Annotated in this window: 53 protein-coding genes and 3 tRNA genes (2 of these 56 cut by a window edge); 20 read left to right on the top strand and 36 right to left on the bottom strand. The window is 42.6% G+C overall.

The window, feature by feature from the left end; all coding sequences use genetic code 11:
* Nucleotides 1-459 carry the 5' portion of a DegV family protein gene (locus B9N78_RS16300; RefSeq protein WP_085104252.1) on the bottom strand. Its footprint begins 1,344 nt before the window's first position, so the window shows 459 of its 1,803 coding nt (coding positions 1-459); its start codon is at nt 457-459; its stop codon lies beyond the left edge, outside the window.
* A 242-nt stretch (nt 460-701) separates the two neighbouring features.
* On the opposite strand from B9N78_RS16300, the gene B9N78_RS16305 reads away from it, so the two are divergent.
* Both B9N78_RS16305 and B9N78_RS16310 read left to right on the top strand, forming a co-directional pair.
* On the top strand, nt 702-1,850 hold the full coding sequence (locus tag B9N78_RS16305) for an efflux RND transporter periplasmic adaptor subunit (protein ID WP_085104254.1): 1,149 nt from the start codon (nt 702-704) through the stop codon (nt 1,848-1,850).
* Nucleotides 1,851-1,852: 2 nt separating this feature from the next.
* Entirely contained in the window at nt 1,853-4,939 is a 3,087-nt protein-coding gene (locus B9N78_RS16310; RefSeq protein WP_085104256.1) for an efflux RND transporter permease subunit, read from the top strand.
* Nucleotides 4,940-5,011: 72 nt separating this feature from the next.
* Here the strand turns inward: B9N78_RS16310 and B9N78_RS16315 are convergent, their stop codons facing one another.
* The 4 genes from B9N78_RS16315 to B9N78_RS16330 form a co-directional block, all read right to left on the bottom strand.
* Nucleotides 5,012-7,990 carry a PEP/pyruvate-binding domain-containing protein gene (locus B9N78_RS16315; RefSeq protein WP_085104400.1) on the bottom strand — a complete coding sequence of 993 codons (2,979 nt, stop codon included), beginning with the start codon at nt 7,988-7,990 and terminating at the stop codon, nt 5,012-5,014.
* 102 nt (nt 7,991-8,092) lie between these two features.
* A complete protein-coding gene (gene gdhA, locus B9N78_RS16320) occupies nt 8,093-9,439 on the bottom strand; it encodes an NADP-specific glutamate dehydrogenase (RefSeq protein ID WP_085104258.1) in 1,347 nt (448 codons plus the stop codon).
* A 214-nt stretch (nt 9,440-9,653) separates the two neighbouring features.
* Nucleotides 9,654-10,271, bottom strand: a complete 618-nt coding sequence (locus tag B9N78_RS16325) for a type I restriction enzyme HsdR N-terminal domain-containing protein (protein ID WP_085104260.1) — start codon at nt 10,269-10,271, stop codon at nt 9,654-9,656.
* Between the two features lie 107 nt (nt 10,272-10,378).
* Nucleotides 10,379-11,857: an MFS transporter gene (locus B9N78_RS16330; protein WP_085104262.1), complete on the bottom strand. Its 1,479-nt coding sequence runs from the start codon at nt 11,855-11,857 to the stop codon at nt 10,379-10,381.
* Nucleotides 11,858-12,292: 435 nt separating this feature from the next.
* On the opposite strand from B9N78_RS16330, the gene B9N78_RS16335 reads away from it, so the two are divergent.
* Both B9N78_RS16335 and feoB read left to right on the top strand, forming a co-directional pair.
* Nucleotides 12,293-12,529, top strand: coding sequence for a FeoA family protein (locus B9N78_RS16335; RefSeq protein ID WP_085104264.1), 237 nt, complete (start codon nt 12,293-12,295; stop codon nt 12,527-12,529).
* A gap of 1 nt (nt 12,530) precedes the next feature.
* Nucleotides 12,531-14,651: a ferrous iron transport protein B gene (gene feoB / locus B9N78_RS16340; RefSeq protein ID WP_085104266.1), complete on the top strand. Its 2,121-nt coding sequence runs from the start codon at nt 12,531-12,533 to the stop codon at nt 14,649-14,651.
* 160 nt (nt 14,652-14,811) lie between these two features.
* On the opposite strand, the gene B9N78_RS16345 is transcribed toward feoB, so the two are convergent.
* From B9N78_RS16345 to B9N78_RS16410, 14 genes are all read right to left on the bottom strand, one after another.
* Nucleotides 14,812-16,236, bottom strand: a complete 1,425-nt coding sequence (locus B9N78_RS16345) for an NADH-quinone oxidoreductase subunit N (protein ID WP_245805579.1) — start codon at nt 16,234-16,236, stop codon at nt 14,812-14,814.
* A gap of 18 nt (nt 16,237-16,254) precedes the next feature.
* Entirely contained in the window at nt 16,255-17,790 is a 1,536-nt protein-coding gene (locus tag B9N78_RS16350; RefSeq protein ID WP_085104268.1) for a complex I subunit 4 family protein, read from the bottom strand.
* 15 nt (nt 17,791-17,805) lie between these two features.
* Nucleotides 17,806-19,578: a Na(+)/H(+) antiporter subunit D gene (locus B9N78_RS16355; RefSeq protein ID WP_085104270.1), complete on the bottom strand. Its 1,773-nt coding sequence runs from the start codon at nt 19,576-19,578 to the stop codon at nt 17,806-17,808.
* Entirely contained in the window at nt 19,568-19,828 is a 261-nt protein-coding gene (locus B9N78_RS16360) for a hypothetical protein (protein WP_085104272.1), read from the bottom strand. The genes B9N78_RS16355 and B9N78_RS16360 overlap by 11 nt, the downstream gene beginning before the upstream one ends.
* A 12-nt stretch (nt 19,829-19,840) precedes the next feature.
* On the bottom strand, nt 19,841-21,334 hold the full coding sequence (locus B9N78_RS16365) for a monovalent cation/H+ antiporter subunit D family protein (RefSeq protein WP_085104274.1): 1,494 nt from the start codon (nt 21,332-21,334) through the stop codon (nt 19,841-19,843).
* A 4-nt stretch (nt 21,335-21,338) separates the two neighbouring features.
* Nucleotides 21,339-21,647: an NADH-quinone oxidoreductase subunit NuoK gene (nuoK, locus tag B9N78_RS16370; protein WP_085104276.1), complete on the bottom strand. Its 309-nt coding sequence runs from the start codon at nt 21,645-21,647 to the stop codon at nt 21,339-21,341.
* Entirely contained in the window at nt 21,644-22,159 is a 516-nt protein-coding gene (locus B9N78_RS16375) for an NADH-quinone oxidoreductase subunit J family protein (protein ID WP_170921457.1), read from the bottom strand. The genes nuoK and B9N78_RS16375 overlap by 4 nt, the downstream gene beginning before the upstream one ends.
* Nucleotides 22,160-22,161: 2 nt before the next feature.
* Complete coding sequence (locus B9N78_RS16380; protein ID WP_085104278.1) at nt 22,162-22,731, bottom strand: 4Fe-4S binding protein; 570 nt, start codon at nt 22,729-22,731, stop codon at nt 22,162-22,164.
* Between the two features lie 16 nt (nt 22,732-22,747).
* A complete protein-coding gene (nuoH, locus tag B9N78_RS16385) occupies nt 22,748-23,719 on the bottom strand; it encodes an NADH-quinone oxidoreductase subunit NuoH (RefSeq protein ID WP_085104279.1) in 972 nt (323 codons plus the stop codon).
* Nucleotides 23,720-23,736: 17 nt separating this feature from the next.
* Complete coding sequence (locus B9N78_RS16390) at nt 23,737-24,888, bottom strand: NADH-quinone oxidoreductase subunit D (RefSeq protein WP_085104281.1); 1,152 nt, start codon at nt 24,886-24,888, stop codon at nt 23,737-23,739.
* Between the two features lie 11 nt (nt 24,889-24,899).
* A complete protein-coding gene (locus B9N78_RS16395) occupies nt 24,900-25,430 on the bottom strand; it encodes an NADH-quinone oxidoreductase subunit C (RefSeq protein WP_085104283.1) in 531 nt (176 codons plus the stop codon).
* The gene (locus B9N78_RS16400; RefSeq protein WP_085104285.1) at nt 25,430-25,966 is read right to left on the bottom strand and encodes an NADH-quinone oxidoreductase subunit B; all 537 of its coding nucleotides are present in this window, start codon (nt 25,964-25,966) and stop codon (nt 25,430-25,432) included. Before B9N78_RS16400 ends, B9N78_RS16395 begins: the two co-directional genes overlap by 1 nt.
* A complete protein-coding gene (locus tag B9N78_RS16405; protein WP_085104287.1) occupies nt 25,945-26,322 on the bottom strand; it encodes an NADH-quinone oxidoreductase subunit A in 378 nt (125 codons plus the stop codon). The genes B9N78_RS16400 and B9N78_RS16405 overlap by 22 nt, the downstream gene beginning before the upstream one ends.
* A 571-nt stretch (nt 26,323-26,893) precedes the next feature.
* Nucleotides 26,894-28,228, bottom strand: a complete 1,335-nt coding sequence (locus B9N78_RS16410) for a diguanylate cyclase domain-containing protein (RefSeq protein WP_085104289.1) — start codon at nt 28,226-28,228, stop codon at nt 26,894-26,896.
* 149 nt (nt 28,229-28,377) lie between these two features.
* On the opposite strand from B9N78_RS16410, the gene B9N78_RS16415 reads away from it, so the two are divergent.
* Nucleotides 28,378-29,325: a UDP-glucuronic acid decarboxylase family protein gene (locus B9N78_RS16415; RefSeq protein WP_085104291.1), complete on the top strand. Its 948-nt coding sequence runs from the start codon at nt 28,378-28,380 to the stop codon at nt 29,323-29,325.
* A gap of 58 nt (nt 29,326-29,383) precedes the next feature.
* Here the strand turns inward: B9N78_RS16415 and moaC are convergent, their stop codons facing one another.
* Genes moaC through B9N78_RS16435 form a run of 4 tightly spaced genes read right to left on the bottom strand, consistent with a single transcriptional unit; the run spans nt 29,384 to nt 32,556 of the window.
* A complete protein-coding gene (moaC, locus tag B9N78_RS16420) occupies nt 29,384-29,860 on the bottom strand; it encodes a cyclic pyranopterin monophosphate synthase MoaC (protein WP_085104293.1) in 477 nt (158 codons plus the stop codon).
* A 3-nt stretch (nt 29,861-29,863) separates the two neighbouring features.
* Nucleotides 29,864-30,973: a molecular chaperone DnaJ gene (gene dnaJ / locus B9N78_RS16425; RefSeq protein ID WP_085104295.1), complete on the bottom strand. Its 1,110-nt coding sequence runs from the start codon at nt 30,971-30,973 to the stop codon at nt 29,864-29,866.
* A gap of 2 nt (nt 30,974-30,975) precedes the next feature.
* Nucleotides 30,976-31,197 (bottom strand): DNA-directed RNA polymerase subunit omega, encoded by a 222-nt coding sequence (rpoZ, locus tag B9N78_RS16430; RefSeq protein ID WP_085104297.1) that lies wholly within the window; start codon nt 31,195-31,197, stop codon nt 30,976-30,978.
* 48 nt (nt 31,198-31,245) lie between these two features.
* A complete protein-coding gene (locus B9N78_RS16435) occupies nt 31,246-32,556 on the bottom strand; it encodes a DUF4340 domain-containing protein (protein ID WP_085104299.1) in 1,311 nt (436 codons plus the stop codon).
* A gap of 215 nt (nt 32,557-32,771) precedes the next feature.
* On the opposite strand from B9N78_RS16435, the gene B9N78_RS16440 reads away from it, so the two are divergent.
* From B9N78_RS16440 to B9N78_RS16500, 13 genes are all read left to right on the top strand, one after another.
* Nucleotides 32,772-33,521 carry a tRNA lysidine(34) synthetase gene (locus B9N78_RS16440; protein WP_085104301.1) on the top strand — a complete coding sequence of 250 codons (750 nt, stop codon included), beginning with the start codon at nt 32,772-32,774 and terminating at the stop codon, nt 33,519-33,521.
* 74 nt (nt 33,522-33,595) lie between these two features.
* Nucleotides 33,596-34,501, top strand: a complete 906-nt coding sequence (locus B9N78_RS16445; RefSeq protein WP_085104303.1) for a M23 family metallopeptidase — start codon at nt 33,596-33,598, stop codon at nt 34,499-34,501.
* Between the two features lie 186 nt (nt 34,502-34,687).
* Nucleotides 34,688-35,491 (top strand): flagellar biosynthetic protein FliR, encoded by an 804-nt coding sequence (gene fliR, locus B9N78_RS16450; RefSeq protein WP_085104305.1) that lies wholly within the window; start codon nt 34,688-34,690, stop codon nt 35,489-35,491.
* A 6-nt stretch (nt 35,492-35,497) separates the two neighbouring features.
* Nucleotides 35,498-36,559 (top strand): flagellar biosynthesis protein FlhB, encoded by a 1,062-nt coding sequence (flhB, locus tag B9N78_RS16455; protein WP_085104307.1) that lies wholly within the window; start codon nt 35,498-35,500, stop codon nt 36,557-36,559.
* Nucleotides 36,560-36,626: 67 nt separating this feature from the next.
* Nucleotides 36,627-38,726 carry a flagellar biosynthesis protein FlhA gene (flhA, locus tag B9N78_RS16460; protein ID WP_085104309.1) on the top strand — a complete coding sequence of 700 codons (2,100 nt, stop codon included), beginning with the start codon at nt 36,627-36,629 and terminating at the stop codon, nt 38,724-38,726.
* A gap of 13 nt (nt 38,727-38,739) precedes the next feature.
* Nucleotides 38,740-39,828 carry a flagellar biosynthesis protein FlhF gene (locus B9N78_RS16465; RefSeq protein ID WP_085104311.1) on the top strand — a complete coding sequence of 363 codons (1,089 nt, stop codon included), beginning with the start codon at nt 38,740-38,742 and terminating at the stop codon, nt 39,826-39,828.
* Nucleotides 39,829-39,939: 111 nt separating this feature from the next.
* Entirely contained in the window at nt 39,940-40,767 is an 828-nt protein-coding gene (locus tag B9N78_RS16470; RefSeq protein ID WP_085104313.1) for a MinD/ParA family protein, read from the top strand.
* A complete protein-coding gene (locus B9N78_RS16475) occupies nt 40,709-41,500 on the top strand; it encodes a FliA/WhiG family RNA polymerase sigma factor (protein ID WP_085104315.1) in 792 nt (263 codons plus the stop codon). The genes B9N78_RS16470 and B9N78_RS16475 overlap by 59 nt, the downstream gene beginning before the upstream one ends.
* A gap of 10 nt (nt 41,501-41,510) precedes the next feature.
* Complete coding sequence (locus B9N78_RS16480; protein ID WP_085104317.1) at nt 41,511-41,900, top strand: chemotaxis response regulator CheY; 390 nt, start codon at nt 41,511-41,513, stop codon at nt 41,898-41,900.
* A gap of 105 nt (nt 41,901-42,005) precedes the next feature.
* Nucleotides 42,006-42,698: a flagellar basal body-associated FliL family protein gene (locus B9N78_RS16485; protein ID WP_085104319.1), complete on the top strand. Its 693-nt coding sequence runs from the start codon at nt 42,006-42,008 to the stop codon at nt 42,696-42,698.
* A gap of 4 nt (nt 42,699-42,702) precedes the next feature.
* Nucleotides 42,703-43,029 (top strand): hypothetical protein, encoded by a 327-nt coding sequence (locus B9N78_RS16490; RefSeq protein WP_085104321.1) that lies wholly within the window; start codon nt 42,703-42,705, stop codon nt 43,027-43,029.
* Between the two features lie 45 nt (nt 43,030-43,074).
* The gene (locus tag B9N78_RS16495; protein ID WP_085104323.1) at nt 43,075-43,485 is read left to right on the top strand and encodes a hypothetical protein; all 411 of its coding nucleotides are present in this window, start codon (nt 43,075-43,077) and stop codon (nt 43,483-43,485) included.
* Between the two features lie 8 nt (nt 43,486-43,493).
* Entirely contained in the window at nt 43,494-44,333 is an 840-nt protein-coding gene (locus B9N78_RS16500) for a hypothetical protein (protein WP_085104325.1), read from the top strand.
* Nucleotides 44,334-44,340: 7 nt separating this feature from the next.
* On the opposite strand, the gene B9N78_RS16505 is transcribed toward B9N78_RS16500, so the two are convergent.
* The 12 genes from B9N78_RS16505 to B9N78_RS16565 form a co-directional block, all read right to left on the bottom strand.
* Complete coding sequence (locus tag B9N78_RS16505) at nt 44,341-46,479, bottom strand: methyl-accepting chemotaxis protein (RefSeq protein WP_085104327.1); 2,139 nt, start codon at nt 46,477-46,479, stop codon at nt 44,341-44,343.
* 208 nt (nt 46,480-46,687) lie between these two features.
* Complete coding sequence (gene lpxC, locus B9N78_RS16510) at nt 46,688-47,614, bottom strand: UDP-3-O-acyl-N-acetylglucosamine deacetylase (RefSeq protein ID WP_085104329.1); 927 nt, start codon at nt 47,612-47,614, stop codon at nt 46,688-46,690.
* Between the two features lie 173 nt (nt 47,615-47,787).
* Nucleotides 47,788-48,651 carry a peptide chain release factor N(5)-glutamine methyltransferase gene (prmC, locus tag B9N78_RS16515; RefSeq protein WP_085104331.1) on the bottom strand — a complete coding sequence of 288 codons (864 nt, stop codon included), beginning with the start codon at nt 48,649-48,651 and terminating at the stop codon, nt 47,788-47,790.
* A gap of 130 nt (nt 48,652-48,781) precedes the next feature.
* Nucleotides 48,782-49,852, bottom strand: coding sequence for a peptide chain release factor 1 (prfA, locus tag B9N78_RS16520; protein ID WP_085104333.1), 1,071 nt, complete (start codon nt 49,850-49,852; stop codon nt 48,782-48,784).
* Nucleotides 49,852-50,772 carry a DUF1385 domain-containing protein gene (locus B9N78_RS16525; RefSeq protein ID WP_085104407.1) on the bottom strand — a complete coding sequence of 307 codons (921 nt, stop codon included), beginning with the start codon at nt 50,770-50,772 and terminating at the stop codon, nt 49,852-49,854. Before B9N78_RS16525 ends, prfA begins: the two co-directional genes overlap by 1 nt.
* Nucleotides 50,773-51,043: 271 nt before the next feature.
* Nucleotides 51,044-51,274: a 50S ribosomal protein L31 gene (gene rpmE, locus B9N78_RS16530; protein ID WP_085104335.1), complete on the bottom strand. Its 231-nt coding sequence runs from the start codon at nt 51,272-51,274 to the stop codon at nt 51,044-51,046.
* Between the two features lie 178 nt (nt 51,275-51,452).
* A complete protein-coding gene (locus tag B9N78_RS16535; protein ID WP_085104337.1) occupies nt 51,453-51,770 on the bottom strand; it encodes a TusE/DsrC/DsvC family sulfur relay protein in 318 nt (105 codons plus the stop codon).
* 207 nt (nt 51,771-51,977) lie between these two features.
* Nucleotides 51,978-53,708 carry a YcaO-like family protein gene (locus tag B9N78_RS16540; protein ID WP_085104339.1) on the bottom strand — a complete coding sequence of 577 codons (1,731 nt, stop codon included), beginning with the start codon at nt 53,706-53,708 and terminating at the stop codon, nt 51,978-51,980.
* On the bottom strand, nt 53,701-54,429 hold the full coding sequence (locus B9N78_RS16545; protein ID WP_085104341.1) for a class I SAM-dependent methyltransferase: 729 nt from the start codon (nt 54,427-54,429) through the stop codon (nt 53,701-53,703). Before B9N78_RS16545 ends, B9N78_RS16540 begins: the two co-directional genes overlap by 8 nt.
* Nucleotides 54,430-54,656: 227 nt before the next feature.
* A tRNA-Gly gene (locus B9N78_RS16555) sits at nt 54,657-54,731 on the bottom strand.
* 4 nt (nt 54,732-54,735) lie between these two features.
* Nucleotides 54,736-54,810 (bottom strand) — tRNA-Cys (locus tag B9N78_RS16560).
* A 14-nt stretch (nt 54,811-54,824) separates the two neighbouring features.
* Nucleotides 54,825-54,899, bottom strand: a tRNA-Gly gene (locus B9N78_RS16565).
* A 351-nt stretch (nt 54,900-55,250) separates the two neighbouring features.
* On the opposite strand from B9N78_RS16565, the gene dksA reads away from it, so the two are divergent.
* Nucleotides 55,251-55,613 carry an RNA polymerase-binding protein DksA gene (gene dksA / locus B9N78_RS16570; protein ID WP_085104345.1) on the top strand — a complete coding sequence of 121 codons (363 nt, stop codon included), beginning with the start codon at nt 55,251-55,253 and terminating at the stop codon, nt 55,611-55,613.
* Between the two features lie 18 nt (nt 55,614-55,631).
* A complete protein-coding gene (locus B9N78_RS16575) occupies nt 55,632-57,146 on the top strand; it encodes an NFACT RNA binding domain-containing protein (RefSeq protein WP_085104347.1) in 1,515 nt (504 codons plus the stop codon).
* A 29-nt stretch (nt 57,147-57,175) separates the two neighbouring features.
* Here B9N78_RS16575 and B9N78_RS16580 read toward each other — a convergent pair whose 3' ends face one another.
* On the bottom strand, nt 57,176-57,671 hold the 3' end of the coding sequence (locus B9N78_RS16580; protein WP_085104349.1) for a VgrG-related protein. The gene runs 512 nt beyond the window's last position; the window shows 496 of its 1,008 coding nt (coding positions 513-1,008); the start codon falls outside the window, past its right edge — the gene reads right to left on this strand; it ends in the stop codon at nt 57,176-57,178.

The raw sequence follows: 57,671 nt of genomic DNA on the forward strand, positions 1-57,671 counted from the left end.
TCTGGAACTCAAATGTGCGGCCCAGTCTTTAATAACACTTATTATTGTACCGTCTTTAGGATCGGAAATAGCTTCACACGAACGGCGGGCGGCAAGCGATGCAACTCTGGCAAAATCCGAAGGTGAAAGTCTTCTCATATCCTTTACACCTTCAGCAAAACCACACAAAAACTGCGCTAAAATTGCTCCGGAATTACCCTTTGCTCCATTTAACGCAGACTCAGCAATCAAAGCACTCATCTTTTCAAGCGATTTTTCCAGCGAATCTCCTGAAGATTTAACTATGCTACGCATGGTTCCGGCCATATTCGCACCGGTATCACCATCAGGGACAGGAAAAACATTGATCGCATCAAGATGCGGTGAATTCGCAATGAGGCGGCTTGCAGCGGCAACAACACCTCTACGAAAACGTACACCGTCAACATACTGAATTTTTGATATTCTTTCTAATTGCATAATATATCTTGTAGTTATTTTATTAGTATTATTTCAAAAAACAGCTTCATACACCACTATGAATAAAGTTACGGCTACTATTTGCATGTAAAATTACTTCTGATCAAGTTATTTTACAAATAAATTCACAAGCGTCTTTAAAATCAATTTTTAGAGACCGATTCGTAAAAATAGTCTTTTAAATTTTAATTATTTGAGTTAAATTAATTTAGAAATATACCCAGCGCAAGGAGCATATCCCTATGGCTTTAATCCATTTATCAAAATCGCTAAAAAGATTCTGTCATATCATTCACATAGCTCTGATACTTACCACAATGATCGCAATACAAGGGTGCGGAGACAAAGAACCTCCGAGAAAGATTCCCCCTGCTCCGGTAACAATCGCTAAATCTGTAAAAAAAATAACTCCTTACTATATAACTGCAATCGGCACGGTTAAGGCTATCAACGCCATTACCATTCGGGCAAAGGTTACCGGATATTTAAGCAAGGTGGCGATTGCTAATGGTGAGTATGTTACAGAAGGCCAGCAATTATTCACAATGGACCCTTCTTCATTTGAAGCAAGTATACGCCAGTATAAAGCAGAGTTAGCTTCAGACACTACAAAATATGAAAAAGCGGAAAAGGACTACAATCGCTACCGTGACCTTGTAAGACGACAAGTTGTAAGTGCTGAACAGTTTGAACAAAAACGGCTTGAAATGAAAACGGCAAGCGACTCAATCTCCGTAACAAAATCCAAACTTGCAAATGCTCAAAATGATTTACAATATTGTTTTATAAAATCACCGATTGACGGACTGGCAGGTTACCTGAACATTACAGCTGGCAACCTGATTGAAGAGAATAAAGATAAACTTGTAACCATTAACCAGATTTCGCCGATAGCCGTTGATTTCTATCTTCCGCAAAAATATTTAGCTGACGTTCAAAAATATGCAGCTAACAGCACACTCACAGTACTGGCTATCAATGAAGGAATTATTACTCCTGACAACGGCACGTTAACATTTATTGATAATAACGTTGACACCAATACCGGAACAGTCTGGATGCAAGCGACTTTCCCGAACGCAGCCCATTCGCTCTGGCCAGGTAACTACGTTGATATAATGCTGAAGCTGTTTGAAGAAGATGTAGTCCAAATCCCTATGCAGGCAACATGCGACAGCCCTAACGGTAAATTTGTCTGGGTAATGAATCAAAACAAAACGGTTGATATGCAACCTATCCAAGTTGACCGCAGATCCGGTAAAATAGATATTGTGACCTCAGGCCTTAACGGCGGTGAAACAATTATCACCGACGGCCAGCTTAGACTCTTCCCCGGAGCCGTTATTAAAGTAAAAGGCAGCAAGACAAATTCTACCGGAGCCGGTGAATAGTCATGAATGTAACAGAACTGTTTATTAAACGCCCGGTTATGACCGCCCTTGTGGTCATTGCCATGGTTTTTTTTGGAATTGTCGGGTATTTTAAATTACCTGTAAGTTATCTTCCTGCGGTTGAATTTCCTACGCTTCAAGTCACGGCAACACTTCCCGGGGCAAGCCCTTCAACAATGGCTTCATCCGTAGCGACTCCGCTTGAAAAGCAGTTTACATCAATGCCCGGCCTCCGAAGTATGAGTTCTGTCAACTCACTCGGAAAAACCCTTATTACTCTACAGTTTGATTTAGACAGGGATATTGACGGCGGAGCATCAGACACTCAGGCCGCAATATCACGCGCCAGCGGAGACCTTCCGTCCGACCTGCCGCAGCAGCCTTATTATGAAAAAGTAAATCCCGCCGACGATCCGATTCTCTACATGGCTCTATGGTCAGACTCTATGCCGCTTTATAAAGTAAATGAATATGTTACAACCTTCCTGACCGACAGTATATCGATGGTCAACGGAGTATCTAAAGTTGTCATTTACGGTGAAGCGAAACTTGCTGTAAGGGTTAGAATTGACCCTGAAAAACTTGCGGCCCGCGGCATTAATATGGACACAGTCCGTCAAGCTGTTGCCGAGCAGAACGTAAAAGAGCCTGTAGGAACACTAGACAATAAACTCCAGTCCGTAACAGTTGAAGCAACAGGACAGTTAAAAACTGCCGAAGAATTTTTACCGATGATTTTTGAATCAAAGGACGGCAGAACAGTACGTCTTTCAGATGTAGGGACGGTAGTAAACTCTATTAAAAGTGACAAATCCGGATCATGGGTTAACGGTAAGCGGGCAATTATTATTGCTATTCAAAAACAGCCCGGATCAAATACGATTCAGGTCTGCCAGACTATTTTGGGTATGCTTCCTACAATTCGCCAGCAGATTCCAGCCGGAATCGATATGACAGTTTTATATGACCGCTCTATCCCTATTAAAGATGCGGTTGATGATGTTCAGGTTACACTCCTGCTGGCTGTTTTCTTTGTTATCTGCGTTATTTTCTTCTTCCTCAGAAACATATCCGCAACACTGATTGCGGCGGTTGCTGTTCCTGTATCTATTATTTTTACCTTCGCAATTATGTATGTGCTGGGGTATTCGCTGGATACGCTGTCGCTGCTCGCGCTAACGCTCTCGGTCGGATTTGTTGTGGATGATGCGGTGGTCATGATCGAAAACGTCGTCCGCCATTTGGAAATGGGCAAAAAGCCGTACTACGCAGCTCTTGAAGGAGCCAAGCAGATAACCTTCACCATCGTTTCGATGACCTTGTCATTATCGGTTGTTTTTATTCCGCTGATGTATATGTCCGGGATTATCGGCCGAATTCTGCATGAATTTGCCATGACCATTACCGTTGCCATCCTTGCCTCCGGTGTTGTTTCACTGACTTTAACGCCTATGCTGGCAAGCAGGCTTCTTAAACCGGGAAGTAAGCTTTCTGAATCTGACAAGTTCAATGATTTTTTACTGAGCAATTATGAGCGGTCTCTCCATTTTGTAATGCGCCATCGCCGTATGACTATGGTCTTCGCTGGGATCATTCTACTGGCAACTATTCACTTTTTTATGGCCATTCCAAAAGGTTTTCTCCCTACAGACGATATGAGTTACTGTCAGGGATTTGCGCAAAGTAAACAGGGCATTTCATATAATTCCATGAAGGAACATATTTTAGCCCTTGAGCCGATACTTGAAGCTGATGAAAACATTAAACATGTCATCGTCGTTGCAGGGGTTCCGGTCCTTAATCAGGGATACATTTTCCCGATGCTTGTTGAACCGAATGAACGTAAAATGACAGCGGACGAAGTTGCGCGTTCTTTAATGCAAAAGCTCAACCAAGATCCGGGAATCATGGTCTGGATTCAGAATCCTCCAATGATCAGACTTACGGCTAAAACTACAAAAAATTTATACCAGTATACTATTCAGGCCCCGGATCAGGTTGAACTATTCGAAATAGCACCTAAATTTGAAATGGCTCTGCATAAAATTCCATTCCTGACCGGACTCAACTCAGACCTTCTGGATAACAACCCAGAACTATGGGTGAAAATAGACAGAGATAAAGCCTCGTACTACGGAGTTACTGCTCACGACATCGAAAACACCCTTAATTCAGCGTATTCAGAGCGGAAAGTCTCCACAATTTACGGAGACACAGACCAGTACTGGGTTATTCTGGAAGTTCTACCATACAATAAAAAAGATCCTAGAGACCTCAAAAAATTATATATTGCCAACAAAGACGGACAACTGGTTCGGCTTGATAACATTGCCACTTTTGATGAAAAACCTGGACCGATGCAGGTTAACCATACCGGTATGCTGCCATCTGTAACCTATTCATTTAATATTGCTCCCGGATTTTCGTTAAGTGATGCAACTACGGCAATCAACGAACTTGCACTTGAGACTTTGCCTGACACGGTAGTTTCAAACTTTGAAGGAACAGCTGATGAATTCCAGAAATCAATGAGTAGCGTATTCTTCCTGTTGATCATTGCGATATTCATCATCTTCATAATCCTCGGTATTCTGTATGAAAGCTGGATACACCCGATCACGATTATCTCAGGTCTTCCTTCAGCCGCCATCGGTGGACTTTTAACACTGACTTTATTCGGCAAAGACCTCGACCTTTTCGGAATCGTCGGTATCATCATGCTGATCGGTATTGTTAAGAAAAACGCTATTATGGTTGTCGACTTTGCACTTGAAGCGGAAGAAACGGATAAACTCAGCCCTCAAGACGCCGCAATTAAAGGTTCACTGGAAAGGTTCAGACCGATCATGATGACAACAGTTGCGGCAATCGCAGGTGCCATGCCTATTGCTCTCGGGCTTGGCGCAGGTGCGCAGGCCAGACAGCCTATGGGGCTTGCAATCGTCGGCGGACTGATACTTTCACAAATTGTTACGTTATACCTGACTCCGGTCGTTTATACTTATATGGATACTCTCCAGAAGTGGCTGTATGAACGCGGCAGAGCTAAGCGTGATCTTTTAGGAATTCCGCATAAACATGATGATTAAATAAAACATAAAAAAGCGGTGGCAGTTATTAACTGCCACCGCTTTCCAACTAATTTCATTCATCTATTAATATCACTCATTAATCAAACAGTAATCGCAACTCCCGTTTGCCGGAAGGATGACCCCTTGTGAATTTCTGCCGTCCACTTTAAGAAGTATCGGCGCAGGAACTCTAAAGTGGCTGACAAACTCTCCTTCTTCAACGATTGGTTGTTTTGCAAACCACTCCCAGTCCATGAAATTATCTTCCTTATCCGAAACCATTAGATAATTAATTCCAAGTGTTGTTATATTATGGAAAAAATGAGATCCCTGCGAAGGTTCCACCTTGAGCGTTTCCGTAGACGTTTCGATGATTGCAGAAACACCTGAAATATCAGGCCACTCAACGGGAATACCGAGCCAGTGATCAGCGGAGCCCCATCTTCCCGGTCCGGAAAGGATATATCTACGGTTCTGCCCCACAAGTTTTCCATTCATCTTAGAAATTTCAATCGCAATTTCGCGAGTTTTCGCAACATCAAATGTATCTGGACGAACTATCAGTATATCTTCAATATCATTTTTTTCAGCATTTCCCAAAGCGTGACTTGAAATACATACTGCGTTTTTCAAATCTTCATCTGTGATATAAACCTGATTTAAATCCGCTCTGGCACTCATAGGTCTTAATTGAAGAAGATTGAATTCCGGTTTGCGCCCGTCGTCATACATATTAATACAGAATTCCACTTCAACCGGACCGCCCATACCTTTTTCAGCAATAAGAAGTACATCTTTCAAAACAGATGCAAGAGGTATTGATTTATGCTTTAAAACAGGCGCAAATAAAATAACTTTCGGCCCCGGAACGGCTGCGGTATCCCTTATTCTGCCCTCTTCGGGTAGATAGGTTGAAGCAAGCATCTGAACAGGTGCAATATCTTCAAAATCAGCAATATTTAATCTTTCTAAATTTGCATCGTCATGAATATTGAGATCTTCTCCCCTATTCATTTTGAGCCCGTAAAAACGAGTCTGAGCATTTTTAAGAGAAGCGGCAAGTGTCGGACATTGCGGAAGTATTTTAGGATATCTCGGTGAGAATCTTATGCACTGCTCACCGTCGACAACAGACTTGCCAATCCCCATGGCGATAGTTGCAACACCGTCTTCAGGCTTCATTTTTCCAAATGGATAATAATTGTAGGATTGCCCCACTCCGGAAATAGCAGGGAAAAAATAATCGCCGTATTGCTGACCTGCAACGTGCTGAATAATTACTGCCATTTTTTCTTCATCGGTGCGCTGATTAACCCGCAGCGAAAATGACTTGGGAGCCTTATAATAGGTTGAAGCCCATACGAGCTTAATAGCTTCGACCAGTTGTGCAAGGCGGTTTTCAAGATCAGGATGATCGTTAGGTATCATATAGGTACTGTAAAGCCCTGCGTACGCTTGATACTGAGCATCTTCAAGAAGGCTGGAAGACCGCACGGAAAGCGGATATTTCACTTCCGTTAAATAGGCCCAGAGTTGCGCTTCAATCCATCCGGGGAAAAAGGCATCTGAAAATATCTGCGTGACCTGCTCATCTTCAACATCTGCCGAAGCGAGATAAGACAGATTATTCATCTCCATAAAATCATCAAATCCCGAAGTGCCGATAGTCAGAGTTTTAGGCGTGGATATTACTATATCGGAATGCTTTTCATGCATCCACGGATTACGATTCAGCATGGAGCAGATGAAAGCCAGCCCCCTGGCCTTGCCGCCTAGTGAACCGGAACCGATTTTCAAAAACTCTGTCTGCGGATCAAAATCCTTTGGATTAAATGAAACAATCACGCCCTGCTGCCGGCGTGTACGGCGCGCGGCAATAAGCGAGAGCATAAACTGGCGATGCGCTTCAATAGTAGGAAAATCTTTATCCTTCAGCGGCCTTAACTTATTGGCAAGTCTGATTTCAGTTCGCGCATAAAACCAGCGCGAGAAGTCATTCTTTTCGCAATGTCTTAAAAAAATATCTTGCGGGATATTGCGAAGAATTTTTTCCAGTGAATATAAACTGGAAGCTCTGGCTATCTCGTTTCCATCAAGATCTCTAAAAATAAAATCTCCGAACCCGAGATGTTCAGTCACAAAACGTCGCACTTCCGACATTAAATCAGGAGAGTTTTTATCAACAAAATAGGCTGGAATATCTTCAGCTCTGGACTTGTTTGCGGGTTCATTACTGGCAAGAAGGAGCGGAATATCTTCCCGATGCGCTTTAATATCCTTTAACAAATCAACACCTGCGCTACCATTAAGCTTACCGTCTCTGGGAAAACGCACATCAGAAATTACACCTAAGATATACGGTCCATATTTTTTAATAAGCTTTAAAGCTTCTTCATAATTCTGCGCGGTCAGGATTTTCGGGCGGGCGCGCATGGTCAAAAGACGATGCTCGGAATTTAATCCTTCTTCAAGAAGTGCCTGAGTCTGCCGGACAAGTTCTTTATATAAAATAGGAAGAAAGGAAGCTAAATAACGCGGGGAATCTTCAACAACTATAATTACCCTGATTCCGACAGCCTTAGTATCATGCTCAACGTTAAGCAAATCCTCAAGATTCTTGACCATTGCGACCAGCAGTTCCGCATCTCCTGACCAGACGAACTGAATATCCACTCCGCCTAAAGCATCACCTTCATCAACATCTACCTGCCTGTGGCTAAGCATTGCAACTGAAATACCCGGGACTTTATCCTTAATTCTAAGCCCCATATCAAAACAATCCATATTTGAAAGATGAGGCATTATGATGACTAAATCAAAACTATACTGTCCCAAAATTTCAAGAGCTTCATCAATATTTGAAACCCATGTAAGTCGCGGCGGTCGGCTGAGGTTAAGCCCCCGATATTCGCTTACTATTCTTTCAGAAAGTTTACTGTCTTCCTCCATAACCCAAGCGTCATATGGACTGGAAATCAAAAGAATCTCTCTGACTTTTACTTGCATAAGGTCATAATAAAGACTGAATTTTCGTCCCTTATCGTCAGTAAACATCGATTTGTTTTCCATAACTTTTCCGCCGGAATTTAAATTAATCATATTGAAAAAGGGCGAAAAGCGAAAAACGCAATCCGCCCTTCGGGTGTGATTATACCTTAAAGATATAGTAAACTATACAATACCCTGATCAAGCATTGCATCCGCAACCTTTACAAAACCGGCAATATTGGCACCGTTCATATAGTTAAACGGAGTCCCGTATTGTTCCGCGGTTTCCATACAATTTTTATGAATATTTTTCATGATAGTCTTAAGTTTTTGGTCCACTTCTTCTCTTGACCAGCCGTGCCGCATACTATTCTGGCTCATTTCCAGCCCTGAAACTGAAACCCCTCCGGCATTGGCGGCCTTACCGGGAGCGTAAAGCAAACCACCATCAAGAAATAAATCTATACCGTCAGGGGTTGTAGGCATATTAGCCCCTTCAGAAAGAACTTTTATACCGTTTGCTATAATATTTGCGGCGTCCTTCCCATTGATTTCATTTTGAGTAGCACACGGGAAAGCACAATCTGCTTTATGATTCCAAAGAGGATTAAAATCTGAGTCAGGATTCACCGGAGTATAGACAGCTTCCGGATATTTATCGGCATATTCACGGACCCGTCCGCGCCGCACATTTTTAAGATTCATGATGTAATCAAGCTTTTCGCGGTCAACACCTCTTTCATCATAAATATAACCGGATGAATCTGAGAAGGTTACGGGTTTACTTCCAAGTTCAACTAACTTTTCCATAGCAAACTGGGCAACGTTGCCAGACCCGGAAACAAGGCTTGTAGTTCCTTCAAAAGTTTTATTTTTAGTCGCAAGCATTTCCGCTGCAAAATATACAGCTCCGTAACCCGTTGCTTCAGGGCGAATCAAACTTCCGCCCCAATTCAACCCTTTACCGGTTAAAACTCCGGTGAACTCATTACGGATTTTTTTATACATACCGAAAAGATAACCTATCTCGCGAGCACCGACTCCGATATCCCCTGCCGGAACATCAGTATCAGGGCCGATATGGCGGCACAGTTCCATCATAAAACTCTGGCAAAAGCGCATGACCTCCATATCCGTTTTACCCTTGGGATCAAAGTCAGATCCACCTTTACCACCGCCCATTGGTAAAGAAGTGAGCGAATTTTTAAAAACCTGCTCAAATGCAAGAAACTTCAGGATACCGAGATTGACTGAAGGATGAAATCTAAGCCCGCCTTTATATGGTCCTATTGCACTGTTCATCTCAATTCTGAACCCGCGGTTTACATGAACATCACCGTCATCATCAACCCAGGGAACGCGGAACATGATTACTCGTTCAGGCTCAACAATGCGCTCAAGAATACATGCACTGCGATACTCAGGATTTCGATCAAGAACAGGCTTAATCGACAACAGCACTTCACTTACAGCCTGATGAAATTCTCTTTCATTAGGATCTCTGTTTTTAATCAATTCCAGTATATCCATTCCTAAAGCCTCCTCTTCTTTTTCAAGAGTTGATAAAAAGAACTCGTCTTTTAAAAAAATATACTTATTTATTTCACTACTAACATATTAAGTCCACACATCTTTTTAAAAAAACGACTGCATTTCATATTTATTTTTTTACAATTATGTAAAAAGGCCCGAAATTCTGCATCAGCAAAATTTCGGGCCTCGATTCTTTAACAAAAACTTTAAATTATATATTGTGTTTCTTCAGAGTTTTACCTTTAGGAATTTTATTCAATTCAATCTTCCTGACCGGAGGTAGTGAGCAAGTTTCGCTGCAACATGTACCCTGCAGAAAACCGGTATATGTATAAAAAATTCTTTCGATCTTAGTCCGTCTTTCTGCCGGCAGAGGTTCTCTTTTATAACCTTCAACCATTGCAAGAAGCTTCTTGTAATCCGGAACAGATCTCATGCCATGAGCAAGTGTATCACCGGAAATAGCATCAAGCAGAAAAGCATCCATTGAATCCGTTATGACCACGTAAGGAACCGGTCCCCCCTGAAAAAGCTTTCCGGCGCAGACGGCTTCCCTTTCATAGCTTCCGACATCTCCGGCGCAGAACATCACCATAAGGATAGGAAGACCTTCTGGATCATATACAACCAAATCAATAGTGCGGCACATTTCTTCGCCGTCAATATTAAAACATAGATCTACTTTAGCTTTTAATGAATCCTTAGGATAACCGTGCTCTTCAACTAAAATCTTTGCTAAGGCCTGCCTGAACTCTTCATAAGTAGTCTCGTCTATTTCCTCTCCGCTCAGGTAATCCCGAAGAGTTCCGCCCATACTGATTTCGTGCATTCCAGCCTCCATAATATATTAACTCGGCAATTTATATCACATTACTTACTAGATAAGCATCCTGATTTCTAATGCAATATGTAACCTGCAAAGATATAAAAAGAATATTATTCAAGACCTTCCAGATTTATTCCGCTTGTTTCGATTCTGAAAAACCAGGTTACTATCGCGCCGAGAAGAGAACATCCGACTAAAAAATATAATATGGTTTCAATACCGAAATCTTTAAGCAGAAAAGGAAATAAAAAGGCTGTAGCAACAGCTCCGACCTTTGCAATGGACGCAGCAAGTCCAGCTCCTTTCCCCCTGATTTTAGTGGGGAAAACTTCTCCGGCAATCAAATAAGTAATGGAATTAGGGCCGACATTTGTCATAAAACTAAAGAGCATAAACCCGCTGAACAGATAAGCCATTTTCATTTCAGACGCAGCACTCATTGACAGAGTAGCCAAAAACAAGCCTACCGCGCAGCCGATAAATCCGAATATTTGAAGTTTGATTCTTCCGACTTTATCAGCAAGCATAACTGCGCATACAACCCCGACAATTAAAAGGACATCAATAAAGGCTGCTCCCTTGGCGGCTATCATATCATTTTGAATCAGGTCAGCGACATTTCTTGCGTAAACAGCCTTTGCGCCAATAACAGAGCTTAAAATTGTCGGAGTGAAAATACCGATGCCATACGTGCTGAGGTCTTGAAGAAACCACGGGACAGATGCAAGAATCGTTGCTCTAATATTTTTAGAACTAAATAATTCTAAATAAGTTCCGGCAGTTATTTTATCACCGTTGCTGTCAATGGTTTCCGGAGCAGCGAGTTTGATTACGGATGGATATTTAGGTTTCCGGTGCAGCAACCGCTTTAGGGCGGCTTCTGCTTCTTTTATCCGCCCCTTAGAGACGAGCCAGTGCCCGCTGTCAGGGACATAAAACCTTCCGATAACAACAATAATGGCAGGAATTATTGCTGTTCCGTACATCCATCGCCAAGCACCGAGATCAGGATTTTTATATAAAATTAAATACCCGATAGCGGTTCCGAATAATGCCCCGATAGCCTGAAAAGCAAATGCACTGAGCACAAGCCTGCCGCGGTCAATACTTGGAATACTTTCAGATATAATCATATGCGCCGTCGGATAGTCACACCCCAGGGCAAGGCCCACGCCGAAAAGAAATATCACTAGTGTTGCATAAGTGGTGCTGGAAACAAGACAAACCAAACATACTGTAAAAATAATCATTTCAGCTATAAACATTTTTTTTCTGCCATAGTGATCAGCAAGATAGCCTAAAGCAGAAGCTCCAACTAAAATACCAAACAAGGATGCTGCGCTGACGGCTCCTTTTTCAAAAGCACTTAAATTAAACTCACGAACAATAAGAGGCAGAGCAACACCGGTCATAAAAACAACAAGCCCTTCAAAAAATTTTCCGGCAGAAGCCAAAAACCAAATCCGCCATTGCATAGCAGTCATCGGCGAAAAGGGAGCAATAGTTCCATCAGCCCAGTAAGGAGTTTCATCAATATAGTCCTGAACAGTTTTGGCAACAGCCTTATCACCTTCAACAATTTTAGACATACAGTTCTACTCCATTTTATATCAATAATGATTTTTATGTACCATGTAGATAAACGTTTGTCTTGAAATCATAATTCCAATCAAGGTTAAACAAAAAATATTTAAAAAAACTCATTAAAAGTAGATCAATACATATTAATTATCACAATTAATCGAGCTAAAATAAGATATTTTTACTTTTTTTATTGACCTAGGTTTTCGACTTGTATAGACAGTAGTTGATTTTGACTTTCAATTTCTTTTTCTTGTTTTACTTTTTTTATTAAGATTGTGCTGTCATTCCATACCGTGATTTATAATCAAGACGATTGGAAATGGTAGGTTCGTTAACTTATTTAGGAGCTGCTTTGATTGATAATGACTGTCATATTCACTTTGATTCAACTTCAACAATTAACTTTGCAATAATAACCTTAGCTGTCGCGGAGCATAGAAATGACTAAAAATATTAACCTTTCAGAAATTTGTTCAGGAAAGTCATATTGCGTTCTCGGATTTGATCTTGAATCTTCTGACTACGCACAAAAACTACACAAAATGGGATTTGTTGCAGGAACTACTATTGAGCTGGCACCCATAAAAATTTCCGACCCCATGGTTTTCCAAATCCGTGGGAGCCGCGTGGCACTCAGAAAAAATGAAGCCACCCAAGTACAAGTGAAGGAGCTCTAAAATGCATAAGATTGAACGACTTGCCATAGCAGGCGTACCCAACAGCGGTAAAACAACCCTTTTCAATGCCCTCACAGGCTCCAGTCAAAAAGTTGGAAACTGGCCCGGAGTTACAGTTGAAAAAATTCAGGGCACTTTTCCCTTACAAGGCAGTATAGTTGAACTGGTGGACTTACCGGGGACTTATAACCTTACCCCGGACACAGAAGATCAGAAAGTCGCGGAAAAAGTACTCCGCCAAGGAGAATATGACCTGATCTTAAACGTTGTTGATGCGACTAATCTTTCACGGAATCTGTTTTTAACAATGGACCTCAAAGAGCACACAGATCAGATTATCATTTTGCTTAACATGCTGGATGTTGCCGAAAAAGAAGGTCTGGACATTGATGTCGAGGCTCTAAGTAAAGAACTTGGATTACCTGTAATACCTGTGATTGCAGTGGATAAAGTATCCGTAAACAAAGCGGTGAAAGCAATTGAAGCAACTGCTAACAACCTGCCTCCTCATGATTCGCATGCTACGAAACAGGAAGTAATGGATACAGTTAAAAAATATACTGTTATTGACAGCATTTGCGACAAAGTAGTTAAGGAAAAACTTGATCGCAGCCAAAACTTTACGAATAAAGTGGACAGCGTTGTGATGAACCGTTTTGCGTCAATTCCAGTCTTTCTGGTTTCCATGTTCATAACCTTCTGGTTTGCTATCGGTTTAGGTTCGGTATTTATTGATTTTTTTGATATTATGGCAGGACTGATTTTTGTTGATATACCAACGGCAGCTTTGGAAAGTGTGCACGCACCGGAATGGTTACATGTAGTTATCGCCGGAGGGCTAGGTGCCGGAATTCAGACTGTAGCTACATTTATACCTGTAGTATTTTTCATGTTCCTAGCCTTGGCAATTCTTGAAGACTTTGGATATATGGCCCGAGTCGGGGTCGTTGCGGACCGCTTTATGCGTAAAATCGGCTTACCGGGATCTGCTTTCATTCCAATGGTTGTCGGATTCGGTTGTACAGTTCCTGCTGTTATGGCGGCAAGAACTCTTACCTCAAAACGTGACCGCTTCATGACTATTTTCATGGCACCGTTTATGTCTTGCGGAGCAAGGCTCCCTGTATACGCACTTTTTTGCGTAGCCTTATTCGGTTCATATTCCGGACTTGCTGTATTTTTGATTTATCTGTCCGGACTTGCCATGGCTATTTTCACAGGATTCCTGCTTAAAAACACTTTATTCAAAGGCGTCCCGTCACATTTTGTAATGGACCTGCCACTCTACCATATCCCACGTATCAGCGCGGTATTCAAAAGTGCATGGCTCAGACTGAACGGCTTTATCAAGCGCGCCGGAGTTATTGTCGTCAGCGCAGTATTTGTGCTCAGCATGTTAAACTCAATCGGGATTACAAACGGACAAATTTCTTTCGGCAATGAAGATTCACAGGCATCTGTTCTTGCCTACGCCAGCAAGGCGATCTCCCCTGTGTTCAAACCAATGGGAATTTCGGAAGATAACTGGCCTGCATCGGTTGCTCTTTTCACCGGACTTTTTGCAAAAGAAGCAATCGTCGGAACAGTAAACTCATTATATTCATCACTTGATATGCAGGATACAGCTGAAACGGCTCCTGAAGAAGAAGCAACTGGATTAGATATCAGCGGCACAATAGGTGAAGCTTTTTCCACTATCAGCGATGGGCTTGTAGGAATCTTTACCTCTGTAGACCTTCTGGGAGTCGGGCTTGTCACCGAAGACAGCGCGACTGTCAGCGAAGAAATCGGTGCAAGCACGGCTGTTTACAAACATATTGCAGCTAACTTCACAGTATTCTCTGCCTTTGCCTACCTGCTGTTTGTTTTAATGTATTTCCCTTGTCTGGCGGTGATCGGAGCGACAAAACAGGAAATGGGTGGTTTCTACTCAGGAGTAATGGCCATGTACTGCACCGCATTAGGCTGGTCAGTAGCTACCCTGTTCTACCAGATAACCGAAGGAAGAAACATATTGTACATCGGAATTGCTCTCGCAATTCTTGCGGCAATATACGGAACACTTAAATATCTAGGAACAAAGGAATCAGAACCACTACCGATTCTGCAACCTATTAAATAAGGCTAATCCTCCTCAGCCTCTCCTTACTAAAAGCTCCTTCTGCCTACCCCCAACAGGCGGAGGGAGCTTTTTCCATAGCATAATCACTGCTCAATAAAAAATCCTCCGTATACCTGATGGTATACGGAGGATAATAAAATCCAATTTAATCAATTGTCCGTTATGGCAGAAGTGATCCTCCAGCTCCTAAAGCTAAATCAAAAACACTTGAAGGCATCAGTCCTAATGCTAAGACCAGCACGGAGAGAAGTCCTGCACCGACAAGACTGAAAGGTGAAGTATCCGGTAGTGGAGCTTCATCTTCTGCATCGTTGGTATAGGCATGGCGGACAAGGCCTAAGTAGTAATAGATTGAAATCGCGGTATTGATACCGGCTATGATGATAAGCCAGTTGTAACCGTGATTCCACCCTGCGGAGAACAGAAACAGTTTACCCATAAATCCTGCCATTGGCGGCAAACCGACAAGGGCAAAAGCTCCTACTGCAAGAGCAAAAGCAAGCGTTGGAGCACGCTTATGCAAGCCGTCCAAATCCTTAAGCTTCAGATTGCGTCCGTCAACAGACACTCTGCTGACCACCCAGAAACAAGTCAGGTTCATTGCAACATATGCCAAGGCATAAAAGCTTGCGGCAGCCAACCCTTCGGGTGTTCCAGAAACCAGACCGATCATAATGTAACCGGCATGGGCGACAGAAGAATAACCTAGAATTCTTTTCACATCGGTCTGTACCAATGCGGCAAGGTTACCGAATGTCATGGACAGTGCACCGAGCACAGCCAGCATAGTTGTTATATCGTACCCGGGCTTAAACATTGTAGCTAAGCGAATCAGAATAACAATTGCGCCGAGCTTGGGCAGAGTCGCAACAAACGCGGCGGTTTCATTGCTTGTGCCTTCATAAACATCAGGACACCAGAAGTGAAACGGAAACAGCGCAAGCTTGTAAAACATTCCGATAAGAAACAATGACATACCTGTGACAGCCATAGGAGAAGCGGCAAAGCTCCAGTTCCCTTTGACCAGTTCAGCAAGATAAGTGGTATGCATTCCTGCAAGAATATAAGAGAACCCGTACAAGGCAAGAGCCGTAGCAACCGCTCCGAAGAGAATGTATTTAATACCCGCTTCAGCGGCGTCCTTGCTCTTAGCCCGCACTGCAATGATGGTGTAGAGACTGTAAGAAGAAAGCTCCAAAGCGAGATACATAGTAATAAGTTCTACTGCGGAAGATAAGAGCATTAATCCCCATGCACTGAGTGCGAGGAACAGAAAATAATCTGTAGTCTTTTCTTTATCCAAAGTAGGCTGACGGGTAGCATTAAGAACAGTTATAAAAAAACCTATGGCAATGGCGGCCTTAAAGAACTGGGATAAATGGTCAACGCGGTATGAATCCCAGAAAACAAGACCTTGCGCTCCAACAGACACAACCGCGACCACCACGCCTAAAGCTGCTGCTATGGGAAGCAACGGTCCAACTTTAGTGCGCATCTTGGGGCTGCCGATGCTTTGAATAAAAAGCATGGCAATAACAAGAAACTGGTAGATTTCCGGTAAAATCAGATTCGGATTGAAAGTCACTTCAGTCTCTCCAGTTGTTTATTTGACTATGTTCTTGATGGAGTTCCAAGCCATATCCAACGGTCTTTCATCATCTATACTGACTGCCTGCGACTTTGTATGCACATCATTTTGCAACTTGATAAGTGAGGCATCCATAACTTTAAAAGTGAGTGCCGGAGCAAGGCCGATGTAGAAAACAAACACAGCCGGAATCGCAAGATAAGTCCACTCACGCAGATTCAAATCCTTCCAGCCTTTCCAGCTTGAAGGCCTGCCCCATGCAAGCTTAAGTGAAATACGAAGCATATAGGCTGCAGCAATCATGGCACCCGGAACAAGACATGCTCCGATCCACGGATTCTGCTCAAATGCTCCTATGAAAACCAGAATTTCACCGACAAAACTGTTGGTTCCGGGGAACCCGAATGATGACAGAGCAAATAGTCCCCAGAATCCCATATATGCAGGCATATACTTTCCGAGGCCGAGGTTGTCATAGATATCTCTACTGTGACTGCGCTCATAAATAGCTCCGATCATCATAAAGAGACCACCTGTGACAATCCCGTGGTTCAGCATCTGAAAGAGCGCACCTTCAAGCCCGTGAAGGTTGAAAAGGAAAATCCCCAGAGTGACAAAACCCATATGACTAACAGACGAGTAAGCAATAACTTTTTTAATATCATTTTGCCCCAGCGCAACCGCCCCGCCATAGATTATGGAAGCCACAGAGATTGCGATCATCATCGGAGCAAAATATACACTTGCTGCCGGAGTAAGCGGCAGGTTGAATCTTAAAAATCCGTAAGTTCCCATTTTAAGAAGAACAGAAGCCAGAATAACTGAACCTGCTGTCGGCGCCTGAACATGTGCGGCAGGTAACCATGTGTGAAACGGAAACATGGGAACCTTGATCGCAAATGCCAGAGCAAGAGCCAGAAAAGCCCAGAACTGAAAGCCGAATGAAAAGGTTTTCTCCATCAGTTCCGGTATTGCAAATGTTCCGCCCGCAATTCTGAAAGCGACAATCGCAACCAGAAGGAGCGCACTACCTGCAAGTGTGTAAAGAAAGAACTTGAGAGAAGCGTATTTCCTTTCCGGTCCGCCCCATACAGCGATGAGCAGATACATAGGTATCAGCATTGCTTCCCAGAATACATAGAATAAAACCAGATCAAGAGAGGTAAAGACTCCCACACAGGCTGCTGTCATAAACAGCAGACAGAAATGAAATTCTTTAACCCTTGTTTTTATATAGCTCCATGAACAGAGCACGCATAAGGGAAGAACCGCAATTGTCAGTACCACCATAAGGAAACTGATGCCGTCCGTTCCAAGATAATATTCAATCCCCCACTGCTTCACCCAATTCATTCTCTCCACGAACTGAAACTCCGCCGAGCCGAGTTTAAATCCCATGAACAGAGGAATAGAAAGCAGGAGTTCTATGACTGACACGATCAGCGTATAAATCCGGACTGCGGAATCACCCCGGAAGAAAAACAATCCGAAGGCCGCCACAAGCGGAAAGAGTACGAGACTGGTCAGAATAGGATAAGCTACTTCTTGCATTTAGATCTCTCCAATTTATCCAAGGTACCAGACAAGTCCGTAAATACAGAGCGCGAAGAAAACAGCCAGACCAAGGTAATCCTGTAGTCGTCCGGTTTGTATCTTAGCTCCGGTCCTGCCGATATTTCTTACCGTGTAGGCAGTTCCATCCACAACCGTATCAATCCCTTTGCGGTCGAACCATGATGATCCGGCAGCGAAGTCCATAAGAGCCCTGAGCCCGATAACTCTGTACACAGTGGTCCAGATCGAATCAGCCCATGCGACAGGGCGGCAGACCAACTGCAATCCGGCATTTCCGATAAACCTGTAAAGCTTATCGAAATCGAGGTTTCTGCCATGATGAGGTATAATAATTTTTCTCATTACCCAGAAACCTGCGCCTGTGAAAGCAAGCAGCATTGCTGACTGCAACAGATGCCAAGGAGTGTAAGGAGTGTATTCAACCGGGAACGGAAGCAGTTTGTAAAGCATCTGAGGATAAACACCCTGAGCAAAACAGAGAGTTGCTGCAATTCCCATTGCCACATACATATTCTTAGGGATTTTGGTGAGCTTCAGTTCAGTCTTTGCAGGCTTATTAAAGAAAGCAAAGTAAGGAAGTTTTATACCAACCGAAAGGAACGTACCTACTGCGGCAATTTCAAGACCTATTGCAAGCAAAGTATGATGCGATTCAGCCGCGCCTGTTATGGTCATGGTTTTACTGATAAATCCGTTAAAGAACGGCATTCCCGAAATGGAAACCGCCCCGACCATGTACAGCAAAACCACCCACGGAAGCCTTCCGACCAGACCGCCGAGCTTATCAAGATCAGCCGTACCCACTGAATACATCAGTGTTCCGACACTCATGAAGAGCAATCCTTTATAAAGGATATGTGCGTACGCATGGGCGACAGCCCCGTTCATACACATTGCTGTTCCGATTCCGATACCGGCAACCATGTACCCGACCTGAGAAACGATGTGGTAGGATAAAATCCTGCGCGCATTGTTTTCCATGGACGCGTAAAGTACTCCGTAAACCGCCATAAATGTTCCGGCAACAGCCAGAATATATACTCCGGAAAACCCTCTGGCCAGTACATAGACGGCTGTTTTTGTTGTAAACGCACACATAAAAACTGCGCCCGGGATGGTGGCTTCAGGATAAGCATCCGGCAGCCATGCATGCAGAGGAACAACAGCGGCGTTAACACAAAATCCTAACAGGATCAGCCAGTCGTAATACTGCATTGCCGAAGGATCGACAGGCAGAAACGCAAAAGTACCTATTTCATGATATCTAAGCAGCAATCCGCCGAGCAGAAAAAGCCCGCCGAGCATGTGGAACAGAAAATATCTGAATCCTGCTGCGCTTGAAGTTTTAGTTCTGTGAAGCCAGACAAGGAATGTCGAAGCGACTGCCATTAGTTCCCAGAAGATAAAGAGAGTCAGATAATCTCCTGCAAATACACAACCGAATGATCCGGCGACATACAATGCCGCTGAAGCATGATGCGCTTTTTCCTTCACATGAAGGGAATAAATCATGCCGATCAACGATTGGATGGCAAAAACATTCGCAAACACCAGTGAGAGTTTGTCTACTCTGCCCAGAATCAGGGTATTTCCCAGATAAGGAATAATCCCGAAACTGCCCATTGTTGCAGTGAACACAACCGCAATTGCAATAATAGGCGGGACAAGAAGCAGCCATTTCCAGTGTTGTCCCCTGAAAAACGGCAACGCCATAGCCAGAGCTATAAAGGCGACAGCCGGATGAAGAAATCCATTAATTTCCATCATCTTCCTCCGGTCCCACAAGGAAAGGTTGTAAGAGAACCTTCATCAAAAAAACCATCGCTACAGAAACTCCAAGGCCGAATAAAGCCCAGAATCCTGGATAAATATCATAATGATATTCAGGATGGTGAGGATGAATGAAGAAATTCAGTGCCAGTAACACAACAAGAAAGATGGCAAATGCCCTTTTCCACATTGTGAGATTCTTTGTGCGCTGGGTTTCAAACCAGTTTCCGAAACTGTTGCTCATGCCAAACGCTCCTTAGAATTTTCCGAAGACGTTGATAAACTGTAAAAACGTCTGGGGATAAAGGCCCAGCCAGACGGAAATCAATGCCGTAGTAAATAGCGGAATAACCATGGTGAGAGGAGCTTCACTGTATTGCTCAAGATTAGCACCCTCAGCCGGAGCTTTAAAAAACGCTCTATAAATAATAGGAGCGAAATATCCGGCATTCAGGAAGGTACTGGCTAAAAGTGCAATCAGAAGTCCCCATTGTCCAATGGTTACAGCCCCCTTGATCAGATACCATTTGGTTACAAATCCACAAACAGGCGGAACACCGATCATGGACAGCGAAGCAATTGCAAATGCTCCGAATGTCCACGGCATTCGTCGTCCAAGCCCGTCCATTTTGCTTATTTCTCTGATGTGGGTCGCCACATAAATAGACCCTGCCCCGAAGAACAATGTGATTTTGGAAAAGGCGTGATGAGCAATATGCATCAACCCGCCCTGCACAGCTTCAGGGGTGAGCATGGCAACACCTACAATGATGTATGAGAGCTGACTGACCGTTGAATATGCCAGCCGTGCTTTAATATCATCTTTAGTAAGCGCAATCAGTGAAGCTGTAATAATGGTAAACGCCGCAAGGTATGCGGTAGGAAGTCCGAGTCCTAGTTTATCCATGAGATCCACACCGAATCCTGAAAGGATAACGCGTGAAACCGAGAACACCCCGGCTTTAACAACTGCCACTGCATGCAGCAAAGCTGAAACAGGAGTCGGAGCAACCATCGCCGACGGCAGCCAGTTATGCAGAGGCATCAATGCTGCCTTTGCAAGACCTGCAAGGTAAAGGACATAAGTTATAGTTACTAAGGTCGGATTTGCATCGGCAGGGAAAATACCATGCTGAATGTTTCCGATGTTGAAATCAAGAGTTCCAGCCAGCACGTAGGTAAGAACCATCGCCGGAAGGAAAAATAATTTTGATGTACCCATGAGGTAAATCATGTATTTTCTTGCCCCGTTGAAAGAAACATCATCCTGATGATGAGCTACCAGCGGGTAAGTAAATACCGAAATAACTTCGTAGAAAAGGTACAGCGTGAAAATATTAGCGGAAAAAGCAACCCCGAGTGCTCCGAAAATGGCAACGGCAAAGCAGAAGTAATATCTGGTCTGCGCGTGTTCATTCAGGGTTCGCATGTAACCTATGTTGTAGCTGGTTGCAAAAATCCACAAAAGTGATGCAACCAGTGCAAAAACAAATGCCAGCCCGTCAGCTGCAAAAGAAACATTGATGCCGGGCATAATAGTAAAGAGTGTATATTCTCTTATTGTTCCTTGAAGAACTGCCGGAACCATGGATGCAACTGAAATAAATGCTAATATTCCGGCCCAGACAGAAACCGCCTCTCTTCTGTTCTGATTATCGCGAAACAACCAGATCAAGATCGGCGCAACCATTGTTATTGCAAGCGGAATGAGCATACGTGTACTGTTGATGAATTCATTGCTAACTGTCATATGATCAACCCTTCAGCCTTGAAACAACATCTGTTTCAGTACTTTTGAACCGTTTTGCAACGACCACAATAATTGCAAGTACAAGTGTGGCCTCGGCAGCAGCCAGTCCCATGACAAAAAGAGTAGCTATCTGCCCTGTCGCACTATCGGCTGCGGTCAATTGTGATGCTGAAACAATGGAAAGCCCGGCTCCATTGAGCATAAGTTCCACCGAAATGAGCATCCCTACCAAACTCTTGCGCCAGACAATTCCGTAAAGACCTATTGCCAGCAGTCCAAGAGCCACAAGCTGATACATCATGAGCGGACTCATTCAGCTGCCCTCCCTTTTTTTTCGAAAGCAAGCAGCACAGCTCCGGCCATTGCCGCCAGCAGAACCACTGAAATAAGTTCGAAGGCAAGCGAATAATTATCAAGCAGACCTTTACCTAAGACAGCAAGAGGAACTTCTACCGGAAGTTTAATACTTACCGGCTGATAATTAACGACTACCAATCCGATTACAAAGACCGGCGAAATAAATGCCAGTGCGGACAGCAAGGCTTTTCCGGGTCTGCGAGCACCTGATTCAATCCCTTGAGCATCAGCCCTGCTGAGCATGATGGCAAAAAAGATTAAAACACAGACTGCGCCCACGTAGATAAGTATCTGCATAAAAGCCATAAACGGTGCAGCCATCAGCAAATACATTCCGGCAACACCCATCAAAGATGTTATAAGCCCGACCATTGCCCGAACCAGACTGTGCGCCCCGACCGCAAAACACCCTCCGCCGAGAACCAGCAGCGTGTACACAACGAAAGCGATTTTAGCCAACAGTTCCATAATCAATCTTCCCTCGTTGAATTTTCAGGTTCATTGGGAGGCGTCTTAGCCTTAGCTTGGGTGGCAAGACGAGCCAGAAGATCCATTTTAAAAGCGTTGCGATCAGTTGAAGCGAGATACACATTGCTGGAATATCTCAGCGATTTAACCGGACAGTTTTCAGAGCACAATCCGCAAAGTGAACAAAGCGTATAATCATAAATAAATTTAGAAGGTTTTTTCGGAGCTTTCGGCTTTTCAACCTTTTCTCCGCGCGCTTCCGCCTCTTTCATCACCTGTAATTCTTCTTCAGTCGGAACAGGATCTTTCGCCTTGAGAACTGTAAGACACTTACTGGGACAGACAGTAACGCACATCATACACGCTATACATTTTGGCGAAGCCGGATCCTTCGGTTTACCCACCAGTTCCAACGGACCTCTGAAACCTTCTAATTGCGCTTCTGTAACAGTTTCACGCGGATAGTGCAGAGTAATCTGCTTATCTGCAAAATTCTTCCCCGTAATTTTGAGCCCGACAACAAGACTCCAAAGTCCTGTGACGTTTTCCCATATCCTTTTAATTGCGGTCATTATATCACCACCTGATTCAAGAAAGCTTGGTTACAAAGGCAGTTATCAACAAATTAAGCAATGCAAGCGGCATGAGCCACTTCCAGTTGATATTCAAAAGCTGGTCAAAGCGGACTCTTGGGAAAGTCCAGCGCAACCAGATCATTATCAGCAGGAGAACATATACTTTTGCAAGAAACCACCAGCTTCCGTCAAAGAAAGGTCCGTGCCATCCGCCGAGGAAAAGGGCTACCGCAACTGAACAGACAACAATCATGTTGGCGTATTCAGCGAGAAAAAACAGTCCGAATCCCATTCCCGAATATTCTGTGTGAAAACCCGCGGTCAGTTCACTTTCTGCTTCAGGAAGGTCAAACGGAGCACGGTTTGTTTCTCCGAGAGCACTGACAAAATAAATGATAAAAGCTAAAGGCTGCAAGACTGCATTCCACTGCCACGGCCAGCCTCCCTGACCCTGTACAATTTCAGACAAATTCAAACTTCCTGTCTGAAAAGCTATTGCCAGAACAGCCAATAACAGCGGGATTTCATACGCAACAGACTGAGCTACCGCACGCGCAGCTCCGAGCATTCCGTATTTATTATTAGATCCCCAGCCCGCAAGACAGAGGGCTAAAACATTAAGACCTGAAAACGCTAATATTAAAAGCAGCCCCAAATTCATTTCCATTCCCGTAGCTATAGGGCCGAACGGAATTGGAACAAAAAGTAATAGTGCCGGTAGAAATGAGATTATCGGGGCCAACCAGAAAAGAAACCCATCCGCACTTTTCGGAGTGAAAAGTTGCTTGCCGATCAATTTCACAGCGTCAGCAAGAGGCTGCAAAAGACCATGCGGACCAACTTCAAAAGGCCCCGGTCTACGCTGGATATGTCCCGCCACCTTACGTTCAAGGTAAACCAGAACAAGTCCGTTAAGCCCGACGAATGCGGCAATAGCCACAAGAGCAATCAGTAATTTTACCAGTTCAACGGGTATTTGAGACATATCGATACTTCCTCACTCTACCTGTCGATTTCAGGGATTACCATGTCAATACTACCAAGAATGGCAACAGCATCAGCCAGCATCGTCCCTTTCGCACATTCGGCGAAAAGATGTAGATTTGAAAATCCTGGAGCGCGGAGTTTAACCCTGTAAGGATTTTTATTACCGTCACTTACGACATGAACTCCGATCTTGCCGCGAGCACCTTCCGCTGCGAAATAAGCTTCACCGACAGGAGCTTTCCAAGTAGGTTTCGGAGCTTTCTTGTTGATATATTCACCTTCAGGAATCATTGCCACAGCCTGCTCGACAATTCGCAGACTCTGTTCAATTTCATCCATGCGAACCATATATCTGGCCATTGCATCGGCATCATTATAGACGGGAACATCCCAGTCAAAACGATCATACACGGAGTACGGTTCAATCTTACGTGTATCATGTTTGACTCCGGCTCCGCGAAGAAGCGGCCCGGTCGCCCCGTAACGCATACACATATCCTCATCCATGATTCCGACGTCTTCAATTCTTTTACGGAGAATGATGTTATCGGTAACCAGAGCTTTATAGATAGGAAGACGGCTTCTTAAGTAAGGAACTAACTCCGCACACTGTTTAAGAAAATCATCATCAAGATCTCGTGCAACGCCGCCGATGCGGAAAGAACTGTAAGTCAGTCTTGAACCGGTCGGTTTCTGCATCATATCCATGATTTTTTCGCGGTCATCAAAGGCATACATAATCGGAGTAAAAGCTCCGAGATCAAGAAGGTAGGCCCCCCACCAGAGCAGATGTGATGAAATTCTGTTTAATTCGGAAGTAATAACTCTGATAAATTCGGCGCGTTCAGGAACTTCTATTTCGGCCAGTTTTTCAACTGCTCCGACATATGCGTGGTTCCATGCAAGAGGGTGTAGATAATCAACCCTGCCCATGTTGGGCATAAACTGAACCCATGTTTTCACCTCTGCCATCTTTTCGTGCATGCGATGCAGATAGCCGAGAACAGGTTCAGCGCGGACAATATATTCGCCGTCAAGTTCGAGAATAACCCGCAGAACACCGTGGGTGGAAGGATGCTGAGGCCCCATGTTCAAAATCATGGTATTGTCTCTGGCTCCCTTCTCGAAATGATTCGTATAAAAATCGCCTTCAGGAAATGCATTCATAACTGTGCTTCCTATTTCGGTTCTTCTGGTTCGGCCTGAACCTCATCAAACAGCGTAAACCCCTCAGTCGTGAAAATTGATTTCCCCGGATCAATCAGATCACGCACTGAAACGCGTGATGCTTTATCCTTAAGAAGAACTCCTTGCGGGGTTTCAGGATCAAGTAGAAGAGGAATAAGGTTCGGATGCCCGCTGAAATTTATACCGTGAAAATCAGCACATTCACGTTCATGCCAGTCAGCACCCTGATATACATTTGATATGGTAGGAATCAAAGGCTCGTTATGAGCCAGCAGTACCCGGTGAGCCACCCGCTCAGAAGAATCGAAACGTGCATAATGGTAGGTAACTAAAAAGCCTTCAGAAGCATCGACAACATCTATGTCCTCAAGAAAATATTTTTTCCGGAGCATCTCTGTTGCTGCGGCTGAAATATCCTCTGGAGACAAAAATACATTATAATTAATTCCTGTTTTTTCAAACGAACACTTACAGACCATCAAAGGAGTAACAGTTTCCAGTAATTTCTCGCTCACCGACATTATGCATTCTCCTTTTCAAGAGATTCAGCAACAGGCCACCAACGTTTACCGGATACCTTTTTCTGGATTTCAAATAATCCTTCGAGCAAAGCTTCCGGACGAGGCGGACACCCCGGAACGAAAACATCAACAGGGATAAGTTTATCAACGCCTTCAATTATACCGTATTGATTTTTAAATTTGAAAGGACCACCAGAGATTGCACAGTTGCCAAGAGCCAGAACCCATTTAGGAGCAGGCATCTGTTCGTACAACCTGACAACAGCGGGTGCCATTTTTTTTGTAACTGTTCCCGCTACGATCATTAAATCAGCCTGACGAGCAGAAGGACGGAAAACTTCCGCGCCGAAACGCGCCATATCAAATCTGGCCATACCGCAAGCCATCATTTCGATAGCGCAGCAGGCAAGCCCGAATGTCATGGGCCAGAGGGACATGGATCTGCATATATCCATTGCATCCTCTGCAAGTTGAAGCCGGACAATACCATCTTCAATATGGTGTCCGCCTGGTGTCAGGATATTTTCCTCGGCCATGTGAACACCCCTTTTCTCCAGAAGTAGATTATTGCTAGGGCCAAAACACCCATAAAAACAGCCACCTTATAGAAGGACATCATCCCTTCGGCCTGCGGATACCAAGCTGCTACCGGGAATAAGTACAAAACATCAACGTCAAATGCCAAGAAAAGCAAAGCGTAGACATAATAACTTATTCCGAACTGATTCCATGCCCGGCCATGAGGTTTCATGCCGCACTCATACGACATTCCGATATCGCCGCCTTTTGCGCACGGAGCAATAAGCTTTGACAAAATCAAAGGGCCGCCGGCAAAAAGCAAGCCGCCAAGCATGAAGAGGAAAATGGCTAGCTGGAGCCAAGTAAAGATCATCTTTCACCCTCGCTTACTTTTTAAAAATTAGTAACACAAGAAGAGAAATAAACATAAACTAGTAGTACGAATAACTGGCGTAAACAAAAAAAGCTTTAATGAAAACAACCTCAACTGGTTATTTTTATTAAAGCTTATGTCACTCGCCTCTCAGAGTGTCAAGGAATTATGGCTGTAACTTCCGCAAAACAGCCTGTTAGAGCAAATTACAACTCTAAAATTTAATTTTATAAAATAAAATAAATCAGTATGTTAAACAGCACTTTGACCTGGTAAAAGAATTAATAAAAAAAATATTTTAGTTATTTTTTAATTAATTAAACTACCTACTTAGTCAGGATGTATTTCACCACTCACTTCACATTGATTATTTTTAAAATATCAGCGCGACTAATTTTCACATTTTCTATTCTACATATTTGTTTAAAAACAAGTATGTTAGCACTAAGATATCAATCTTTTAAATAAGTAATTAATAGATTCATAAATAAAAAACAAAAAAAAACTCACAACAAATCGTGTGAGTTTTAAATGTTCAAAGTTCGAACCTTACAACAGCAATTATGATCCACTACAATTTGTTATAGCTTCCTTCATCGCTGAAAAAACAAAATCTCTTAAAAGAACCTTCTTTAACCTTATACATTGCAGAATCCGCTTTCTGCACTAAATCTTCAGCAATGACCCCGTCTTCGGGAAAAAGACTTATTCCAACCGAAGCTCCGACATTACAAATCATCCCGTCAATATTAAAATCATCGGTGAGACTTTCGACAAATTCTTCTGCAACTTTTTTAACATCATCTCTACTGGAAGGTCGTTCAAGCAAAACGCAAAATTCATCACCACCCAGCCTGGCCAATGTGTCAGAAGACCTAAGCCTTGATTTCAACCGGTTAGCAACATTCAAAAGCAGAATATCCCCGGCATGATGACCGAATTGATCATTCACAGATTTAAAATGATCAAGATCAATGAAGAGCAATGCAAGTCTTTCTTTATATCGTCGAGCATTAGCAATTGATTTTTCCAGTCTGTCAAAAAAAAGATAACGATTAGGAACTCCGGTCAAAGCATCCAACGTAGCCTTTTCCTGTAAATCAAGTTCACATAACTTTCGCTGAGTAACGTCTTCAATTACTCCTTCAACATAAAATTCGCCGTCTTCTTCAAAAAGTCTTGAACTCTCTGAAATCCAAATAAGTGTACCATCTTTGCGGATCACTTTAATTTCATAATCATTTAAATACTTATCACGTTTTAGCGTTTCGATATAATTAAATCTGTCTCCGGAACTGATAAACATATCACATCCGCAACCAGAATTTAAAACATCCTCAGGTGAATCAAACCCCAGAATTCTGGCAAGAGCAGGATTAACTTCTACAAATTTTCCGTCTACAGTAGACCTGAAAATACCTTCGACAGCACGAACGAAAATATTACGATACTTTTCTTCGGCGATGCGCAGGGCTTTTTCCGTTTTAATACGCTGAGCAATTTCCCGCTCAAGAAGATCCTTCTGCCTCTTTAACTGGAGAAAAACACCGACCTTACTGCGCAAAGTGGGAGGGTCAATCGGTTGTGTTAAGAAATCAACAGCTCCGACATCGTATCCCATGCGGGCATATGCCGGGTCTTTATATATAGCAGTCAGAAATATAATTGGAATCAATTTACAAGAACTTATCCTTCTAATCGCTTTTGCAGTGTCGTAGCCGTCCATGCCTGGCATTTGAACATCTAAAAGTATGAGAGCAAAATCATGCTTTTCACACAGCTCAACCGACTCTTCCCCGTTTACGGCTTTGAAGATTTCAGCCCCTTCGTTGCGGAGAAGCCTGTCGAGCAGCATCAAATTGACGACATTATCGTCAACAATAAGTATTTTTAAGGGATTATCCATGAGTTACACTTAATACAATTCGCTAGAAGTTAAAACCCCAGAATAATATTTTTAACAAAAATAAGATTCTGTTTTTGCTGCTTGTTTTATCGTGAATTTCAACGTATTTATTTAACAAATATTTTTTTTTGCTGTTTTCGGAGATAAAAATGAGCAAAAGGCAACACTATACAGTTACAGGCGGAGCCGGATTTCTCGGTTCACGACTCTGCGAAAAACTGCTTGAACAAGGACACGAAGTATTGTGTGTAGATAACTTCTACACAGGGCAAAAATCTAACATCATAAAAATGATGGACAGCCCGTACTTTGAAATGATGCGACATGACATAACCTTCCCCCTTTATCTGGAGACTGATAACATATTTAATCTGGCTTGCCCTGCATCGCCGATTCACTATCAGTTTGACCCTGTTCAAACGACTAAAACATCAGTCCACGGAGCCATCAACGTACTTGGGCTGGCAAAAAGAGTTAAGGCTAAAATTTTTCAGGCATCTACTTCAGAGGTTTACGGAGATCCTGCATGCCATCCTCAAAAAGAAGACTATTGGGGCAATGTAAATCCAATAGGACCAAGAGCCTGTTATGATGAAGGCAAAAGATGCGCGGAAACACTTTTTTTCGATTACCACAGGCAGCACAAATTACGCATTAAAGTTGCAAGAATATTCAATACATACGGCCCGCGTATGGCTGTGAATGACGGGCGTGTCGTTTCAAACTTTATTGTACAGGCTCTAAAAAACGACCCCATCACTCTTTACGGCGACGGGTTACAGACCAGATCTTTTTGTTACATAGATGATCTTATTGATGCCTTTCTTAAAATAATGGATACAGACGATTCTTTCACCGGACCGGTTAATCTCGGAAATCCTCGCGAGTTTACAATCCGCCAACTTGCAGAAATTATAATCGAGATGATCGGATCATCGTCAAAAATAGTATTTAAACCGCTACCGGAAAACGATCCGTGCCAGCGAAGCCCGGACATAACCCTTGCACAAAAAACAATCGACTGGACTCCTTCCACTCCGCTTGAAGAAGGACTTAAACCGACCATCGCTTATTTCGAAAATATTTTAAGCAAATAAAAAAAGCCCGTCTTGATCACTCAAGACGGGCTTTTTTTGTATACTCAGTAAAGGTAAATTACTCGGCTTTAAAAATACCGGACTTACCACCTTCTTTATAAACAAGACGGCAATCAGTAATAACAACATCCTTTTGAACAGCTTTGCACATATCATAAATGGTCGCAGCTGCAATTTGAACAGCTATCAACGCTTCCATTTCAATTCCGGTTTTACCGGTTGTTCGAGCTTCAGCCTCAATTTCAATGAGATGATTCTTGTCATCAACATTAAACCGAACATCTACATAACTGATTGCCAAGGGATGGCATAGCGGGATTAATCTATGAGTTTCCTTAGCTCCCATTATTCCGGCAATCTTTGCGGTGTTCAAAGCATCTCCTTTAGGGAGAGCATTTTTCTGCAACATTTCAAAAGTTTTCTGATTCAGAAGAACTTTTCCTTTAGCGACAGCCTTACGAATAGTATCTTTTTTAGCTGAGACATCTACCATTACGGCATTTCCATCAGCGTCTAAATGGGAGAATTCACTCATTTTTTAATCACCCATCACCTTGTCTTTGGCTTTTTTAAAAAGTTTTTTTACTTTTTTCATGGGCTTTTCTTCCTCAAGAGCTGCAAACTGTTCTAGAAGTTCTTGCTGCTTATGACTGAGATTGGTTGGAGTCTTGACCTTAACTTCAATCAGAAGATCACCTTTATGTGAGCTTCCTAAATAAGGAAGACCTAACCCTCTAAGCTGAAAGACTTCACCGCTTTGCGTTCCCTTAGGGATGTCCATATCAACTGGTTCGTCAAGAGTTTGAATACTCATTTTATAACCCAATGCGGCCTGAACAAAAGTAATCTCAGTGGTCAGAACAAGATCCTGTCCCTGACGTTTGAAAACTTTATCCGGCTGCACAGTGATAACGACATACAAATCACCGTGTGGCCCACCGTTCAAGCCGGCTTCACCTTCACCGCGCAGACGAAGCCTTGACCCGTTATCTACACCGGCGGGGATACGAACATTAAGATTTTTTTCTTTACGGACATATCCGGCTCCGCGACAGGCGGAACATGGGTTAGTGATAACCTGTCCACGACCGTTACACGAAGGGCACGGTACAGAAATCTGGAAAAATCCCTGACTCTGTACAACTGAACCTCTACCGCCGCAGTGAGCACAAGTTTCAGGAGATGTGCCGGGAGCAGATCCGCTTCCGCCGCATTCCTCGCAAGTATCCGTAACAGGGAGAGTCAGCTCAACTTCGGTTCCCTTAGCCGCATCGCGAAAAGAAACTGTGAGATTATACCTGAGGTCTGATCCAGCCTGCATGCGTTTACCGCCCTGCCCCTGACTGAATCCGAAAATATCTCCGAAAATATCTCCGAATGAACCGAAGATATCTTCCGAAGATTTAAACCCACTAAACCCACCATTCACCCCGTCGTGCCCGTAGCGGTCGTAACGACTTCTTTTTTCGGGATCACGCAGGATTTCATATGCTTCGGCAGCTTCTTTAAACTTGGTCTCAGCTTCATCATCTCCTGGATTACGGTCAGGGTGATATTCAAAAGCAAGCTTGCGATAAGCCCGTTTTATTTCACCTTCCTGAGAATCCCTTGAGACCTGTAGAATTTCATAATAATCGCGTTTAGACATGCTTATTCACTATCCGGGTTTGCTCCAGAAAATGTGTGATAATCTTCAGGGATAACTTTACCGGCGGCAATTTCCCTCAAGGCTGTTACAATTTCTTTGTTCTTGGATTCAATAAGAGGAGGATATCCTTCACGGTACTGTTTAACTCTTTTGATGGCCATCTGGACAATAAGGAATCTGTTACCGACTTCAGCCAGACAATCTTCAATTGTAATCCTTGCCATATTATCTCCAAAACGATGGTTTTGCCGAAAGAGAAAATCTCTTTACGACTATTTTCTGAGAGGAATCTGACCTTGCAAATCTTCAAGCAATTTGTTGGATACCTGATAGTATCCGCTGTCATCACCAAGTGAAAGCCAACATAGCCCTGACGGAAGTTCAGGGTCAGTAAAAAACATAACTTTTACAAGCCTGCTGCCATCCACATTCATGAGTTCAAGTTCCATTGCTTTTACAGCTGAACTTGAAAGATCACTAATCGGTTCCGCCTCGAATTTTAATTCATTAAGTCGCCATAAAGACATGTCAATACCCAGCAACGGTTTTCTTTCATCAAGGCTTTCCCAGTTTTTATCAGATTTAATCCCGACAAAAGTCTGATTACCTTGCAAAACACGAATAGAACCAACCTTTCCTGTTTCAACAGAAAGAATGGAACGTTTGCGCATACCGAATGCTGTTTTATTCAACTGATCTACATGTTCTTTACTAAGAACAAAGAAACCATTTTGAACAGTGGAATTTGCTAGATAATAATCTCCATCGCCTTCCACTTCAAAAACTTCAACATTTTTAACACTCTTATCATTAAAAACAACTTCAATATTAAAAAGAAGATTACCAAGTCGGGCTTCAGACTCAGAAATAAGGCTTTTTGCCGGACTTTCCATTAAAGAGTGTAAAAATAAATCTATTTCCCCTGAACTGGACATTTGACCTGTCAAAGTGACAGGATAAGAAAAAACGAATTGGTCTTTCTGACGAACAAGAGTCCATAAAAAAGAGCCGCCGTCACCAAGAGAAATAGAAGAAATATCATTAACACCGCCGGAGAGTAATTGCAGATTGAAATAATACTCTGCAGGAAAATCACAACGACGGACAAAATCATTATTTAAAACGAATAATTCGTTTTGATCCAAAGAATTCACAGCAAAAGCGCCTTCATCAGAAGGAGATCTATCGCCGACAGTCATACTCAAGGCCTGACCGCCGCCCGTTGATATGCGTATTTGCGGAACAAGCAATCCATACTGCTGCCTGGCGTTTCCCGTCATACGCCCGATATATTTTAAAGCCTGTCCCTGAGCTAAGACTTCTAATAAACTCGCAACCTTTGAAGTATCCGCTAAGGGATATTTACTCCAGTCCTGCTGAACAACATCCCAGCCACCAGTTTTACGCACCAGTGAAAAGCAGTCTTTCCCAGAACGGCAGACATCAATCTTATCCACCTGCTGCGACGAAACTGACGGCCAGACAGGCTCAGGACGTAACATTGGAATCTCCGGAGAGCTGAAATAAAAGACTCCGCAGATGATGGCAACCAGAGCCAGAAAAATAAAAAATCTTTTCAGCACAGACCGCACCTTAGGATTAACAGACTTAGAACAGTTTCATCAATGGAGCAATTTACTAAGATAAACGAAATTAACTTGCATGTCAATTTATTTTGAGGCAAAGTGCCCACTTCTTTCTAGGAAAATCATTATTCAGTGATAGACCTAAACTAATTCTTAAATAAAATCAGTTTTTCTTTCTAAATTGTCCCGCAAACTGATTCGGAGTTTTCAAAATGCCCAAATGGGGAAAATTAAGCTATGCACAAAAAAAGACGGTTTCTACCGTGGGCATGCTTATGCAAAAAACTGAAATGGTTCACGACGGAGCTCGCATCGGAGTTGCAGTTTCAGGAGGAGTTGACAGTTTTGTACTGATCAAAACCATGCTTATCAGGCAGGCCATTATACCTATAAATATAGAACTGATGGTTCTTCATGTTAACCCCGGTTTTGATCCAGACAGCCACCATCCGCTCACCGACTGGTGTATTGAAAACGGAGTTCCCTCACATATAGAACTCACAAATTATGGACCGAGCGCTCATGGTCCGGAAAACAGAAGCAAATCGGCCTGTTTTTTTTGCAGCAGACTGCGGCGCAAAAGACTGTTTGAGTTATGTGATCAGTACAGCTTAACGCATCTGGCGATTGGGCATACTGCAGATGATCTTGTTACTACATTTCATATGAACATGGAACAAAATGGAAGAATTCAAGGCCTTTCAGCGAATGAATCTTTCTTTAAAGGCAAGCTCCATATGATCCGCCCGGCTCTTATGCTCGAAAAAAAATTCATTAAAGCGGCAGCCCGTCAATGGGAATTACCCATCTGGAAAAACAACTGCCCATCCAACGATGCAACCAAACGAAGCTATATTTATGAACGTCTCCAAGAAGAGTGGAATAAGAATCCTGTCACTAGAAACAACACTTTCAACGCCTTAAGGCGTTGGCAACTTGACTTAAACATGAAAAAGCAATAACAATTCTCAGAATTCATTACGCCTTTTACTCAGAGATGAATGTAACCTCATAAATAAACAGGCCGACGGAAACAATGCTATTCAAAAAATACCATATTGTTATATTTAAAAATCCTAGCGACAATGCACGCAAATTCCAAATCAGGGGATGGTTGTTTATATCCATCTTTGCCCTGATAGCCGGACTTATTGGCGGCAACATAATGCTCTGGAAATACTACGAAAATTATTCAGGACTAGAATCTAATCTTGCTCATGCTGAAAAGGCTGTCCAAGAACAAAAAGCACAGCTTCTATCTCTTTCTCAAAAGATGATGAATATTTCTCAAGACCTCGACAGAGTCAGAAATTTTGACTCCAAACTACGGGTAATGATCAATTTGGATCAGGAGAATGTTCAAAGCGCAGCTCCGAAAGGTGGTTCTACTGAACCGGATTTTTCAAATAATTACCTTCCGCTTTACCGACAGGAACTTCTTGTACGTAAAATGCATGATTTTCTGGCCCAGCTCAGCACTGAGGCAAAACTGGAAGAAGTAAAACAACAGGAAATAATCCACTCCATGCGCTCCAGACAGGATGCGCTCGATTCAACTCCATCTATCTGGCCCGTTGAAGGCTGGGTAACCTCCCCATTCGGCTGGCGAAGCTCGCCATTTACGGGCAAAAGAGAATATCACAAAGGTTTAGATATTTCCTGCCCTCTCGGCACACCTATATATGCTCCGGCACAAGGTACAATTTCCTTTGTAGGGCTTAGCGGCGGATATGGACGTTTGATTAAAATAAATCACGGCGCAAATCTTTCGACAAGATACGGCCACCTGAAAATGGCAACAGTGAAAAAAGGTCAAGTCGTTACACGCGGCGAGCTTATCGGTTATGCAGGCAGTACCGGACGCTCAACCGGCCCTCACGTTCACTATGAGGTTAGACTTGGCGGAGTTCCAGTCAGCCCGTTGCGTTATATTTTAAATTAAGACTCACTTTTAAGCAGTCTTAAGGCCCGTAAGGAAACTCTCCTGACGGGCCTTTTTATTGTCTGAAAACAGATAACACCGAGAATAAACCCCCGTCTACTCCCCCTTTGATCTATTTAAAGCTTAATGCTAATAAATTTTAAACAATGGGTCTTTTCTTGCAAAGGATGATAAAAAGAGAACAGCATGAATATTTTTCACTTCAGCCCAAGCGATCTTATGAGCTTCTACCTTACCTTCTTCAGGGTAAGTATTGTGCTATTTATGCTGCCTTTCTTCGGAGCCAATTCTATTCCCAATATGGTTAAAGCTGCGCTTGCCATAGTTTTAACAATTGCAATATGGCCTCAAATCTCATTTGATGGATCTCTTATGCCGTCAAATCCATATAATATCGCCATCATGATTTTAGGAGAACTTGTCTTAGGACTGACTCTCGGGATTATTATTAATGTCGTTTTTTCTGCGATACAGACAGGAGGGAACTTCATCGGCGTGCATATGGGATTATCGATGGTCAACGTTTTAGACCCTATGACGGGAGTAAACGAAGCAGTAACTGCCCATTTTTTATATATGTGTTCTATTCTGGTCTTCCTCAGTCTTAACGGTCATTTGTATCTTATTTCAGGACTGGTCGACAGTTTCAAATATATTCCTCCTGGGCAGATTTTTATTAACGAGACCCTTGTCACTCAAATAATGACCATTTCAAAGGATATATTTATCTTAGCCGTAAAGGTGGCTTCACCGATCATCGCCTCAATTTTTGTGGTAGACCTTGCCCTCGCTTTGATCAGTAAGATGGCCCCTCAAATGAACGTGCTGATGCTTGGCTTCCCTTTAAAAATCATGGTAGGATTTTACTTCTTAAGTATGGTATTCACAATTTTATCAATATTTATCGGGGACTTTGTGCACACACTTCCGGCTTACATGCTGAACATCATCAAAGCGGCCAGTCCGCTGGACATTCCTCCTTTAAAATAGGCCGCCATGCAAGACGATCCAAGTAAAACCGAGAAAGCGACTCCCAAGCGAGTAGACAAATCAAGGGAAGAAGGCAGTGTCCCCAAGGGACAGGAAATGGGAAAAACAATGACTCTGCTGGCCGGAGTCATTGCGCTTAAATTCTTGATGGATTTCTACTACAAAGAATTTTATACCCTTTTTCAATGGTTTTTAACCAAGGGCATTTATTTAGAGTTAAATAAAAATTCAGTCTACACACTGTTTATGTGGTGTTCTGAAAAACTTGCAATAATTTTACTCCCACTGCTGCTCTCAATTGCATTTGCGGCATATCTAACCCTTAGACTTCAGGTTGGTAGTTTGTGGTCTACTAAAGTTTTTGAGCCTAAATTCAGCAAAATGTTTAACTTGGTTGCAGGGATAAAAAGACTTCTTTTTGATGTAAAAACATTAGTCAGACTTGCTAAAAGTCTTTTACTGGCAACAGTTGTTGGAATTGCTCCATATATTGTTATTAAACAGGAACTGCCTAACTTTCTGCCGCTTTTTCACTCCGACGCTCACAGACTTGCTACTTTCATGCTTGAAGTCGGATACAAAATGGTCAGCTATACCATGCTCCCAATGATGGTGATTGCCATTGTCGACCTTTTGTATACCCGCTGGGACTATCAGGAAAACCTCAAAATGACTAAAGATGAAGTCAAGGACGAGCGCAAGCAGGCTGAAGGTGACCCGCAAGTCAAAATGCAGATGAAGCAGAAAATGAGAGCAATCCTTCAGCAGAGAATGATGAGTGAGGTTCCTAAGGCTGACGTAGTTATTACCAACCCTACTCACTACGCGATAGCATTGCGGTACGACGCCCTTCAGGCTCCTGCCCCTTTAGTGCTGGCCAAAGGAATGAACAAGGTAGCTGAAAGAATCAAAGAAATCGCCCGTGAAAACAACGTCCCTATCCGCGAAAACAAACCTTTGGCACAGGCTTTGTATAAACAGGTTGAGATCGGTGACGTAATTCCGGAAGAACTGTATCAGGCTGTGGCTGCTATTCTCGCTAAACTTCGAAGGTTCAAGCGTAAATAAAGGGCTAAGCCACCACTTCCACAATTTTCGTCACCTCAATTAAATACCTGAAAGGGGTGTCAAAATCATGGCCGCATCTAAGTCAAAAGCAGTAAATATAAATTATGAGAGATTTGCCAAACATGGAGATCTTCTCTTAGCGGCAGGCGTAGTAATTATTTTATTCGTCATGCTGATTCCGCTTCCCACACTCATAATTGACTTTATGCTGACTGTAAGTATTTCGCTTGGTTTAATCATTCTTATTACATCCATGTTCATGCAATCGCCCCTAGAGTTTTCAATATTTCCATCACTCCTGCTGGTCACAACTCTGTTGCGACTGGCTCTTAACGTTGCGACAACCAGGGCAATTCTTTTACACGGAGATGAAGGTACATCAGCCGCCGGTAACGTTATTCAAAGTTTCGGAGAATTTGTTGTAGGTGGTAACTACATAATCGGTACTGTAATCTTTCTCATTCTTTTTATCCTGAACAAGAAAGTTATCGTTGCCGGTACAACGCGTATTGCGGAAGTTGCCGCACGATTCACCTTGGACGCAATGCCCGGTAAACAGATGTCAATTGAAGCCGACCTTAACTCCGGCCTGATTGATGAAGAAGAAGCTCAGACTCAAAGAACACTGATCCGCAGAGAAGCAGACTTTTACGGAGCCATGGACGGTGCCGGTAAGTTTGTACAGGGAGATGTTAACGCCAGTATGATGATTACTTTTGTAAACATTATCGGCGGAATTTTAATCGGAGTTCTGCAAAAAGGCATGAACTGGTCTGACGCAGCGCAGACATACACACTCCTGACAATCGGTGATGGTCTTGTTTCCACAATTCCTTCACTTATCATTTCTACTTCAGCCGGTATCATCGTTTCCCGCGCAGCAGCTGAAGCCAAGATGGGCGAAGAATTTCTCGGCCAGCTTACTTACCACTCACGCGCTCTTAAACTGGTATCAGCCATACTTGTAATTTTCGGCATAGTTCCCGGAATGCCGACTGTTCCGTTCCTCACTCTTGCCGGAATAGTTTACGCAATTTCCACACTCAATCGTGACAGCGAAGATGCTAAAGATAAGCAGGAAGCAAAGGACAAGAAAGCAAAGGCAGATGTACCCTCTCTGGACAGCCCGGAAGAAGTACAAGCGCTGCTGCCGCTCGATCAGCTGGAACTGGAAGTCGGATACGGACTCATTCCGCTGGTGGACGAAGAACAGAATGGCAACCTTCTTTCCCGTATACGCTCAATACGCCGTCAATTCGCTCTGGACATGGGTGTCATTGTTCCGTCACTGCACCTGCGTGACAATCTCCAACTCAAACCCGGAGAATACCGAGTCCTCATTAAAGGCAACGCTGTTGCCTCAGCTGAGATTCTTATCGATCATCAGCTTGCTATGGACCCGGGTGATGCCAAGCATAGAATCAAAGGTATTGAAACAGTTGAGCCGGCCTTCAATCTGCCTGCCATCTGGATTCCTGACAGTCAGAAAGAAGAGGCAATGCTTGCAGGATACACGGTTGTTGACCCTTCAACCGTCATTGCGACTCATCTTACTGAAATTTTCCGCCGCAACCTTGGAGAATTCCTCGGAAGGCAGGAAACACAGGAACTGCTGGACAACCTTGCTAAGCGTGCGCCTAAAGCCGTTGAAGATCTGGTTCCGAATATTATGCCGCTCGGAACTGTTCAGAAAGTTCTACAGAATCTTGTTAAAGAAAACGTTTCAGTTCGCGACATGCTGACAGTTGTTGAAGCTCTTGCTGACTACGGACCATCAATTCACGACCCTGGGCAATTAACTGAATACGTCCGCTCTCACATGAGCAGAACGATTATCAAACCTTATCTTGCCAGTGATGGCAGCTTACCTATTCTGACCTTTGGTCCGAACGTAGAAGCAACTCTCAACTCGGCGATCAGGACTTCTGAAAATGGAGGTTTCCTTGCTCTTGACCCGGGAGCCGCTCAGCAGTTAATTCAGTCCGTCAGCGCAGCAGCTGAAAATGTACTGAATACTGACGGTCAACCCGTTGTGCTCTGTGCTCCTCAGATGCGAAGCCATTTAGCACAACTGATGGTACGGTTCTTGCCTACAATCCCTATAATATCTCAGGCTGAGATTCCTGCAAGTGTAAGAATCATGTCTGCCGGTACTGTAGAGTTTTAAAAAGGTTGGTAATATGCGGGTAAAAACATTCAGAGGAAACAGCACAGCATCAGTCTTCGCCGAAATCAAAGCTGAATTCGGTGACAGTGCTGTAATCCTCAGTAATAAATCAGTTGAGGAAAGTGGACGTAAAATCCACGAAATCATGGTCGGTGTCGAAGGTCAGGAAGCTCCTGTCCGGGCACAGTCCACCAGAGATGACGTTCTGGGCGATGCTATGAATAATATCCCCGAATGGAATCAGGAATGGAATCAGATTAAAGGCCATATGATGGCTCTTTTAAAGCCTCAAATGAACCTTAATCTCCTTGCTCCCCGCCAACGCCTCGCTCTGGAATATCTTGAGCGTGAAGGAGTTGAAGGCAGGGTTATTATGAGTTTGTTTCATGAGCTTAGACAAGATCCTTCAAAACAGATTCTGCCCGTTCTCGAAAACATAGCACCTGTCTGCTCTTTTAGCGAAGAGAACTGGCCTCAAAAGATTCATGCATTGGCTGGACCGCACGGTGTAGGCAAAACTTCTACAATCATCAGGCTTGCTCTTAAAGAAAAAAAAGATAATCCCGGGGCGCGGATATGCGTAGCGTCAGCGGATCAGGGACAGGGTAAAGGACGGCTTGTGCTGCGCCACTACGCAGACCTTTCAGGACTTGAATTCAAGGATCTTGTGACAAGAGAGGATTTCGCTGCACTGACAGGTGAAAGTCATAAATTTGACAAAATTTTTATCGATCTGCCGGGACTTTCCGCAAATTCGGAACTTGAAAGCTGGCTGGCAGTATGCGGATTGACCGGAACCTGCGATATAGCAGTTCATTTAGTAATGAACCCATATTTTGCTCCAGCACAATACACTGCATTTTTAAAGAAATACAAATCATCAAAACTAAAAAGTATTATCTGGACAAAACTTGATGAATCCTGCTCCTACGGCGCACTTATCAACACATCTTATGAAAGCGGATTGCCCGTGTCCCTGCTGTCATATGGATCCGGATTAAGAAACAGCTTAAAAAGTGCTATAGAAAAAGATTTCTGGAGACTCATCTTCAAGCACCAGCTTCCGGAAAAAGATGAAACTCCATTAGCTAAGGCGGTCTAGTCAGTTAGTTTTGATAAATCAGCCATTTTTGAACAATTTATGGTGCGATACTCGTTGCATAAATTTTGCTACCAACGTAAACAATAGAGATTAAATAAACAGGTGATGCAAATGAGCTACAATCTTCCCATGGTCTTTTCAGTCACCTCCGGCAAAGGAGGCGTAGGCAAAACAAATATTTCTGTTAATTTGGCCTGCCATCTCAGCCGCATGGGCAAGAAAGTTTTATTATTGGATGCCGACTTAGGACTGGCCAATGTAGATGTACTTCTCGGGATAGCTCCTAAGTACAACCTGTTCCATCTTTTCCATGAAGGAACCAATATTCGAGAAGTTTTATACAAAACCGAATTCGGCTTTGATATACTTCCTGCCTCCTCAGGGGTCAGCGATATGGTTTCTCTCTCTACAGGTCAAAAACTGGATCTGCTGGAAGCAATGGACCATCTTGAAGAAGAAATTGACTATCTTATAGTTGACACAGGCGCCGGTATCAATGAGAACGTATTATACTTTAACCTCGCAGTTCAGGAACGACTTCTGGTTCTGACACCTGAACCGACATCTCTCACTGATGCATATGCACTGATAAAAGTAATGAAACTTAACCATGGGGTAGACAAATTTAAAATTTTGGTGAACATGGCTCCTGACATGGCAACGGCTAAAGATGTTTTCAAAAAACTTTATATGGCTTGTGATCATTTCTTAAGCGGTGTGTCTCTGGAACTTACCGGGGTAATCCCCCGAGACCCTAAAATGCGTGACGCGGTTATCAACCAGACTCCTCTGTGTAAGCTGCACCCTTCCAGCCCCGCCTGTATTAAAATAGGGGAAGCAGCTAAAAAAATAACAACATGGAAATCAAATTCTGAGCTAGATGGAAATATTAAGTTCTTCTGGAAAAAACTTCTCTTCCAAGAGCAGTCCGTGGCTTAAGCTAGAGTCCGGGGCTACTAGCTGGGAAGATTTTTCATCACCTGATCGTGAGGCGATAGTACGGCATTATTCTCCGAAAATACGTATCATCGCACTCAGAATGAAAGCCAAGCTGCCCAAAAACGTGGAACTTGGTGAACTTATCAGTGCCGGAAGTATGGGACTCGTAGAATCACTTGGTAAATTTCGTCCTGAACTTAAAATTAAATTTGAAACTTATGCTGAAAGCCGTATAAAAGGTGCCATGCTAGATGACCTCAGACGGCTGGACTGGTTCTCCCGCGGGCTAAGGCAGAAAGTTAAAACTATCGAAAACAGCATTAGAGATATTGAACACGAAACAGGTTTAACTCCTACAAGTGAACAAATTGAAGAAGCTACTGGGTTTTCTGCAAAAGAGGTTCAGCAAGGGCTAGAAGCTCTGCAAACTCAGTTTTGCATAAGCCTCGATGCTTTCAGCGACAATATTCCCAGCAATCATGATAATCAGTTTGATAATGAACCTTACAATTCCGCTGTTTTTGAAGAAACAGTGGACAAGGTTGCAAATCTAATTGATAATTTGACGCCAAGGGAAAAATTGGTATTATCATTATATTACGGAGAAGAGCTGAATATGAAAGAAACTTCCGACGTAATGGAAATTACTGAAGGCAGAGTTTCTCAACTTCATTCACAAGCTCTTGCAAAATTAAGAAACATGTTCCAGGAAAAATATAGTACGGAACCTTAAGGAGAAACAAATGGCCATTGATTACTCTATGAAAGTTCTTGTTGTTGATGACTTCGCAACCATGCGCCGCATTATCAAAAACATCCTTCGTCAAATCGGTTTTACTAATATAGTAGAAGCTGATGACGGAACAACTGCATGGGAACTTCTGAATAAAGATGACAGCATTCAGTTCATCGTTTCAGACTGGAATATGCCCCAAATGACCGGGATTGAATTCTTGCGTAAAGTCAGAGCCAGCGAAGAATTTGCTGATCTGCCCTTCTTGATGGTTACAGCTGAAGCACAGCAGGAAAACATCATTGAAGCAGTTCAGGCAAAGGTTTCCAACTATATCGTAAAACCTTTTACTCCTGACACTCTCGGCCAAAAAATTAATAAAATTTTTGAAAAACTATAAAATTAATCAGCGGGTATATTATTATACCCGCTAATAATTATTTTTATAAAATCTAATCGGAAAACTTATTTCTAAGCGCCAAGACTTTAGCAAAGGGTTGCACGCATGATCTTCCTCGCTCTAGATGACATTGATGATTCCGAGGAGGAAATACAAGCACCGGAACCAACAAGCAAGGCAACACAGAAAGTTGATCTGGACCTTGATGATGCTCCTTTTCTGGAAGATGAAGACGAAGAGGATCTGTCCCCTGAAGAGGAGCCGAAAGAACTTGAGGCTCTGGAAGAAGCTAAGCCTAAAGCTAAAAGCTCAGGTTCCAAGAAATTTATTTATATTGGAATCGGCGTTGTTATTCTGCTTCTATCTCTAATTCTTGTAAAACTGTTCTTATTCACTGACAGACCGCCTGCTGAGCCTCCTGCTCCGGTAGAAGAAAAGGCTGTTGAAATCCCGAAACAAGTTGAAGCTCCTCCGCCTCCACCAAAAGAACCAGGCGTAACATTACTTAGAATGGACCCTTTCTGGGTAGAACAGAAAGACGAAAAGGGGCATATCCGTTTCCTCGTAGCAAGATTTGCGATGACAACCACCGATGAACGAATTGTCGCTGAGTATAGCCGCAAAACTTTGATTTTACGTGACGCGATATATTACTATCTAAAAAATAAAGATTTACAATTTTTATCCGATAAGAATAATGCGGAGAAATTAAAAAAAGACCTGCTCATGGTTATAAACCAATATATTGTTGCAGGCCAGTTTGAAACTATTCTATTTGAAAAATATCTCGTGAGGTAGTTATATGCCCGGTTCTCTGGACATGCCTCTGATCATATCGCAACTTGCGAACGTTCAGAAAATATCCAATTCCGAACTGACTAAATCGGAATTGCAACAAACACTGATGATCAATCCGGCAGAGCAGGACAAAAACAAAGAATCACAAAAACAAATTCAGAAAATTGAAAAAGATGAAAAATCAAAGGGCATACAAGACAAATCTGCCGGAAATACCAGACAGGAAGCTAAATCACGCAAAAGAAAGAATAACGAATCTGAACCGGAATCAGAAGAAGAGTCACCTAAATCTTCTCCATGGTCTGGCAACATCATAAATGTTAAAGTCTGATTAATACTACTAACACCTGCGGACTATTAAAAAAGCTGATTAATAATGACTATTTTTCTACTCATATTTTTCTCAATTACCGAGATCATTCTGCTTGTTGCGATTATCATTTTCTTTATGAGACTTAAGAAGTCAGAATCATTGTTAAATCAACTTCAGTCCAAACAGGAAGAGTTTATAAACAAGCTACACTTCAATGCTCAGCTTGAAAGTGAGATCATTTCTACATTCGAACAGAGACAACTTGAACTGGCCCAGCTTGACCAGCTATTAGATAACAAAACTAAAAAACTGAAAAAAATTCTTTCTCAAGCTGAAGAATTTTCTCGTTCTCCGCAATTCTTACGCCAGATAATAATTACAGGACATAAAGAAGGTAAGCCCGTCAGCCGGCTAGCTAAAGCAACAGGGTTATCTACTGAAGAAGTTGAACTGATTATTGATCAGTATAACTAGCACAATCTATGAAAATTTCCAGATACGGCAGCGGACATTACGGGAATGAGAATTCAAGAACACCATCCCGAGCTGCGGCCTTTCGAAATAAATACAGTGTTGGAGAAATACTGAAAGGTAAACTGCTGAAATGGGAACATCATAAGCTTGGCTGGGTTCAAATCAACTCTCAGTCGTTACTGGCAAACATTTCATCTTCTCCAGACCCCGGAGACGTTCTTACCTTTGTAGTTCAACAGCTCTACCCTGACATAATTCTGAAAGAAATTAATTCTGCTGATTCTCATGGCGGAGAACAAACCGTTACCCCTTCTGATTTAACAAGACTGTTTGTGACCAAAAGAGCTGCCTTTGAAGCTCAGTCACGAAATGTTATTAAAAAGAGTTACGACAGCGTTGCTGAGGCAAAGCTGGGCAAGCCGGAATTGTATTTGAATGTAATCGGCAAGGACGAGCAAAGCTCAATTCTTTTTTTTGAAACACTTAAATGTGTATCACTGCTAAATTCATCGCTGAAAACAGCAACTCTTCATTACATGCCGTGGCTGATGCCTTCAGCTTTGAATCAGGAAATCGTTCTTAAAATTAAAAAAGATGAAAAAAATTCTGACAATTCTTTTTATGAACTGTTCTACGCTTTTGATCTTTTACCTTCTGCACCTATGCGATTTAAAATTATGTATAAAAAACCTCAGTGCGGTTTTAAACTACTTGCAGAATCGCAAAATATAAGTTTGCTCTTGTCTGCAAAATTAAAAGAATCCTTTCCTGAATATCTGGGAATTGAAAAAATTCCTGCTAATTTTTCTGGAGGCTTCCTGTCTGAGTTACTGAGTTCTTCCAGATAATTCAGGTTTACGATTCTTTTTCTACACGGAAAACAGCTACTTCCTCTTCTAAAGTCTCAACAGATAATGACAGCTGCTCGGTAATATTTACAAATTCTTGAAGCGCATCTTTTGTCTGAATAGATGTTTCACTGAGCTGAAGCATTGCTTTACTGATTTGCTCAGCACCTTCACTTTGATTCTGCATTCCTTCATTAACAGATTCAAACTGCGGCGTCAGAGAACGAACCTGATCGACAACTCCGGTGATACCTTGACCAAGCACTTCTACGTTACTCACGCCTGTTTCAACCTGCTGACGGAACTTATCCATTTCCATAACACCTGAGGAAACAGCAGAAAGCATTTCCGCTACAATTTTTTCAATATCCAAAGTGGACATTGCAGTTTTATCCGCAAGTTTTCTAATTTCGCGTGCTACAACTGAAAATCCCTGACCGAATTCACCTGCTTTTTCAGCTTCAATTGCCGCATTAAGTGAAAGCAAATTAATCTGCTCTGATATTTTAGAAATCGAAGTGACCACAGAACTGATATTTGCGGCTTTAGAATTGATTACGGAAAGTTTAGAAAAAATTCCTCCGGAAGCATCGCGCATCGTCTCCATGCTTTGTCCCATAACATCAAGATCTATCAAACCTTGGTCCGCCAATTCTGCTGTTGAAAGTGCAACTTCAGTTGCTTCATTCATTGTACGGGCGAGCTCTTGGGATGTTGCAGATATTTCGCGAGAAGTACTGCCAAGCTCCTGAGTGGCTGTGGCCTGATTCTCAACAGCAATTTCCAGCTGCCCGATTGCAGAATTAAGTTTAAGAGAAGACCCGGTCACCATGTCACCTGATCTCTGAACCTGACTGACCAGTGAATTGAGAGTGGTAAGCATTGTATGAAATGACTTAACTAAATAGCCGACTTCATCAAGATTTAAATTATTATCATTTATGTCATGAATTTCAATGACCCGCTTTAATAAGATGGGATCAGATCCCTCAATAAAAACTTTTTTCGCTTCCCTGAGATCACCTTTAGAAATATAAAAAGCGACTTTAGAAACATTTTGTATCGGCAGACATATTTTTCGTACAACATAATAAATAAAACAAATGGTAAGTATCAGGATAACTAAACTTATAATCCCTTGCTTTAGAATCAAACTATTTACCGGAGCATGAATTTCACTAAGAGGAACGGTTGAAGCCACATACCAGCCAAGCGGCGAGTAATAACGAACAAAAGCCTGTTTCTCTACTTCTTTTCCATCATTTTGCAAAACTCTATAATTCAGACTCCACTGTCCTTGTTTCCCAACGGCTTTCAAATCATGTATTAAACTTTTACCGGTATCAAGATTGATAGTATCTGCGAAATTTGAACTTGCTCCAGCAGGTGGAACCAGCACGTTTTTGTCATCATCAAAAATAAACAGCCGCCCTGTTTCTGCTAAGCGGATCTGCGAAAATCCTTTCTGCAAATCTTTTATCAGCCCGGCCTTTTGAACTGCAATAGAATTTTCAATATCATCAACATAAGTTCCTGTACCAAGTATCCAATTCCATTTTGAAAAATGCTTTACATATAAAATTTTAGGAACAGGAACATCGGAGCCCAATCTGGCCCACCAAACGTCAATATACCCACCGTTTTCAGTAGTTCCTTTTTCCATCATGTCCGGGCCGAATACATACCCTTTCTTATCCTTTGACCGGGATAAATCCTGTCCTTCCAAGAATCTATCAGGATGAGCCAGTGAAACAACCTTATCAGTATATATAAAAAAATAGTCATTATTAAAATATCTGGTAGTTCTTGCCAACTCATAAGCGGCCTCTTTAGCCTGCTTCTCAGTCAGCACTCCGGACTTGTAAAGAGAATAATAAGCGTCAAGCTGGGCATGAAAAATATTCATTGCGTCCTTAACAGCCTGCTTACGTTCCTGATACGCTTCCTTCCGATAAGCATCAATCGACTGCTTCCCTTCCTGCAGATACAACAAACCCATACGAATTGTATTTCTTGCAGTTTTCCCCTGTGCCTCGAGCATGTCTCTTTCAAGAGTATTATCAATAAAAAATAACATTATCACGGTAGAAAGAATAACTACAATGGCAACCATATATGAAATTCTAGAGCTCATGGAGCGGAACATAAAAACTCCTTAATATTAGCAATGTCTATATAACAATTGAAAAAAGTATTTCAAATCATATCTAATGAATCATAAGTCTTACTCTTATTCATATTTACTCTTGCATCAAATTGAGTCAAGTCCGTTTCCGCCCGTAAGTGCACAGATCATATCAAAAAAAAGCCCACCGATTGGTGGGCTTTAGAAATAATTCTATCAAATTTAAAATCTATGCTGGTACTGAGACTGCTTCCGGAAATGCAGGAGAGTGCTCTTTCTGTGCAACATTGTCGTAAAGAGGTTCAAGTACGCGTTCTTCGAGATAATCTTCAGCATTTGCATAAAGATATCTGAGAAATGAATTATTCAGAGCATGACCGGAAGCGAATATTTCGAATCTACCCTGCAACGGGATTTCCATTACAGCCATATCACCGATAAAATCTAAAATTTTGTGTCTTACAAACTCATCAACAAAACGGAGGCCGTCTTCATTTAAAATGGCGTAATCATCAAGCACAACAGCATTATCAAGAGACCCGCCAAGAGCAAGTCCGTTAGCATGTAAATATTCTACTTCCTTTAAAAACCCGAAAGTTCTGGCTTTGGCCAACTCCTTCGCAAATACATCAGGAGTGATTTCGAGGGATAAGGATTGTCTTCCAATCTGAGGATGATCAAATTCAATTGTGTAATCAATAGCAAAACCATCATGAGGATAAGCTCTGATAAACTTACCGTCCTGCTCGAAATTTAACGACTTGGTAACTGCAAGGACTTTGCGGGGCTTTGATAGCTTTCTAACTTCGGCCTGACGGAGAAGATAAACAAAAGGTCCGGCACTGCCGTCCATGATGGGTAACTCATTACCCCTGACTTCTACATGAATATTATCAATTCCCATTCCACGGACAGTGGCGAGAAGATGTTCAACGGTTGAAACGGAATCTTTTCCATTCCCAAGGGTTGTCGCAAGTCCGGTTGCTACAACCAGATCTGGATTTGGAGTTATGAATGAATTCCCGGATCCAGTATGAAGTGAAAAAAGAATACCAGTATCTTCAGCCGCAGGTCTCAAAACGATTTCCACCTGCTTGCCGCTGTGAAGTCCGATTCCTTTGCAACTTACTGTTTTCTGGATTGTTGTCTGTAGCATATTATCTCCCTTGCCTCTTCTATATGCAAGCGTCGTGCCTAATTTTTGACATTCATAAGTAGCTTATTTACTTGTTTTTTTATTTATAAATCTTACTAATATTCACAAGTAGTTGTTTTTTTACAACAAGATTAAACATACACTGTGGTTTTTTTGCAACCATGCAACAATATTCAACTCTTCTTGGCAAAAATGATACGGTCATGATTTGATATATCAGGCAGCACACTCACCTGCCCTGAAAAAGCATCATACGCGTTAAAGATCTCATATCCGGCGCGTCCTTGAAGGTAACCTATCTCCATATACATATATCCGGGCGATTTTAATGCGGCAGCAATATGTCCGGCACAACCTTTTATAAGCTCATCTCCCTGCTTTCCGCCGACAAGGGCTGAAACAGGTTCAAACTCAGCAACTTCGTGACTGATATCCGCAAGTTCTGCGGTACTTAGATAAGGAGGGTTGGCAAGCACAAGATCAAAAATACCATCTTTAAAAACAGACTCTGTAAAATCTGCCTGAATAAATAAAACGCGATCAGCCACTGAGTGTTTTTCCGCATTCTCACGGGCAATCGCAAGAGCACCTGCGCTTAAATCCATGGCAACCCCTCTTGCCTTAGGAAAAAACTTTGCTATTGTCACAGCAAGAATTCCTGACCCAGTACCAAAATCCGCAAATAAAAAAGGATGTTCGCGATTAAACTTTTTTAAAACATGCTCAACGATTTCTTCTGTTTCAGGCCGGGGTATAAGAACGCCTGCACCGACTTTAAACTCAATCCCGTAAAATTCTTTTTGACCGAGAATGTAAGCAACAGGTTCACCCTGCGCCCTTCTATCAACTAAGTCATTAAAAGGCTGAATCAGTTCCTCCTCAACTGGATTATTCATTTCCATAATCATTTTTAAACGATCAAGCTTAAAAACTTTTTCAGCTAGAAGCTGTGCAGAGAGAGCCGGAGAATCTATTTCAGCTTCCGAAAGTTTGATTGTTGCGGCAGAAACAACTTCTTTAAGAGTATATTTTTTCACGAGTTAAGCTCTCCAAGGCGAAATAAGATCTCAAACATCTACAAAAGAAAGCCCGCTCCCAAATTGGCAGCGGGCTGTAATATCATAAAATTAAGAGTGAAAAGCAACCACCCCTGAACTTATGCTGAAATTAATCGGAAGCCTGATTTTTCAGAGCTTCTGACTGATAATGATTGATAAGTGAATCAATCAGCTCAGACAAATCCCCTTCCATGACGGAATCAAGTTTATAAAGGGTCAGGTTAATCCTGTGATCAGTTACACGGCTTTGCGGAAAGTTGTAAGTACGAATCCGCTCAGAACGGTCACCTGAACCGACCTGTGCGCGGCGTACTTCTGCCAGTTCTGCATGCTGTTTATCCTGTTCACGCTGGAGCAGTCTTGAGCACAATACTTTCATAGCCTTAGCTTTATTCTTGTGCTGAGATTTTTCATCCTGACAAATTACCACAAGCCCGGAAGGAATATGCGTCACACGAATAGCGGAGTCAGTTGTGTTAACACTCTGTCCACCGGGACCTGATGCACGAAAAACATCAACGCGGACATCTTCAGTACGGACGTGAACATCAACTTCTTCGGCTTCAGGCATAATCGCAACAGTAATAGCGGAAGTGTGAATTCGTCCCTGAGACTCAGTAGCAGGAACACGCTGAACACGATGAGTTCCTGATTCATACTTCATTTTGCTGTAAATTTTAGGTCCGCTGATTGAAGCTATCATTTCCTTAAACCCGCCTGTTCCGGTGGGATTGGAGCTTAAAACTTCAACTTTCCAGCTATTTTGCTCAGCATAACGAGTATACATTCTGAAAACATCTGCACAGAAAAGAGCTGCTTCTTCACCACCAGTGCCAGCCCGGATTTCAAGAATGATATTCTTTTCATCCATAGGGTCTTTAGGCAGAAGCAATAATTTAAGCTCGTTTTCAAGTTCCGGTATTCTTTCTTTAATTTCGGAGATTTCCATTTCGGCCATCTCACGAATTTCAGGATCGGGATCCGCAGCCATTTCCTTATTTTCTTCTAGGCTTGCAGAAAGTTGCTTAAACTCTCTAAAAACCCGTACAATCTCTCCCATATCAGAGTGAGCGCGTGTCACTTTTCTGAAACGTTCCTGATTGTTATAAACTTCAGGATCACTAAGTTCCTGCTCCAAATCCATATACGAACGCTCGATATCTTCAAGCTTAGCAAACATTAATTTTCCCCTCCGTCCTCTTCAACGGCCTTTGCCAAAGCAGCCAATGCGACCTCAATCTGATCTTGATCAGGATTTCTTGTAGTCAAAAGCTGCATACCGAGCCCTGGAAGACACATAATCTGACAAAGTTTACTATTTTCATGCTTACTTGATGCTTTAATCATCTCATAAGCTACCGCGCTGACAGGAGCCATAAGCAGCAATTTAATGCCGACTATATATAAATGCTTATAAATAAAAGTCTGAGGTGACCAGATAGCAAGCAGTAACGGAACTAGTATGGTAAACATTAAGATACTTACAACCAAAACAAACAGCAGGAAAGCTGTACCGCAACGGGGATGTAGTCTGCTGAACTCTTTAACCTTGCAGGCTGTAAGTTCACTACCGGATTCGTATGCCCATATAACTTTATGTTCCGCACCATGATACTGAAAAACACGTTTGATATCCGGAACAAAGGATATGGATAAAATATATCCCAGAAACATAAGTATTTTAAACGCACCGTCCCAGACATAAAAGCTAAGTGTATTTACATCACCGGACAGGCCGAACCATCCCATTACAATAGAAAAAAAATGTGGAAGAACGACAAAAAGGCCCAAAGCTGCGCCAAGGGCTATAACCATTGTGAGTATCAGATGAAAACTGGTAAGTTCACCATCTTCCTCATCAAGAGCCTGAGTCGCGGAATAGTTGAGAGCTTTGACACCGTTGACCATAGTCTCAATAAAAATGGGGAAACCGCGTAAAAAAGGTTTCTTCATGAAATTCGGGGTCATAGAAAACCAAGGACGTAATTCCACGGTAATTTCACCGTCAGGACGACGAACCGCGATAGCAAGCTTGTCCTTAGCTCGCATCATAACGCCCTCAATAACAGCCTGACCACCGACGGTTTTAGCTGCGGACATTAAAAGAGCTGATTTCAAAGCGTTTCCTCTCTTTGGGATATAATTCCCGCTTAATTCAAGTAATTTCAGATTCAGATAGGATAATCACGCATAGGTAATCAGACAAGGATGCAGCGCGAGATTTCCCAAAACAAAAGACTGTGCAGGATGGAAAGCGAGAGCCCCGCTTCACCATAATGCAGGACTGTCAATTGGATACAGAAAAACAACATGCCTCTGCCGCCGAAAGGCAACAGAGGCATGCTTGCGCGGTAGAACCGCAAAAAAAGAGCTAATTGCCTTTAACTTTATCGGCAGCGTTGAAATCACCAAATTTCTTCTTGAAGCGGTCAATACGACCAGCTGCATCGATGAAACGCTGTTTACCTGTGTAAAAAGGATGGCAGTTTGAACAAATTTCAGTACTGACCTCTTCACCCAGTGTAGAATAAACCTTGGACTCATATCCGCAATGACAGCGGACAGTTGCCTTATAAAGTTTAGGATGGATATCTTTTTTCATGACTTACTCCTGTCTTTGTTAACCGTGGAAACAAAGCCCAATACCCCCACCGCATACAATTTGCAAGGAATATCTGCTTTGATTGAAATTTTTATGTAGAAACGGCCAACAAGTCAATCACTAATAAAAAAAGGCGGGGCCAGAAGGCCCCGCCTAAATATTCTGCAAAAACTAGATGCTATACGCAACCAGTAGGTTTAGGCAGACCAGCCATCTTACATGCTCCTTTACCAGGACCGGAAGGGAACAATTCATAGATGTGTTTGAGTTTGTAACCAGTAACTTTAGAAAGAATACGAACCATAGGAGCGATTCCGTTTTTCTTGTAGTAGTCCTGCAAGAAATCGAGAACTTTCTGGTGTTCTTCGTTAAGTTCTTTGATGCCTTCGCCTTCTTTACAGTAGTCAACCCACTCAGGAGCCCACTCTTCAAACTTTAAAAGGAAGCCGTCTTCATCAACTTCAAAATTCTTACCTTCAAATTCTACTTGTGCCATCTGTGATACTCCTTAGGAATATTATGCTATTAAGCTCATCTGTGATCAAACGTATGCCTGATCAACCATATCCAAAAACAGTGATCCACTGTTTCACGACTTTTTAGGAGGCAAAAACAAAATTAACGTTTTTGCTTACAAAGCGATAATCTCTAATATGCTTTCTTGTCAATAATGTTCCATCAAAATACGTATAAAAATTAGAACTTATTTACCATCAAGCAGTTGTTCAAGGTGAACTCTTGCGTACTCAAGACCTGGCTCCAGTTCGAGAGCAGTTCTTAAATATTCAGCAGCTTCTTCAGTCTCGCCCATAAACTTATAACATAGTCCCAAATTAGCTAAATCGGAAGCGGAACCGTTATCTATGGCCAGCGCTGACTTAAAGTCTTCGGCTGCAATAGAGTAATCACCTGCTTTAAATTTAGCAACTCCGCGCAGATTAAAATACTCCTTAGCTTCATTATCAAGTTCAATAGCACGATCAAGAAAAGGAGTCACTTCATTCCACCTTTCCTCCAAAGACATGGCATAGGCAGTATAGAATGCTGATAACGCCTTTTCTTCGTTACCGGGCTGCTCTTCGATCGCCAAAGTGAACATATCTGCGGCTCTTGAAGTATCACCGCTGCGCAGAGCAAGCATCCCTTCAAAAAACGGAATAAAATAATCATCTTCATAAATATCTGAAATAACGTCCAAACCTTCACCGGCGAGATCTATAGCGACCTTTTCAGACAAAATCCGTCCGACAAAAAGACCTAAACTTGCATGCGGAGTGCGTTCTCTGAAACGAAATCCCGGTACAAAATTATAGTTGGCAGAGACGCCTAAATCAGGATGAGTGATATCAACGGTGTAAAGCGTATAATCTTGATCATTCAGCCCCGTAGCAAGCGTCATGAGTTCATCGTAGATATCGGCATGTTCTACGGTCGGGAGACTGTCCAGCGGTACGCGAGCCCCTTTGACAAGCCAGTCAGCCTGATCCAGTTCTGTAAATTTAGGAAGCCCGGAAGCTTCATAAACACGACCGGTTTCAAAATCACCGGCAAGCTGAGCAACTTCAGTGAATGCCCTTATTGCAGCTTTTGACGGACATGAAGAAGTTCCGGCAGTGAACACAATCTCACTCATTCCCGGAAAAGTTGAAGGGTCCCAAGCTGTCACTGCTACAGTCGGTAGCGGCATTCCTAACGAAAAATCATTTATGATGTATTTGATTCCGTTATCTTCAAAACACTTGCACAGATTTGCAAGAACAGGGTCCGTACACGAGGAAGGATCAATACATGGAACATCTTCCCTGTCCCGGTCAATAACAGCGCAAACATGCCTTTCGACAAGCTCGCTGCTGCCTTGAAGAACAGATTCTTCAGGAGTGTTGCCAGCGGACGAGCCATTAAATTCATTTAAAATTTTAAACCAGTCCAGTGGAACATATTCTGTTTCTCCGGTGAGCACATTAAGAGCCGGATGAAAATGCCAGCGCACTAAATCAAGAATGACTCTTGCTTTGGCAGGTTCCATTTCTTCTTCAACAGACTGAAGGATCTTTTCAATCGAAATAACTTTACCGGGCCAAAGTTCTTCAGCTTCACTATATGTTGCAAGAGTAAAATTTTCAGGATTATTCCAGAAGCTGAAAAAACTGAATCTTTCCACAAGTTCCATTAATGCAGAGGCTTCCGCCTGTGAAACCGAAGCACCCTTCCCCATCTGCTTCCGGGTAGGCATTATCGCACGCGCGGCAGGTCCGCATTCACTGATGAAAACCGGAATTCCTAGCCGTCCGGTATCGATTTTGCGGGTACATCCGAGTACACCTTCGCATTTCTGTTCCAATAATTTTTTAACACGTGAAACAGTTTCTTCTGGTGAAACAGCTTTATCCTGATCAGTAGTGTAAGCTTTCGGACAGGATTTAAGTTTAATCATTTTTACGAGCTCCCATTTTTATAAGAGAAATGAGGGTCTTCCCGTCATTATCATCTCCGGCAAAAGGAACTTCCTGCCGCATTAAACGGTATTCTTTTTTAGCTTCTTCAAAAAAAAGTCGCCCCGCACGCTTTTTATCCATTGCAAGCAAAGCTTCTGACCCAGCGTCCCTACTGATGTGCTTATCTACAAAATGATAAAAAGGAATTTGGATACTTTCCTGATAAAGGACTTCACAACCTATAATATAATTAAACTTTTCACCCAGATCATCATTACAGAAATCGACTTTCTTTACGGTGATTTTATCATCGAGATTATTACGGAGAGCATTAAGACGGCAGAAAAGCAGTGCATCGTCATCAATATCAGATAAGACGACATTATAGCCGCGACTGGCCGCGACAAGACCGCAGAGCCCACCGCCGGCTCCGACTTCTAGAAAAGTTGCATTTTCAACAGGCGAAAATTTAAGGAGATAAACACCGAGAACCATGCAGGAAGGCCAAATTTTAGCCCACAGTGGCAGATCAATTTTTTTACCGCCTCTCGCCTTATCAATCAGCCGATCCAGATAAGCAGGCATATCGACAACTTGAGCCACCTCAATTGTTTTCACGCCAAGTTTAACAGTCTCAAATTTTATTGCACCGAATTTATTACGGGCTGCCGCAAGCAGTTCATCGAATGAAGATTCAGGATTTAAGGCTATATTATTCAAGGATTTCCTCCTATGAAAGTTCGATTCTATTTTTTGTGTGTCAAAAAAAAGGACAGGCAAATTCTACTCATGACTAGTATAGATAAACATTATCTGCGCGAAAAAGGAGTAATCATTAACGACAAGACGGTCAACACCCTGTCTTGCGGTGAAGTAAAAAAGAAGGTTTATATTTTAAAAAGGCACAAAAAAAGGGTCGGTCATTACTGACCGACCCTGAATTCTCTTGGAGCGGGAAACGAGATTTGAACTCGCGACTTCAACCTTGGCAAGGTTGCACTCTACCACTGAGTTATTCCCGCAAGCTGGAGGCGACATCCGGATTTGAACCGGAGAATGGAGGTTTTGCAGACCTCTGCCTTACCGCTTGGCTATGTCGCCTAAGAAAAAAAAGATGGAGCGGGAAACGAGATTTGAACTCGCGACTTCAACCTTGGCAAGGTTACACTCTACCGCTGAGTTATTCCCGCTCACAAAAAGCGAAGCAGAACTTAACCCTTGAGTTAATCTCTGTCAACAACTTTTTTTCTTTTTTTTGAATTTTTCTTTAAGTTCAACCTGCTTAGCTATGCTTAATGCAAATAAACTTAAATCAAAAATTTTCAATGAACTAATTGCGTCAACCGAGATCAGCTTTTAGGACAGCCCAAAACTTTTGTCAACCGATTTATATTTTTAATTTATTTATATTTTTAATAACATTTGCTACAGTTTCACTTTACTTTTTAACCTTCTTTGCGATAAGACCTTTCATCTTTAAAAGCTTAATGTTGTCGATGTAATTATTTAAATAAACTTCTCCAAGAAGGGAGGTTAACGATATGGACCAGAAAGACTTAGCATTTTTCCGCGAATCTCTGAATCAAAACCTTAATGAGATTTTGCAGAAAGGACAGGAAACTATCGAAGATATGACAGAGTCCGGCGAAACATACGCTGACCCTGCCGATCGTGCTACGGCCGAATCCGATAGAGCTTTTACTTTGCGCCTAAGAGATAGAGAACGTAAGCTCATTAAAAAAATTCAAAAGGCGATTAAACGTATTGATGACGGCGACTTCGGTTTCTGTGTTTCATGCGGAGATGACATCTCAATTGCTCGCCTTAAAGCTCGTCCTATGACAACTCTTTGCATTGCATGTAAGAGTAAACAGGAAGAGGAAGAACAAAATCGCGGAGACTAATCTTCCGGATAACACCTAATGGACGCACACTTCTTCCGTGCCCTGACACGTGAGCTTGAGGAAAACCTTAAGGGACGCAGGGTAGAAAAAATATTTGCTCCGGCTGACGGAGTATGGACTTTTGCGCTCCAATCTACAGGTGGAAAAGAATTCTTGCTATTCAGGCCCGCCAAATCGGTGGGCCTTTTTTTTATTTCAAAGGTAAAACCGCTCAATCCTGCAAACCCGACCGGCACAGTAATGTGGCTGCGAAAAAGACTTTCAGGCCGAAGGATATTTGAAACAATCCATGACTGGGTTAATCTTCGCGTGGCATTCACCCTTTCTCCGGGAAGAGAACCGGGCAGATACAGATTCCTTTTATTTGATATGAAAAAAGGAGTTTCTCTTGTTCATGAACTCCCCCAAGACTTCGCGCAACCGGTAGACTGGCCTTCGTTTGCAGATATCCAGGATACCGCTGAAATCTGGAAAGAATTCCCGCACATTTCTCCCCCACTGCGCAAGGCTCTGAGTAATCTGACACCTCCAGAAGCTCAAAAATTACTGGATAAGCTTAAGAATGGAGAAGCTGATACTTTTTACCTTACAACTGAAGGTAAAGACGAGTTAATGCCCCCACGCGTATGGCCTGACTCAAGCTCAAACCAACAGATATTTTCTTCCGCCATTGAAGCCGCCTCAACTTATGGAGAAAAAGTGCTATTTCCGACCATGGAACGCCTTGAGAATTCAGAAGACAAACAGGCTCTTAAATCCGGCAAAAAAAAATTCAAGAAAGTGATGGATAGAATTGCTGAAGAAGAAGCCAGACTGCACACACTTTTAAGTCGAAAAATCGAAGCACAGGCTCTCCAAGCAGAAATGTACCGCCTAAAATCTTTGAGAGAACTTGATAAAGTTACGGTTACACATCCTGAGCTCGGTAAAATGGTCGTAAAGCTGGACCCTACTCTTACTCCCGCTGAAAACATGACTAAAATTTTCAAGCTTTCGGCTAAAGCTCAAAGAGGGCTTAAGCATATGGAACGCAGAAAAGCAGAAGTCGAAGCTGAGCAGGAAGAATTTCTACAGTCAAACCTGTTGCCGCCTTCAAACAATGACAAAAAAAAGACAAACATTGAAATTCCTAAAAAATATAAGGATATCGCAGTTGGTCTTTTTGTGTCTTCAGATGGGTTTCTTATGATACGCGGAAAAAACAGCAAAGCAAACCATGACTTACTCAGTAAGGTTTCATCTGTTTTTGACTATTGGTTCCACGTCGAAGGGGGACCGGGATCGCACGTTATATTGAAGAGAGATCACCCGGGGCACGAAGTGCCTGAAACAACTTTTAATGAAGCAGCAACGCTTGCAGCTATCAAAAGTTACAGGTGTGACGATTCAAAAGCGGATGTAATGTGCGCACTTGTTAAGGATGTTCGCAATAGAAAAGGAGCGGCTCCGGGGCAGGTTGCCGTGGATAATGTCAGCCGGGTTCTGCACGTAAAAATTGACCATTCGCTTGAAGAATCTCTAGCAAAAAAATAATCTGATTTTCAAACCGGACAGCAATACAACTAAGCCGTTTTCGAAAGCGTAGACTGATTAAGCATTGCAAGGACCATATTCTGCTCCTGCGTTAAACGCTCAGTCACGCTATTTTGTACCGCACCTGTCGAAGATGCAAACTGGTCCTTACGCTCACCGTAAATCTCTTTAACAAGTTCAGATGGAAAGCCTTTTTCCGTAGCCTGCGACGACAGTTTATTAAGTGCCCGCGAAATCATGTTGGAAGCTCCGGTAGCCCCGTGCTGGACTGATGTGCTCCAAAGCACTTCACGAAGAGGTCCCGGCAACTTATTAACATCAATGCCGGTCTGCTCCAGGATTTTCTTAACAGCCGGGTCGTAATGGCTGCTGCGAATAAAATCATGTTGCATCTTTTCAAAATTTACAGGATCTTCCGCGGCTATCTTACGCCATTCATCAGGCATTCTGCCGCGTTTGGACCCAGTATTTGCCGGACCGGAAAGTTCAAGTCTTTCGGCGAGTTCAGGATTTTTATTCTTCAAA

The sequence above is a fragment of the Desulfovibrio gilichinskyi genome (assembly GCF_900177375.1).
GTDB classification, from domain to species: Bacteria; Desulfobacterota; Desulfovibrionia; order Desulfovibrionales; family Desulfovibrionaceae; genus Maridesulfovibrio; species Maridesulfovibrio gilichinskyi.

Coding starts and splice junctions, on each gene's coding strand:
- B9N78_RS16335 (WP_085104264.1), top strand. CDS start 12,293: ATGACTAAAAATATTAACCTTTCAGAAATTTGTTCAGGAAAGTCATAT.
- lpxC (WP_085104329.1), bottom strand. CDS start 47,614: ATGCTACAGACAACAATCCAGAAAACAGTAAGTTGCAAAGGAATCGGA.
- B9N78_RS16505 (WP_085104327.1), bottom strand. CDS start 46,479: ATGTTCCGCTCCATGAGCTCTAGAATTTCATATATGGTTGCCATTGTA.
- B9N78_RS16415 (WP_085104291.1), top strand. CDS start 28,378: ATGAGCAAAAGGCAACACTATACAGTTACAGGCGGAGCCGGATTTCTC.
- moaC (WP_085104293.1), bottom strand. CDS start 29,860: ATGAGTGAATTCTCCCATTTAGACGCTGATGGAAATGCCGTAATGGTA.
- nuoK (WP_085104276.1), bottom strand. CDS start 21,647: ATGAGTCCGCTCATGATGTATCAGCTTGTGGCTCTTGGACTGCTGGCA.
- gdhA (WP_085104258.1), bottom strand. CDS start 9,439: ATGGATATACTGGAATTGATTAAAAACAGAGATCCTAATGAAAGAGAA.
- feoB (WP_085104266.1), top strand. CDS start 12,531: ATGCATAAGATTGAACGACTTGCCATAGCAGGCGTACCCAACAGCGGT.
- B9N78_RS16410 (WP_085104289.1), bottom strand. CDS start 28,228: ATGGATAATCCCTTAAAAATACTTATTGTTGACGATAATGTCGTCAAT.
- prfA (WP_085104333.1), bottom strand. CDS start 49,852: ATGTTTGCTAAGCTTGAAGATATCGAGCGTTCGTATATGGATTTGGAG.
- B9N78_RS16575 (WP_085104347.1), top strand. CDS start 55,632: ATGGACGCACACTTCTTCCGTGCCCTGACACGTGAGCTTGAGGAAAAC.
- B9N78_RS16365 (WP_085104274.1), bottom strand. CDS start 21,334: ATGACAGTTAGCAATGAATTCATCAACAGTACACGTATGCTCATTCCG.
- B9N78_RS16330 (WP_085104262.1), bottom strand. CDS start 11,857: ATGTCTAAAATTGTTGAAGGTGATAAGGCTGTTGCCAAAACTGTTCAG.
- B9N78_RS16315 (WP_085104400.1), bottom strand. CDS start 7,990: ATGGAAAACAAATCGATGTTTACTGACGATAAGGGACGAAAATTCAGT.
- flhA (WP_085104309.1), top strand. CDS start 36,627: ATGGCCGCATCTAAGTCAAAAGCAGTAAATATAAATTATGAGAGATTT.
- B9N78_RS16380 (WP_085104278.1), bottom strand. CDS start 22,731: ATGACCGCAATTAAAAGGATATGGGAAAACGTCACAGGACTTTGGAGT.
- B9N78_RS16325 (WP_085104260.1), bottom strand. CDS start 10,271: ATGCACGAAATCAGTATGGGCGGAACTCTTCGGGATTACCTGAGCGGA.
- B9N78_RS16390 (WP_085104281.1), bottom strand. CDS start 24,888: ATGAATGCATTTCCTGAAGGCGATTTTTATACGAATCATTTCGAGAAG.
- B9N78_RS16465 (WP_085104311.1), top strand. CDS start 38,740: ATGCGGGTAAAAACATTCAGAGGAAACAGCACAGCATCAGTCTTCGCC.
- B9N78_RS16470 (WP_085104313.1), top strand. CDS start 39,940: ATGAGCTACAATCTTCCCATGGTCTTTTCAGTCACCTCCGGCAAAGGA.
- B9N78_RS16495 (WP_085104323.1), top strand. CDS start 43,075: ATGACTATTTTTCTACTCATATTTTTCTCAATTACCGAGATCATTCTG.
- B9N78_RS16490 (WP_085104321.1), top strand. CDS start 42,703: ATGCCCGGTTCTCTGGACATGCCTCTGATCATATCGCAACTTGCGAAC.
- B9N78_RS16375 (WP_170921457.1), bottom strand. CDS start 22,159: ATGGAACTGTTGGCTAAAATCGCTTTCGTTGTGTACACGCTGCTGGTT.
- B9N78_RS16355 (WP_085104270.1), bottom strand. CDS start 19,578: ATGGAAATTAATGGATTTCTTCATCCGGCTGTCGCCTTTATAGCTCTG.
- B9N78_RS16445 (WP_085104303.1), top strand. CDS start 33,596: ATGCTATTCAAAAAATACCATATTGTTATATTTAAAAATCCTAGCGAC.
- B9N78_RS16350 (WP_085104268.1), bottom strand. CDS start 17,790: ATGCAAGAAGTAGCTTATCCTATTCTGACCAGTCTCGTACTCTTTCCG.
- dnaJ (WP_085104295.1), bottom strand. CDS start 30,973: ATGTCTAAACGCGATTATTATGAAATTCTACAGGTCTCAAGGGATTCT.
- B9N78_RS16525 (WP_085104407.1), bottom strand. CDS start 50,772: ATGTCCGCAGCTAAAACCGTCGGTGGTCAGGCTGTTATTGAGGGCGTT.
- B9N78_RS16405 (WP_085104287.1), bottom strand. CDS start 26,322: ATGATCTTTACTTGGCTCCAGCTAGCCATTTTCCTCTTCATGCTTGGC.
- rpmE (WP_085104335.1), bottom strand. CDS start 51,274: ATGAAAAAAGATATCCATCCTAAACTTTATAAGGCAACTGTCCGCTGT.
- rpoZ (WP_085104297.1), bottom strand. CDS start 31,197: ATGGCAAGGATTACAATTGAAGATTGTCTGGCTGAAGTCGGTAACAGA.
- B9N78_RS16500 (WP_085104325.1), top strand. CDS start 43,494: ATGAAAATTTCCAGATACGGCAGCGGACATTACGGGAATGAGAATTCA.
- B9N78_RS16305 (WP_085104254.1), top strand. CDS start 702: ATGGCTTTAATCCATTTATCAAAATCGCTAAAAAGATTCTGTCATATC.
- B9N78_RS16540 (WP_085104339.1), bottom strand. CDS start 53,708: ATGATTAAACTTAAATCCTGTCCGAAAGCTTACACTACTGATCAGGAT.
- B9N78_RS16485 (WP_085104319.1), top strand. CDS start 42,006: ATGATCTTCCTCGCTCTAGATGACATTGATGATTCCGAGGAGGAAATA.
- B9N78_RS16310 (WP_085104256.1), top strand. CDS start 1,853: ATGAATGTAACAGAACTGTTTATTAAACGCCCGGTTATGACCGCCCTT.
- B9N78_RS16475 (WP_085104315.1), top strand. CDS start 40,709: ATGGAAATATTAAGTTCTTCTGGAAAAAACTTCTCTTCCAAGAGCAGT.
- B9N78_RS16480 (WP_085104317.1), top strand. CDS start 41,511: ATGGCCATTGATTACTCTATGAAAGTTCTTGTTGTTGATGACTTCGCA.
- flhB (WP_085104307.1), top strand. CDS start 35,498: ATGCAAGACGATCCAAGTAAAACCGAGAAAGCGACTCCCAAGCGAGTA.
- B9N78_RS16395 (WP_085104283.1), bottom strand. CDS start 25,430: ATGTCGGTGAGCGAGAAATTACTGGAAACTGTTACTCCTTTGATGGTC.
- dksA (WP_085104345.1), top strand. CDS start 55,251: ATGGACCAGAAAGACTTAGCATTTTTCCGCGAATCTCTGAATCAAAAC.
- fliR (WP_085104305.1), top strand. CDS start 34,688: ATGAATATTTTTCACTTCAGCCCAAGCGATCTTATGAGCTTCTACCTT.
- B9N78_RS16535 (WP_085104337.1), bottom strand. CDS start 51,770: ATGGCACAAGTAGAATTTGAAGGTAAGAATTTTGAAGTTGATGAAGAC.
- B9N78_RS16440 (WP_085104301.1), top strand. CDS start 32,772: ATGCCCAAATGGGGAAAATTAAGCTATGCACAAAAAAAGACGGTTTCT.
- B9N78_RS16400 (WP_085104285.1), bottom strand. CDS start 25,966: ATGGCCGAGGAAAATATCCTGACACCAGGCGGACACCATATTGAAGAT.
- B9N78_RS16360 (WP_085104272.1), bottom strand. CDS start 19,828: ATGAGCAACAGTTTCGGAAACTGGTTTGAAACCCAGCGCACAAAGAAT.
- nuoH (WP_085104279.1), bottom strand. CDS start 23,719: ATGTCTCAAATACCCGTTGAACTGGTAAAATTACTGATTGCTCTTGTG.